The following is a 57,671-nucleotide window of genomic DNA, read 5'->3' as shown; positions in this document are numbered from 1 at the left end:
GCTCAGGTCGACCCCGCTCGTGTCCAGCTCGAAGCTCGCCCGATACCCACCCGTGGCGCGGTTGGGGTAGCCGACGACGTTGGCGACCTCGCCGGCACTCGCCCAGACGTTTGGCTTGACCTCGTCTGGAAAATAGTCCGCGCCCTTGCGGCCTCCTGGCGTCTCCACATCCAACGGCGCCACGAAGTCCACGACGAAAAGCTGCCGGCTGCGGTCGAGCGTCAACCCGCCATTGGTTTCCTTCACGCGTGCAAGGGCGCTCTCGGTCATGGGCCGGCCCCAACGCAAGGCATAGGCGTAGTGCAACGGAGCGCCCGGCTTGAGCACACGGGACGGCCGCCAAAAGGCAACGATGTTGTCGTTGAACTCCCTGTCGGACGGAATCTCGACGAGTTCCACCACGCCCTCGCCCCAGCCCTTGCGCGGCGCAACCCAAATGCTCGGCCGCAGCTCGTACTTCGCTTCGAGATCCTTGAAATCGGTGTAGCGCACCGACCGCTGCTGCAAGCCGAAGCCCTTTACATCGTTGGCCGCGAACGCGCTCATCTGGAGCGTCTTGGGATTTGCGAGCGGCCGCACCACCCAATTGCCGCCCGCCTCGGCGACGGTCAGCGTGTCGGAATCGTGGACAGCATCGCGATAATCCGGAAAGCGCGGCCTTTCCATGGAACCAAACAGATACATGCTGGTGAGCGGCGCAAGACCCAGATGGCCGATCTCCGCGCGGGCGAACAGCGTCGCGTCCACATCCATCAAGGTGGAGTGCCCCGGCATGATATGGAAGGTGTAGGCACCGGCGACGCGTGGGCTATCGAGCAAGGCATGCACCGTCGCGGTTCGCGCGCCAATAATCGGACGTTCGATCCAGAATGACCGAAAGATCGGAAACTCTTCGCCTTGCGGCTCTCCCGTATCGATCGCCAGCCCCCGGGCCGACACGCCATAGACCTGTCCTTCGCCGACGGACCGGAAATAGCTGCCGCCCTGAAAGACGGCGACTTCATCGAGATAGCCGGGCGTGTTGATCGGATAGCGCAGGCGAATGCCGCTGAAGAGACGCGCCCCGGGGTGAGGGGGCAGTTCATTCTTCCCGAAGGCAAACAGGGACGGATCGTAGCGCACCGGCACTTCGACACCGTTCTCGACGAGATGAACGTCGACCGGCGTGTCGTAAATGAACCCGCTGTGGAGCAGCTCAAGGGCAAAGCCGCGCTTGTCGTCCGACCAAATCGCGCGTTCCGGCCGGAATTGAATGTCACGGTACTGATCATATCCGAGCGCGCGGAAGGGATCGCCGACCCGTTCGGGACGCTGGTAGGGACGCGCAGCAAGAGCTTCGGCGCGCGCAACGATCTCGTCACGATTGAAGGACCGGCCGCCTTCCTGGGCCCAAGCCGGACCGGCAATGCCCGGCGCGATGGCGCTCAGCGCACTGCCTCCGCCAGCAACAAGAAACTCGCGACGGTTCATCCTGACCTCTCGGATGAGAATCCCAACCCTGAGACCAACGTAATTTTGCGTGCCGTGTTCCGACTTCAGAACCGGTTTGTGAATTGACGCGCAGGCAAAACGTCGCAGCGACGGCGAATGCCGTCTGCTTAAGCAGAGTCAGGAAAGGATTGCGCAAGGCGCGTGCGGATGGCGCGTAATTGCACAGAGATGCGTAGGTAGCATTTTGGGGCAGCACACGCCGCCATCGCTACGCGCTATAGCGAGCGGTGCTGACCGACGGGAACGCCGATGATGAGGTCGACGCTTGCGGACTCGACGCTTGGGACTTCAGGCACGGGGACGGTCGACAAGCGGTTGTCGAGTTGCGTGCCAATCCAGATCAGGGCAATCGCACCCGTCAGGCCGAACAGTTCTGCGAGCTGGTAGCGCCGGGCCACCGTCCGGAAGCAGATCGGACGCCGCCGCCTCAGGAAGCGCTTGCGCCCGTAGAAGGGTGTCATCAGGTTGTGCATCATCGTATGCTGATCATTGGTGCCGTTGGGGCCTTGCGAGCGATGATGCAGGTCTAACCGGGGCACCCCAAAAGAACGGTTCACGACGGCGCCGATTCTCCGATTTGCACGGGGAACCTGCGAACAAGGTGAGCAAACTATTGACGGTGGAAACGCGATGCGCCTGCTCCTGGTCTCCGACCTGCACTATTCGCTGCCGCTGTTCGACTGGGTCGTCGGCGTCGCGGGCGATTTCGACGTCGTGGTCATGGCCGGCGACCATCTCGATCTGGCCTCGCTTGTGGACGGTCGTGCGCAGGCCACCGTCGTTCGCAAATACTTCGACCGCATTCGCGCCAAAACCAAGCTTCTCGTCTGTTCGGGCAATCACGACCTCGATTCAAAGAACGAGGCGGGCGAATGGACGGCGCGCTGGCTGACGGGGCGCCGCAAGGACGGTGTTCTGTCGGATGGCGAGTCGACGCGTATCGGCGACATCCTGTTCACCGCCTGCCCCTGGTGGGACGGTCCCGTGTCACAGGCCGAGATCGGCCGACAGTTGGAGAAGGCGGCCAAGGAGCGCCAGGGCCGTTGGATTTGGATCTATCATGCGCCCCCGTCGAAATCGCCGATCGCCTGGAGCGGTCAACGGTATTTCGGAGACGATGCGCTGCTGCGCTGGATCGACGAGTACCAGCCGGACATCGTCATGTGCGGCCACGTGCACGAAGCGCCTTATGTGGCGGAGGGCTCATGGGTGGATCGGGTGGGCGCGACCTGGGTCTTCAACACGGGCCATTATTTGGGAGCGCCGCCCGCTCACGTCATCATGGACACCGACGAGCAGGAAGCGATCTGGTTCTCTGCGGCGGGAACCCAGCATGTCCGTCTGACGGAAGACTTGGCGCGTCCGGTCCCAAACCTCAGCGCCCTCCCCGATTGGCTCAAAGACGGGGATCCGATCCCCGCTCCGGACCAGGGCTGAATTCTCTTTCGTGCGTGTGCATCAGCGTGTCGAGCACCTCGCCGACCATGCTGAGATGGTCCGCGCGGTCTTCGAACTGTTGCTTGATGTCGGCCAAATAGCAGGTCGCTGAGTTCAGCCTGCTCGCGAGGAGCCGCGCCACGTGAAACGCGATCTCCGGCCGCGACCGGAGGAAGCTCGCGGCATCGTCGAAGACGAAAAGGGTGCAAGGCGTCATGGTGCGAACGGTCGCCGTGTGGGGTCGCTGCAGGAGAACGGACATCTCGCCGAATAGGGCGCCCGGTTCGTCCACGACCGCCACTTGCGTCTCGCCGCGCAAGACTTCGACCTCACCGTGCTTCAGAACGAAGAGCTGTCCCGACGTCGTGCCCTCGGTCAGCAACACCTCACCCGCCGGAACCTCAGCCAGCGGTGTACCCTGACAGACTTCGAGAAGCGATTGCATGACCTTGAGCCTATCGCGCGTCCAACGATTGTCAAACGGCGGCCCGGAGGCAATGCGTCACACGCCTATTGCCCGGACAGCCAATTGTTCAGGAGCTGTTTCCCGACATCCTCGGCCTTCAGCTTCTGATTTTGGTTCTGTTTCTTCTTCTTGTTGTTCTGCGCCTTCTTTTTGGTCTGGGGCTGGGACTGCGTGGTGGCATCGGGGGCCGCCGTGGCGCCCGACGCAGTACCGGCATTGTTTTGCTGCGCGGCGCTGCCACCGCCGATCAGCCCGCCAATGCCTTCGATGAGCTTGTCCTTGTCGATCTTGCCGTCCTTGACGACACCGTCCAGCGAACCGGCTGCGCCGCCCAATCCGCCCGGGAGATTCTTGAGATCCTTGCCGAATTGCTTGTAGCGCGCGATGGCCTCGGCCGGGTTCTCGAGAATGCCCTTGATGTCGGGGTAGATCTTGGGGTTCGCCCAAGGCCCGACAATCATGACCGGCACGCCGAGACCCGTCATCTCCTGGCTGCGCCCCTGACCCTGCAACGAGGCCACCAGTTGCGGATCGACACGAAGGTTCAGCTGCTGGAGCGGGAGGTTGACCCTGCCACCGCCGTTCACCGTCACGAGCGGCCCGACGAGGTGAATGTCCTTCGTCACGGCGACGCCCTTGTTGATCTGGAAGCTCGCCCCGAGCGATGCGAAATCCGTCTTCTCGGCCGCACCGCCCTGCCAACCGTTGATGGCGCCCTGCCCAAGATTGCGGATCATCTTTGCGACGTTGATGCCGCGAATGGCGCCGTTCTTGAACTCGACGCTCGCCTTGCCGCCGAGCGAGCCGACCATCGCCCGCTGACTGGACCCCGCGGCGGCGACATTGAGCGACACGGTACCCTTACCTTCGATAGAGTCGAGGCTCGCGGCGTCGTTGAGGAACGTGCGCCCGTCGAAATTCTTCAAAGACGCATTCACCCGCTGTGTCGGCTGTTTCCCGCTGGCATCGACGGCCACGGTTGCGTTGCCCGCCCCACCGTAGAGGCCAAACTGCGCGAGGTTCGCATTGAGCTTGCCGCCGTTGAGCGTGACCTGGAGAGAGACGGGAGAAATCTTGACGTTGTCGTAGACAAGTTGCTCCGCACGCAGATTAACTTTGCCGTTGACCGATCTCAGGATCGAGAAGTCGATCTTGTCATTGCTCCAACCACTGCCGCCTGCGCGCTTGCCTCCGCCGCCTTGCTTCTTCGCGCCGGCGTTCGCGCTCTTGGATTTTTTCGGCGAGGACTTCTTGCTCCCCGTCATCGCGTTGATGTCGATCGTCTTGGCGCCGAAGGCAGCCACGACATAGGGCACCTTGTTCGCGAGACTCGCCTGAACCTGGCCGGCGAGAACCGTGCCGCGCACATTCGCCCGCAACGGGTTGATGGTCACGACGTTGTCCTTGTATTGCACGGTGCCCGCGAAGGTATCGCGGCCCATCGTGCCGGTGAGCTGGCTGAGCGTCGCCGCGCCATCCTTGTAGAGAGCCGAGCCCGACAACGTCTTGTTCCCGGACTTGGCGCTGAACTGGGGCAGTGTCAGCGTCTCGTTCTTGTAGGACGCGGTTCCGCTCAAGCTCACAGGATCATCAAGCGTGCCGGGCAGGCTCGCCTTGATGCGCACGGGCACAGTGGCACCACCCAGGAACGGCCCGAAGTTTCCGATCACCGCACCGAGCGTCATGGCCTTGCCGTCCACCACGGCGGACGTATCGAGCTTCATCGGCTCGTCGTATCCCGGCAGCGATGCCGTGAGGTTGAGCTTCTCGATCTTCGTCCCGGGCTTCCCGCCGGACGGGGGCAGCGTCACGGTGCCGTTCGTGATGACGAGCTTGTCGAGAGAGATCGACTTTAGCTGCTCGGCGAACGCGGCCATGCCCGACTGTCCGCCTTGAGCCGCAGGAGCAGCAGGAGCAGCAGGGGCAGCAGGGGCAGTTGGTGCAGCCGGTGCTGCACCCGGTTGCGCGGCGGGTGGCGCCGGCTGCGCAGTCTGTGCCGGCGCAGGCGCAGACGCTGTGGCCTGCGGCACGGCCACGACCGGATTGACTAGGGTCACCTCGCGCACGCGGGCGTTGCCCTGCAGGAGCCCCGTCCATGACAGGTCGAACCGGACCTCCTGTGCTGTTGCGAACTCCTTTTCGCCGCCTGCCATAGGCTGCGCGATCCCGACATCCTCGGCCACGAGGGCGAGCGTGGGAAACACGGTGATGTCCAGTGAGCCGCTCACCCGAAGCCGGTAGCCGGTCATCTGCTCGACGCGCGCGAACAGTTCGTTCCGCACGTCGTCGGCGGAGATGAACATGGGGGCGACGAAAATCAGGCCCGCGATCAGGAGAACGATAGCCGTCAGGATTGAGAAGATGAGCCGCAAAATGCTCCTCCGCAGGTGTGGTGGGGTGGACGCCAGTTTACAGCGATTCCTGCCACGTCAGGAATGGCCGCGAAAACCTGACAAAATACCGCCGTCAAAGAGGAAATTGGCTTTGAAATACGCGCAAATAACGGCCAGACACAACAATGGCTGCAAGAATGTCCAGCTTGCCCTTTGGCTTGCGGCCTCATAAACCGTCACGGCGGATAATTTCGCAGGAGGAGCCCAATGCCGCGCCTGATCTTGCTGAGACACGGCCAAAGCGTCTGGAACCGCGATGCGATCTTCACGGGCTGGACCGATGTCGACCTTTGCGACAACGGCATCGAGGAGGCCAAGCACGCCGCGGAGCTCCTGAGAGAGAATAATATTCAATTCGATCAATGCTTTACCTCCTATCTGCACCGCGCCATTCATACGCTCTGGATCGTTCTTGAAGCGTTGGAGAAGACCTGGCTGCCCGTGGAGCGCAACTGGCGGCTCAACGAGCGCCATTACGGTGCGCTTCAGGGCCGCGAGCGCGACGTGGTCAAGGAAGAGGTCGGCGCCGAGCAGCTGCATATCTGGCGCCGGAGCTATGCCGTCCAGCCGCCGGCTTTGACGGAAGACGATCCACGCTATCCAGGCAATCAAGCCAAATACAAGGGCGTGCCGGAGCGGCATCTACCCCTGACCGAAAGCCTGAAGGATACGGTTTCACGGGTTCTGCCGTTTTGGCAGGAACGGGTGGAACCGCTGCTGATGCAGGGACGCACGCCGCTGATCTCCGCCCATGGCAACAGCCTGCGCGGTCTCATCAAATATCTCGACGGGATCTCCGACGAGGACATCCCCAGCCTCGAAGTGCCGACCGGAAAGCCGCTGGTCTACGACCTCGACGATGGCCTGCGGACGGTCCGCAGCTTCTATCTGGAGGACGGCCAAGAGGCCCATAGCCTGCCGAAGGCCAAGGCGGCGCGCTCGACAGCCTAGCCGGCCGGCCCCGACAGCTTACCAAAGGTTCTGCCGCCCATAGGCCCCGCAAGCGCCCTGCAGCCGGGTGTCGCCGCCCATCGCCTGGCAGATCTCCACCTTCTTGAGCGGGTTGTTGCGCACCTCCGCATCGGAAACACGCCAGCCGTAGCTGCGCGCGACCCGTGCGATCTGGCGGTCCCGGCAGATCTGGGTCGAGACCAATCCGGTCTTGTTGACCTGGAAGATTCCCTTGCAGCGGATTTTCGCGGACGCAGGGCCCGCGCAGGCCACGACCAGCACGACGAATAGAGCGCTCGCCGTGAGCAGCGCGGCTGCACCGCGCCGTGAGAGGAATGGCGTCTTGGCTGCTTGTTGCATCGTCACCTCCGTGGACCCAATCCGGGTCGAGACGAGCCCCGGCCGCCTACCACTCGACGGACTGCAAGGCCGGGAAGAAGCCATCCTCGCGGAAGGCATAAGCCTCCCCGTTCGGCCAGACGGCCGCAGGACGTCCGTCGGAAACCAGGGCGCCGTCCTCGAGGCGGAGGCGCGGCAGCGGCAAGCAGACGAAGCGCTGCCCGACAATCCAAAACGAACCGAGCCCGGCCATCAGCGCGTCCGCAAACGGAAGATAGGCCTCGTTGAGGTCCTCCAGCCGCTCGCTCTCCACACTGGAGTTCGCCACCACGTCGCGCATCACCGACGTGACCAACGAGGCTACGTTGTATCCTCGCGTGCCCGCGTCGCCCGAAATCAGGTTCCGCAGAGCCAACGCGAATATCTCCAAATGCAACGCATCGGCGATCCGGTCGGCCGCGTTGGCTTGCGCCTGGCGATAGGCCTCCGAGATCACGGGGTCTGCGCTGAGTTCGGCCAAGGCCTGATCGCGCATGGACTTCGTGGTGTCCGCCCACAGGCAGGATTCGGAACTTGAGAAGTCGATACCGGACAGTTCGTCGTTGGCCTGTTGCGGCCCCATGGCCCAGGTGAAGGATACGTCCCGAAAGCCGATCAACCGTGCGTGTCGGCTCACGGCTTCCTCAACCACAATCGGGTCGAAATACGGCCGCTCCGGATCGATTCCGTTCAGGCGTGAGATAATTTTCTCGACTTCATCCACCACGGCCACGTCCTCCCTGCGGGGCATGCCTCCACGTGCTGCCGGAGGCGCCGTCCAATCCCGAAACTGCGTATTTTTCTGTATTTCTTGTTTTGTATCACGGCCAGGCACGAGAAACGGCATAGCGCCGCGTGCCGACCTTGCAGCGCGAACTATACGCCCAAGCGGACCTGTGGGGAACGCCCTGTGGCGGCACGACCGCCGGCGCTGCGGGAGACTGTGCTAGGCAGCCTTGTCGGCAATGCGCATGGCGATGAAAGACTTGGCCATGCCGAGGAATTTCTCCTCGGAAAACTCCGCATCCGGGAAGAGCGTTTTCACCTCGTCTCGATCGAGCAGCCGTATTTCTTCGAAGAGCGCATCAACGTCTTCGCTGCTCGGTCGTTCCATCCAGTACTTGGCGCTGAACAACGGGATGAGCCGCCGGTACATGGACCGCGGCAGCATATGGATCACGGGCGCAACGAAGTGCGGTTCAACAAAGAACCAGCGGTTCGGCGTCTGCACGTAGTAGCTCTTGGCGATGCGCCGAATCTCAGCGGCGAACCTGCGTTGAGCGTCCCAGTCGCCGACATGCTCGATCACCGAATTCGAATAGGCGATGTCGAAGCTGTTGTCCTCGAAGGGGAGGCATGTTCCGTCCGCTTCCCGGAAAATAAAGCGGCCGCGCTCTTCATTCTCGATGCCGAGATTACAGATGGTCACCTGGGGTTCCTGCGAAATGTAACCCCAGTTCTGCGTGGTACCGCCCACATCGATGATGCGGGTGTCGTTCGTAATGTTGAAGTGCTCCACGAACAGCTTCATGCGGGCCGCACGAAAGCGGTCCTGAAAGGGTCTGTAGAGTTGTTCAACACTCATACGACGAACACTCCCAAGTGGCGGCAAAGCGTGTGCGGAGAGGAGGCGCACCCCCGGTTTCCTGGTGGAAACGCAGGGCACGAGCACGGACATACATCTGGGAGCCTAGGCCAAGTTAATTGACGAATCGTTCCCATTCGAGCATTTGAATCGACTGAGCCTACCCCCGATCCGCCTGGCGCGTAAGTGTGGCGCGGGGCTCGCGGAAACCTACGAACCGGCGCTCACAGAAGATCAAACGATTGGACGAGCATGAGTTCCGAGCAATCGCCCAGCAGCAAACATGCCGACGTCGATGGGCAGCGTATCAACGTGGCATCGCAAGCCGAGGCGCTGGACGCGATCGTCTCGGCAGCGGCGCAGGGACAGGCGTTCAACGTTTTCACGCTCAACCTCGACCATCTCGTCAAGCTTCGCCAAGACCCGGCGTTCCGCGCCGCCTACAGCAAGGCCACGCTCGTTACGGCAGACGGGGCGCCCGTTGCGATGCTGGCCCGGCGTCAGTGGCCGGAGGTCGAGCGCACCACCGGCGCTGATCTATTCATCCCGCTGTGCGAGGCCGCCGCGAAATCGAACCTACCCGTCTTCCTGTTCGGAACCGAGGACGCGGTCCTCGACACCGTTGCCCAGCGCCTGGCGCACGATACTGCAGGACAGATCTCCATCGCCGGGACGGAAGCCCCGCCGCGGGATTTCCGGCCGGACAGCGCCGAGGCCGATGCTGCCTTGGACCGCATACGCGACTCCGGTGCCCGCATCTGCTTCGTCATGCTCGGCGCACCGAAGCAGGAGCTGTTTGCCGCACGGGCATTGGAACGGGGCATCCCGTGCGGGTTTGTCTGCGTCGGCGCGGCGGCGGATTTCCTGACCGGCCACCAGATCAGGGCGCCGCAGCTCTTCCAGAAACTCGGCATCGAGTGGCTTTGGCGTCTGGGAAGTCACCCAAGGCGCCTTGGCATGCGGTACGCGCGCTGCGCCGTGCTGTTCGCGCAGCTCCTCGCGGCCGACGCCAAAAACACCTTTCAAGGCCAACCGGGTTCCGGGCGCTAGCACGCCGCGCAATCTGCCCTATTTCGATCTGCCGGCCGGGCCGGGGGCGCTCGCGAAAAGGCCCAAGTTCTGTCCCCCAATTGCGTGTTTGTTCACGTTTTTTTGGGATACCGATCAAATGCGCGGGACGTGCCCCGGTCGGCTCTGTTTGCAGCCGTTTCCAAGCCCATTCGAATTGGCCCGTTGTCCAGGATGACTGAGAAGCACATAGCCTACTATCTGGGTTCGAAGGTTATGGCCGCTCTGATCAACCTCGGAGCGCTTGCGCTCTTCGTGCGCATCGGCGGCACGGAGACGTATGCGGCCTATCTCATCATGTTCGCCTGGGCCTACATCCTATACGGCGTGACAGTGCAGTGGCTGAAGTTCTCATTCTTCGCCTGCTACAAGGACGACAGCAGCAGCGACCTCGTGTCCACCTATCTCGGCGTGCTTAGTCTCGGCCTGATCGCCATCTTCGTGCTTTTGTTCGTGGGCTACGTGCTCGGGTTCGAGACCGCCCAGTTCGGCATCGGCCTCGTGGCACTTATTCTCGGATTGTCGCTTTACGAAGCGCTTCTGGAACTCGCACGGATTCGGCTTCACTCACGGGTCGTGGCGACCGGCATCCTGAGCCGCGCCATCCTCATGCTGACCTTGGGGGTGTTCTCGCTTCTCGTTTACGGAACCGCGCTGGGGCTCGCCCTCGCCGTCGGCGCCGCCCATCTCGGCGCTTCGATCCCGCTGCTGATCGATGGGCGCGACAAGGTCGAGCGCAAGTTTTCCGCGGACGCCGCCCGCGCGCTATGGCAATACGGGCGCCCGATGGTTCCGGCTTTCGTGCTCAGCACCACAGGATGGCAACTCGATCGTCTGTTGCTGGCACGCTTCGCCCCGCTCAGCACGGTCGGCGTCTATGGCGTCGCCACGGACTTCGTACGGCAGACGATGGTCGTCATCTCCGAGGCGATCGCGGGAGCGTATATGTCGGTGGCGCGGGCGCAACTCGCAGAGAACCACGTGGAAAAGGCCACGAACGCGATGGCCGAAGCGTTTCTCGCCTACACGGCCCTCACGACGTTCGTGATCGCCTTCATCTTGCGTTTCGACCAGCTCGTCTTCGGCGTCCTGTTCGGTGCCGAGGTGGCCACGGCCATCGAGCCGGTGCTGTTTGCGATCTTGGTGGCCAACGCTGTCGCCATCTATCGGTCGTATTATTTCGAGCAAGCCTCGCACCTGACGGAGAGCTCGCACGTTCTCCTGGTTGTGAGCGTGATCGGCTTTGCGGTTTTGGTGGTCTCGTCTTTGCTTCTGATACCGAGCTACGGGATGCTGGGCGCGGCGTTGGGCGTGCTGCTGGGCCATGTCTCGGGCTGCCTCGTCTACGCAATCGCGTGGCGGAACCGGTTCATCATGAAGCTGCCCTACTTGCGCTCGGCGATCATCGCTGGGGTCGCAGGGGGAACCTACATCCTCACAGGCTGGATCATGCATATCGGGAGCGGCGGGGTGCTGGCGACGATTGCCAGCGTCGCCCTGTTCGCGGTCACGTCGATCGGCGTTGCGCGTGCTTTCAACATTCTATCCTTGAACGACCTCGCTGCCGGCGCATTCGTCATGATGCGCCGCAAGTTGGCGCAACGGCGCAGCCCCGAAGCGAACTAGCCGCCGCGCGCTTTGTGCAGAAAGGAGATTGGACTTTGACCGCCCAAACGCAAAACGATGCTCCGCCGGCCGAAGACCCGCAAGCGCGCCAGGCACCCGTTGCCACGGGGGACAACATCCTGGATGGCAAGCGCGTCCTCTTCGTCGTGAACGCCGATGCCGGCGGCGGCGTCGAGCAGCTCGTGTCGACGCTCGCACCGTATCTGTCGGAGCGAGGGGCGCATGTCGAGACGTGCTGGCTCTATCCGAAGACATCGATCGGCAGCCTTTCGAAACTGCGCGGCATCCTCAAGGCGGCGAAGACCGTGGCCTGCTACAGGGCCGACATGCTCGTGACCTTCCAGCCGACATCGTCAGTCATTGCCACGGTTGCGGCGCGGCTCACGGGCTGTCCTACCCGAGTCGTGCACCAATCGAACATGCCGCAGGATACGCATCCGATACCGCGGGCCCTGGATTGGCTGGCTGGGAGCCTTGGATTCTACTCGACGATCATCATCAATTCGCGCGCCACGAACCAAGCCTTCGGTGGCTATCCCCGATGTTACGTCCGCAAATTCCGGGTTATCCCTCATGGCGTCACTTACGGTGCACCCAAGGTTGATCGCGAGGCGATGCGCGCGGCCCTTGGTGTCCCCGACGGCGCGCGGATCATGCTCGTCGCGTCCAGGCTAACACCCGTGAAATCGGTCGGCACGATCATTTCCGCCCTGCCCCAGGTTCCGGACGCGCACCTCCTGATCGCGGGTGGCGGTGAATCCAGGGATGCGCTTCAAAAACTCAGCGCCAACCTTGGTGTCGCGGACCGCGTGACCTTCCTCGGGATCATCCCCGCACCGAAACTCGCGGACTACTACGCGATCGCGGACCTATTCGCCTCTGCCTCCAAGAGTGAGACATTCGGCCTCGCCACGGTCGAAGCCGCCACGCATGGCATCCCTGTGGTCGCCAGCACCATACCGGCAACGCGCGAGGTCCTGACTCTCGATGGGGACTCTCCAGCGGTCTTTGTTGACGGATGGGATACGGCGGCTTGGGCGAAGGGGCTAACGCGGGCTTTGGACGACCAAGAGGTCATTGCGCGCGCCAAAAAGTTCGCGCCAAAGTTCCGGGAGTGGTACAGCAATAACCGTATGCTGAAGACCTACGGAGAGCTTTTCCGGGAAGTCCTATCGTGACCACGGTTTTCGTCTTTGCGCACCAGGATGACGATTTCGGCGTCTTTCACGAGATCGCCGACGCGGTCGCGCGCAAGGAACGCGTGGTCTGTATCTACCTGACCAATGGCGCCTGGGCGGGCGTCACGCCCCAGCAGCGGAACATGGAGAGTTTGACTGTTCTCACTTCGCTCGGGGTCAACACCGAGGCCATCAAGTTTCTTGGCACAGAGCTGGACATCCCGGACGGCTCGCTCGTGGAGAATCTCGACCGATGCTGGGACAAACTGCTGTCCGAGGTCGAGACCCTGGAGGACGTCACGCGCGTCATCGTCCCGGCCTGGGAAGGAGGGCATCACGATCACGATGCGGCGCACTTGGTGGGATTGGCCTTGGCGCGTCACCTGAACGTCCTGGAGGAAAGCCGGCAGTACCCCTTCTATCGGGCGCCCACCTTGGGTTTCTGGCTGTCGTTTGCGGCACCGCTCGAGGCCAACGGGCCCGCGACCTTGCGGCCGATGGGATGGCGCGAACGCCTCGATTATCTCTTGCTGCTGCGACACTATCGATCTCAAGGGTCCGTCATGCTGAAGCTTGCACCGCAGCTGGCTTGGTCCTACCTGACGAAAGGTGACCAGGCTCTACAACCGCTGAACCCGCGGCGCGCTTTGGAGGCTCCCATGGAGCGACCACTGCTGTATGAAACTTGGGGCCTCTGCACATATGAGCGTTTCAGAACCCACGCGGATCCGTTCATTGCTCGCCACATCGTGAGCGGGCCGGGTCTGGATGCCGGTGAGACGGCCCAGCGGCGCTCACTCGCGGAACCATCGAAGACGAACTGACATGCGCGGACGACTGCCTCCACAGGAACGGACAGAGTCCGTGATCCCCATCGTCCTGGTCCTGGCGGCGATATGCTTCAACGCGGTCCTCGCCTTCATCAATAGCAACGTCACGAAGCTTAGCGCGCAGCACGTCATGCTCGTCGAGGCCGTGCTTGTGCTGGGGGCGCAGGCCTATGCGATTGTCCATTTCAACCGCCACATGACGCCTTGGTATGCGTTTATCGTGCTGGTCGGGCTGTTCAGCATCATCCGCATGGCCGCCATTGGAGAAGTGGAGCTGAAATATTTCAGAGACTTTCTCCTGATCCAGACATTCGTCGTGCTTGGCATGGCCTCGAGTTCGCGACTCGCCGTGCGGATGATGATGCTCGCATGCGCTATCGTCATTGCAGGCATCGCCCTCGAAGCGATTAGCGTATCCACATTCAGCAAGCTGTTCGACGTCAAGGACTACTACATCGCGACGCGCGGCATGGACTTCGGAGAGTTCACGTACGAGGACTCGGACCTCTATGTCAGCGCCACGCGATACCAGGGACGCTTCATCCCGTTCTTTGGGCTGCATCGCATGTCCTCGATTTTCTTGGAGCCCGTTTCGCTCGGAAACTTCGTGCTTGTCGTGGTTTGCTTCGCGCTCGCGTTTTGGCGCGATCTGACCACACGGCAACGGGTGTTCATTTGCCTTTCAGTGATCCTGATGATCGTGGCCAGCGATGGCCGCCAGGCAATCGCAACGTCCGCGCTGATCCTCGGGTTGGCTGTGTTCACGCGCGTTGTCGTGCCCAATGTCGCGATCTTCATCCTGCCGCTCGTAATTCTGGGAGCGATTCTGGCTGTCGGAGTCCTGGACCTGCACAGCGGCGCCGACGACATGCCGGGTCGCCTCGCCTACACGGTCGAGCTCATGGGCAGAATGCAGCCGATCGACTATTTCGGCCTCTCGGATCGCCTTGTGCCGGAAGCGGCGGACAGCGGGATCGTGTTCATGATCATCACCCATTCCATCGTCATCTTTGCCGTGCTGTGGATTCTGACCGTGGTCAGTCTCGACGGCAGCACGCGGGCGCGCGCCGACTACCTCAACAGCATCTGGCTCTACCTGGCCCTCGCCATGCTGGTGAGCTACAGCTTCGTCAGCATCAAGACGGCGGCCCCGCTGTGGTTCCTCTATGGCGTGCTGGCCGGACCTGTCACAAGCGAAGTTCGCGTGCGTCCCCGGGTGCCGCTTCGCCCTGTACCCCGTCATGAAGCAGCCTAACCCAAGCCGGCGGGACCTGCTGGCCGCAGCAGCAGGCTGTGCGCTGTCGTCCGGGGGCCTCGTCAGGACATGCGCCGCAGCGGCGGGCGGACACGTCAACCGGTGGGCGGACACGCCGTTCCTGGCGGGCGTCAACATGGCGGGCGCGGACTTCGGCTACGTCGTCCCCGGCGTCTTCGGCACCAACTACACCTACCCGACATGTGAGGAGATTTCCTACTACCGCGGTCTCGGGTTCAACGTGATCCGCCTGCCTTTCCTGTGGGAACGGCTGCAGCCGGATCTCTATTCGGACTTCGATGCCGAGGAATGGGAGCGCCTCAGAACGGTCCTCGTCTGCGCGCTCAATGAGGGGCTGCACGTCATTCTCGATCCGCACAACAACGCCAAGCGGCGGATCAGTGCCGATGGATTCAGCACGCAGCATTTCATCGGCACGCCGGAAGTCCCAACGGACGCCTTTATCCAGTTCTGGCTCGAACTGATCCGGCGGGCACCGTCCAAGCAGGTCATCTACGGACTGATGAACGAGCCGGTCGATATCTCGGCGCAAGCTTGGTTCGACATTGCGCAAGCCTGCATCAACGCCATCCGCCGGACCGACGCGACAAACATGATCCTGGCGCCGGGAACGATGTGGACCAGCGCTCATCTATGGCGGCAGGGCGGAAACGAGATCTTCTCCGACCTCGTCGATCCCATCGGCTACACGGCGATCGAGGTTCACCAGTATTTCGACGGGGACTCGTCGGGACGAACCGGAGACGCCGTCTCACCGACAATCGGGCTCGAGAGAATAGCCGAATTCGATGCCTGGGCTCGCCGGAACAATCGCAAAGCCTTCTTAGGCGAATTCGGCCCCAGCCCGGATCCCGTCAATCTCCAGGCTCTCGAGAAACTCCTGGTGCACATCTCCGAAAACCGCGACGTCTGGATCGGGTGGACGGCGTGGGCGGCAGGACCGTGGTGGCCCGACGATTTTCCATTCAAGCTCGATTACCTGCCGTCGACCGTGATCCCGCCCCAGACGCGCGTGCTGATGGACTTCGCGCGGAAACGCTAGCGCGCAAATCCTGGCGCTTGCATGCCGCAAGCCTCAGTACTGGGCGTAGTCGACCACGTCGGAGTCGCGGCCACGGCCGCGAAACAGCAGCAGGCGCCAATTGGTGATGACGAAGCCGATGAACAGGCCGAAGACGAGGCCCATCGCTGCCAGGAGCGGAGTCGGCGGCGGGAAGACTTTCTTGCGCAACGTGCTGGGATCGGAAATGACGCGGACATTGGCCGTGTTCAGCTCGGCCTGCTCTCGGGCTTGAGAGGCACGCGTGTCGGCGTCGCGATAAAGCTGACGCGCCGTCTCCAGCCGCCGCTCCATGCCGCGCAAAGTGATCTGCGCCTGGTTCGCCGTTTTGAGACGCTCACGTTCCGCATCGACGAGTTTGGCGACGGCGTCCTCATTCTCTTTGGCGCGCTGGTAGTCGACGCGAAGAGACTCACTGATCCGCGTGAGTTCGGCTTTGATTTCCGAATTCAACTGCGCCTCGCTGTCCCGCAAGGAACGCATGGTCGGATGGGACGGCTGCAACTGCGCCTCAAGGACCGCCCTTTGTTGGACGAGGCGCGCCAGAAGTCCGCGCAGTTCACGAAGCGTATCCGAGGCGACGGCTTCGGGCAGCCGGCCGAGGTCTCCCTTCGCCGCAAGCACCGCGTCGAACCGGGCCTTGACCTGTGCGGTCTCGGCCTGCGCATCGATCAACTTCGTGCTGAGTTCGGACAACTGCCGCTCGGAGACAATCTGGCCACCGACGCCGGTCAGCTGGTTCTCGGCCTTGTAGTCCTCGATCTCCTGTTCGATCTTTTCGACGTTCAGGCGCAGTCTCTCGATGCCGCCCTGTAGGTCGAGGCTTGTCCGGCTCGCCACATCGGAACGCGATTCCTCCTGATACTTGAGAAACGCGTCCACGAGCGCACTCAGGATCTCGCTGGCCTTCGACCGCTCGTCGGCAGTGGCGGATGCCTCGATGATGTAAGAACGGTCGATTAGATCGACACCGATCGCGCGCCGCAAATTCTCCAGCGTCACGGCCTCCACAGCGGCCGGGCTGTTGTCCTCGCCTCCTGGCGCGATGATGGACTTCAGAGCCTGAGCGACTTCACCAAAAATCGTCTGCGGCGTGCCGTTGAATTCGGGATCGTCCACGAGATGGAGCTCCGCGACGACCTTTCTCAGAAGGTTGTCGGACCGCAGGACCAACGCCTGCGATCTGACAAGCGTCGTGCCGATATTCTGCGCCTCGGTCTCAGGGGTTACCTGGTTCTCGAGGACCTGCAGATCGCGGGGATCGAAATAGAGCTGTGCTGTCGCCTTGTAGCTCGGTGGCAGCAGCAGTCCCAAAACCACGGCCACGACCGCTCCGACCAGCCCCCAAGCGAGAATGGTCCAAAGGCGCGGGCCAACGAACGTTGAGTAGAACGAAATCGGCTCGGACTCCAAAGATTCTTCCGGCTCCAAGTAGTCTTCCGTCTCGTAAACGGCGTGCTCGGGCGCAGCCTGCCAATCGCGGGCGACTCTGAGATGTTGATTCACGCGAGACACACGCTCCTCGTCGGTCATAGGCTTTGTGCCTACCCGGAAGTCCCACAAAGATTGGCCTTGGTGAGGCCCCGCCATTCTACTAGTCGGCCAGGAACCTGTCATCGATAAGAATGGCGGCAACAAGTTAAGTATTGCCTGCCGAACCCTGTGCCAAAAACGGGCACGTCTTAAGGTCCTGCTTGCGCGCACCGCCTGGGGATGACGCCATGGGCGGTTAACGGCAAATAAACCCGGAACCGGCAGCGAATTGCTCGAGAAGCCGCGAGTACGGCCAACTATTGAGAGGCGCCATGATCCAGCATCCGCATGAGACCGAAGCCAATGCGCACAAGGAGCGTGCATCGGGACAAACCCCGGCGCGCTGTTTGGGGCTGGTCCCTTGCCGCCGCAAATGGGTGCTCGGGCTGATCGGCCTCGGCCTTGCCCTGTGCGTCATCGCCGTAGGGGTCGTCGCTATCGAGCGGCTGACGCGCACCGAGCGCAGCGAACGTGCAGCCGCGGCGCATACGGAAGAGCTCTATCGCGACCCAGCCAGCCTCGTTGTCGGCAATCCTGACGGCAACGTGAGCATCGTCGCCTTCCACGACTACAACTGCCCCGACTGCCGGGCGGGCGCCCCCGAACTCGTACGGCTGACGGACGAGGACGGACAGGTCAAGCTGATCCTGAAGGACCTCCCAGTGCTTGGCCGGGACTCGCAGGACGTCGCGCGTATTGTTCTTGCCGCAGAGCGCCAAGGCGGGGCGCAGGAACTGCATCGCCGCCTTGAAACCATCCAAGGGCGCGCGTCCAAGTTTCGGGCCTTGAAAATCGCGGAGGAACTTGGTCTCGACCGGTCCCGCCTGGAGCGAGACATGAACGACCCCGAGATTTCGGCCGTACTCGCTGCAAACAAGCAGCTTGCCGGCGAGCTTGGAATCAGGGGTGTCCCCTTCTATCTCGTGGGAGACCAGGTCTGGTCCGCGCCGCCGTCCGAGTTCTATTCGTCGCTGCAAGAGCAAGTGGCGCGCGTGCGGTCGGAGGGCTGCGGCACGGGATGTTGAGTGTGGGCGGCCGCGACTATAGCGCGTTGCGATAGGCTCGCGGCGAGACGATCGTCAGCAGAAGGATGTAGAAGTCGAAGAGCATCGACCAGTTGTCGATGTAGTAGATATCGTGATCGACACGCCCCTCGATTTTCTCGATCGAGTCCGTCGGCCCCCGGTAACCGTTCACTTGAGCCCAACCAGTAATACCGGGCTTGATGTTGTGGCGCCGCGCGTAGGACGCCACCAGGTTTTCGAAGTCCCGGTCGTGCGTGGTCGCATGGGGTCTCGGCCCCACCAGCGACATGTTTCCCCGAAGGACGTTGACCAGCTGAGGCAGCTCGTCGAGGTTCCAGCGCCGAAGGTATTGCCCGATCTTGGTGAAACGCCGGTCGCCACTCACGGCCTGGCTGACTTCCGCGCCGTCCTCGGTGGTGGTCATCGTACGGAATTTGTAGATCTGGAACTCTTTCTGATTGGAGCCCAGGCGTCCCTGCCGGAAGAGCACCGGACCGGGGGAGTCCAGCTTGATGAGCACAGCGACGACGATGAACACCGGCAGCGCCAGGATCAGTCCGACGGTGGCGCCCACTAGATCGACCGTGCGTTTCGCAAGAACTTCCAGGACCGTCAGCGGCGGCCGCGCCAAGTTCAGCGTCGCCAGTGAGCCCAGCCGCGACATCGGCAGCTGGAAGAAGCGATCCATAATCGTCTCGGGAACCAAGCGAACTCTCACCGGCGCCATCTTGAACATTTCCGCAATCGTGTTGATCGCGTTCACGTAGGACCACGGGACGAGGATCACGACCTCCTCGACGTCCGACTGCCGGACCCGCTTGATGGTGTGCCCAATCGCATCTTCCAGAGCGGCCCGGCCGAGAGCCGTGTCCGCCAGAACATGTTCGGGCCAGTTCACCACGCCGCTGACAATAAGCCCGAGATCCGCAGGCCGGTGGTGGTTGCGAAACTCTGCGATCCTGTCGGGCGTGCCCACCAGAAGCGCGCGATGAACCGCCAGCGCTCCCGAGCTGTAGCCTTCGCGAATGGAGCGACGCCAGAACGACTGCCACGTGACCAGGACCGGCAGGCCAACCACGTAAAAAAGGACGACAGCGCCACGCGAGTAATCCGCCGAGACTTTCATGAAGAAGGCGATGACGATGATGCCGAGGAAGGTCGCGTTCCAGAGATAGAACTCGTAGCGCAGCGTGCCCTTGGGTTTGGACGGGTCATAGGACTTGGCTTGACGAAGAACCAGGCGCAGGCCCGCGACCCCGAGGCCAAGGTGAAAATACGACAACACGGGACCGCTTTGCCCGTAGATGGCCCAGTGATAGGCAAGCCCCGACAACACTGCGAGACCCACGATAACGAGGGCATCGGCCAGCGGCCAAAGCGCGCGCAGCGTGCGCCCGAGCAGCAGGGGCACTCGGTACGACGGGCGAGTCGACCGCGAGGTGTCGGGCACCGGGTCGGTTTTGACGGTTAGCGTGTCGGACATGGCTTGGTACGGCGTTAGTTGATCCCTCTCGAACCGTCGAGAGTTGGGCCTCAGGAGGGACCAGTGCAAGATGTACGCCCGGCGGCCACGCCCCTGGAAGGTGACAAATCGTCCGCCGACGGAGCTCATAACAATCTGATTATTAATGCATTTTTTGAGAAAATCCGGCCCAGCGCGGCCGATTTTAATAATCGGTAACCTGTCCCAAAATGATAAGTCCGGCCGCCCGCCGGTTCCGGTCTGGGGCAGTGGTGCCGATAAGGACCGACGATGGCGGCGGTCGAGCGTCGACCTGGACCGCAGAACATCCCCCAGATCCGGCGCTCACGGCGGGATCAAGCGCGTTTTTTCAAAGACCTTGTCCGTTTGATGCGCTTCAGCTCTGCCAATGCCCCGGAGGCTGCGCTTGCGAGAGCTGCAAGCGGACCGGGGCCTATCCAGGCCGTGTACATGGGCAAGGCCCGGGTCCCAAACTCCGTCTTGTAGGCCTCGTCGCCGATCGTGAAGTCATAGACCGTTTCTCCGCGGTCGATGGCAGCCTCGATCGAATGCTCCATGATCAGCTTGCCGGCGGAAACATTGCGGAACGCCGGGAAGTTGAACCCTGTGAGCAAGAGGTGGAACCGCCCGCCATGGGACAGGCCAAAGACGATGGCCGCGTCTTCACCGCCGCATGTCAGCAGTTGAGTCCGGGCAAATCCGGACCGACACCCCTCAACGGCGACATCCTTGTAGAAGTTGAAGTAGCGCTCGTTCTTGAGGGGATCGTCGGGCAAGCGGTCCTCGCGGAACGACTTGAGGGCCGAGAAGGCGTCGCCGATCGATTCGGCGTCCGTCAGTTCCTTGAACTCGACGGCGCCCATCTTTGCCAAGGCACGGCCCTTTCGATCCAGGAAGCGGACAAAGCTTTTGCTGAGTGCGTCTTTGCGCCATGCGGAATACGGACCGTGCAGTTGAACCTCATGGGAATGGAACCCCATGAAGTCCGAAGGCAGAATTTGACGGAGCCCGAGGCTCTCGAGTGTGTCGCCGCGCATCTTCTGCAGGCGTCCAAGTAGGGCGGGCCGGATCGCATGCCTCAACAGCCCAACAATGTTCGGCTGGTCCCCGAGCTTTGGCTGCAGAGACAGATCGACAATCGGCGCGTTGTAGTCGCTCACGCCCATATCGGCGTAGCCGACCGTCGCGACGGGGCCCAGCCCCCGCCGGATCAGGGGAAAGACGACCTTCAGTTTCTGATCGGCACGCGCTCGGCCGGCTACGATCAGGGGTTTCGCGCCGCTGGGCGCGACCAGCTGCGTATAGACCCGGTCCAACCATATAGGGTGCTGGAAAGCGGTGGCCGATGATTGAGCGAAGAGTTGTTCGTACTCATCGGAGCGAAAGTCGAACGCGCCTCGCTGTTCGAATTCAATCATACGGACCCTCCTCGGCCCCAACACTCGCCTGCCCTGTGACGGGATCCGGAACGACAGGCGCTCCGACCGAGTGACTGAAATTTGTGTACGACAGATTGCGCCGGGTTCGGACGACCGGCTTGGAGCACGGTTCTAGCCACAAGGCCGTTAATTCCGCGTGGACTCCGGAATTCCATTGGCCTTTCGCGTGGCCATCCGACGGTTCTGCCGACCCCGGCGGCGGCACCGCTATAGGCCGGTCCGATCATACTGGGACATCCGCTCAGCATTTATTAACCATGCCGAGGGTAGGTTCGGGACACATCGACGTTGTCTGTCGGCGTCGTTCGCCGACGTCCTGGAGCCGCTTGTATGACCACGTGCCGTATCACGGTCAGTGCCAAGAAGATCCTCACCCTGTTGCTCGTCCTCATGGCGGGCGGCCTGTCGGGGTGCAAGGGCGGCGCCATCCCGGGGCTGAGAACGCCGGATCTTGCTCTTTCCACGCCGGCGCCCCTACCGTGGCCCGGCCAGCTGTTTCCACCCGGCGCAGGCCGCGCACCGCCCGGCGTCCCCGTGGTGCCCCACGCCAACTACACGCTCGATGCAGGCGACCGCGTCCGCATCATCGTGTTCGGGCAGCAGAATCTCTCGAACGTCTATACGGTCAGCGCCTCCGGCACCGTCGCCGTCCCCCTGATCGGACAGGTCCGCGCGCGGGGGCTCACCGCCGACGGGCTCGCGCGCCAGGTCGCGAGCCGGTTGCGCAGCCAATACATCAAGGACCCGAAGGTCACCGCCGAGGTGATCACCTACCGGCCCTTCTACATCCTCGGACAGGTCACGCGGCCGGGCCAGTATCCCTTCGCCCAGGGTCTGACCGTGGAGAACGCGGTCGCCATCGCCGAAGGCTATACGCCGCGCGCCAAGCAGCGCTTCGTCCGCCTCACGCGCAAATTCGACGGCGTCATGTCGACCGTCATGGTGCCGACCGATTATCCCGTCCAGCCAGGCGACACTATTTACGTCCTCCAACGCGTGTTCTGACGTCGACGCTCATCCGCCAGGTTGACGTCGGACTTTAGGAAAATTGGAACGGCGACGGGCTCGGCGCGGGGCTAATTGTGCGGCGTCCGCTTGCGGCGATGCTGAGCCCGGTTCTCGAACGTCCACTGTACGCCGACGAACACCAGCGCCGTCGACCAGCCGAACATCAGTAGACCGTTCGCGGCTTCGAACGACGACAACAGCCGCCATTTATCCTCGAGCACGATGTCTCCGAAGCCGAGCGTGGTGAACGTCACGGTCGAAAAGTAGAGCGCGGTCTCGAAGGAGTCGAAGGCGTCGAGGGAGATATAGAGCACCGCCCAGACCCACACCTCGATTATCGTGGCGAGAAACAGCCACAGAACGAAGACCGCCAGCCGGAGCGTCGACCAGATGAGCGCGGGCTCGTTGTGCCGGTCGGCATAGTCGCGCATGTACTCCACGCCCACCATGGTGAACACGCCTTGGATGACCGTCGTAATGACGATCATGGCGCCGCCGATGATGATCTCGAAGTGCATGACTTAGGTCTGCTGCGGGGCCGGGTCTTGCGTGGTTCCGGGTCCGCCCGGCGTATCGGAGCCTTCAGAGGTTGTCGGGGTGTCGCCGCTCTTCTTCTTGACGGACTCCCGCAAACGCTGGAACTCGACATAGAGGAACGGGATGAAGCTGACGCCGATCACGGTTGCGAACAGCATGCCGCCGAACACCGTCACGCCGACCGACACACGGGAAGCTGCGCCCGCGCCGGTCGCCAGAACAAGCGGCAGCACGCCCAGGATAAAGGACAGGGCCGTCATCAGAACGGCGCGGAACCGCAAGGACGCGGCTTCCTCGGCGGCTTGTACGATGGGTTCGCCCGCCTCCCGTTTCTCCTTGGCAAACTCAACGATCAGAATCGCGTTCTTCGCCGCGAGACCGACGAGTAGGATCAGACCGACCTGACCGTAGGTATTGAGCGCGATACCGGTGAAGCGTAAGGCGAGCAGCGCGCCCAAGACGGCAAAGACGACTGTGAGCATGACCGCCATGGGGATGGTCCAGCTCTCGTACTGCGCGACCAGGAAGAGATAGGCGAAGATGATCGAGAGCAGGAACACCGCATTGCCGGCCGCTCCCGCCTTGACCTCCTCGTAGGACATGCCCGTCCACTCATAGGTATAGCCGTCCGGCAGATTCTCTGCGGCCAGCGTATCCATCGCGTCGAGCGCCTGGCCCGAACTGTAGCCGGACGCCGCGTTGCCGTTGATGGTGGCGGAGTTGAACATGTTGTAGCGCTGGATGGTGTCGGGGCCGAGCGACGGCTCCAGCGTCACGAGCGTGCGGACGGGGACCATCGCGTTGTTGGTCGACTTAACGTAGAGGTCTCCGACGTCGGTCGGTTTCTCCCGCTTGTCCTGCTCCGCCTGGAGGTAGACTTGATAGACCCGGCCAAATTTGTTGAAGTCGTTGACGTAGTACGTACCGATATTGGCATTGAGCACGGTGAAGAGGTCTTCCGCGCTGACGCCCTTGGTTTCGGCCAGCTTGCGATTGAGATCGACGAAGTATTGCGGCGAGTTCGCCGTGAACGTGCTGAAGACGCCGGTGAGTACGGGATCGCCATTGGCGGTGTAGATGAACCCGTTGAGCGCCGAAGCGAGATCCCCCACCGGCCGGTTCTGGGTGTCCTGAAGCACAAACTCGAAGCCGCCTGTGTTGCCGAGCCCGGGAATGGCGGGAGGCACGAAAGGAATGATCGTGGCTTGAGGTATGGCGGCGAATTGCGGGCCGATCGATTCCATGATTCCACGCAGGCTGAGTTCCTTTGTCGTCCGCTCGTCCCACGGCTTCAGAACCGCGATCAGGAACGCGGCATTCGGCATCACGGTGCTTTGCAGAATTGAATAGCCGCCGACCGAGATGATGTTCTCTACGCCGGGGTTGTCCTCGAGAATCTTCTCGACCTGCTTCATGACTTGGGCCGTCCGCGGCAGGGCGGCCCCGTCCGGCAGGCTTACATTGACATAGACCGTGCCCTGATCTTCTTGCGGAATGAACCCGGTTGGGGTGGTCATGCCGAGGAAAGCAGTCGCACCGATCATGCCGGCGATGATCACCAGACCGAGGATCGTTCTGCGGATCAGATGGCGGACGATTGAGTTGTAGCCATTGCGCGATTTTTCCAGTCCCTTCTCGAACCAGGCCAGCGGTCCCCAGGTCGCTTTCTTGGGCTCCCTCAGAACGGCGGCACAGAGCGCAGGGCTGAGCGTGAGGGCATTGATCGACGACAACAGCACCGAGATCGAGATCGTCGCGGCGAACTGGACGAACAGCCGGCCCGTAATGCCCGGCGTGAAGGCGGACGGAACGAACACGGCGAGCAGGACGAGTGTGGTCGCGATGACCGGAGCCGTGACTTCCCGCATGGCGACCTTCGTCGCCTCTCGCGGCTCGAGTCCGTCGGCGATATGCCGCTGCACGTTCTCCACCACGACAATCGCGTCGTCCACCACGAGGCCGATGGCGAGCACGAGGCCGAACAGGCTGATCGTGTTGATGGTGAACCCCATTGCCAGCAGGAATGCCAGCGTACCAATCAGCGAGACGGGGATGGCGATGGCCGGAATGAGCGTCGAGCGCCAATCCTGGAGGAAGATAAAGACCACGCAGATCACCAGGGCCAAGGCCTGGAACAGCGTGACGACGACCTCCTTGATCGACGCCGTCACGAAGAGCGTGGTGTCGTAGGTAACCTGGTAGGCGACATCGTCGGGAAAGCGCTGCGCCAAGACTTCCATCTCCGCCCGAATCTGATCGGCCACGTTGAGCGCATTGGCGTCGGAGAGCTGATACACGGCGAGGAGCGCGGCTGGCTTTCCGTTCAGTTCGCCGAACCAACCGTAGTTCTGCGCCCCGAGCTCCACCCGCGCCACATCCTTGAGGGTGACCACCGTGCCATCGGGCTTGGCCACGAGGATGATTTCCTCGAATTCGGAGACCGTATCGAGACGCCCCTGAGCGGTGAGCGTGTACTGGAACTGCTGTGTCGGCGAGGTCGGCGCGGCACCGAGCGCTCCGGGCGCCGCCTGAATGTTCTGTGCGCGAATTGCCGAAATGACGTCGGTCGCCGTCAATCCAAGGCTCGTCATCCGGTCGGGCTGGAGCCAAACACGCATGCTGTAGTCGCGCGCGCCGAGATTGCTGACCTGCGCGACCCCGGGTGTCCGCGCCAAGGTGTCGAGCACATTGATGCTCGCATAGTTCGACAGGAAGATGCTGTCGTAGGTGCCCTTCGGAGAATAGATCGACACCACCATGAGCATCGTGGTGGACGTCTTCTGCGTCGTGACGCCTTGGCGCTGCACCTCCTCGGGAAGCTGCGGCAAGGCCTGGGCAACACGGTTTTGCACGTTGACCTGGTTGATGTCGCCGTCCGTGTCGATGCCGAACGTCACCGTGAGCGTATAGCTGCCGTCGTTCGTACTCTGGGACGACATATAGCTCATCCCCTCGACGCCGTTGACCTGCTCCTCGATAACCGCGGCCACGGATTCGGCGACCACGCTCGCATTCGCGCCCGGATAGCTTGCGGTCACCTGTACCTGGGGCGGAGAAATCTCGGGAAACTGTGCGACCGGCAGCACCATCAGAGCCAGCACGCCGACAAGCGTGGTCACAATGGCGATGACGAACGCGAATTTGGGACGGTCTATGAAGAAGGCGCTGAGCACGGTCTACTGCTTCGCCTCCGTGTTCGTGTCCGTCTTTTCATCCTTGCCGGCATCGGACGAGGAAGCGGGCGCGGCATCCTTATCCTTGCCTTCCGCATCCTTAGCCGTGTCGTCTTGCTTGGCTTGTGGCTCATCGGACGGCTTCGAGGTCGTCTCCGGTTTGGCGTCCTTGGGCTTCGAGTCCCCCGGCTTGGCGACCTCGGGTTTGGAGTCCTTGGCTTCTGCGCCGCTGGACTTATCGGCGCCGGTCGCACCGGAATCCGTATCCCCGGACGTGCCTTGCTCCTCCGACGACTGACCGACGCCATCGCCGGTGCTATCAGCTGTAGGCTTGCTGTCGACATTCTGAGCCGTTCCGGAGGGGTTCTGATAGGTCACTTTGACCTTCGCGCCCGGCCTCACCTTCTGGATGCCCTCGACGACGATCGTCTGACCTGGAACCAAACCCTCCGTCACGACAATCCCCGTGCCCACGCGCTGACCGGTCTTGATGGCGCGCGACTGCACTTGATCGCTGCTGTCGACGACAAGAACAAATGGCCCGGACTGATTCTGCTGAACGGCGGCCTGCGGAACAACGACCTGCTTGTCGGGTTTCGCGTCCGTCAGAAGGACGGTGACATACTGCCCCGGCAACAGAAGGCGGTCCGGGTTCGGGAACTTCAAACGGATGGCGATGGTGCCTGTCGTCGGGTCGACCTCGTTGTTGACGACATAGACCTTGCCCTTGTGCGGATAGAGCTTGCCGTCCGCCAGCCGAATCCGCGGCGTGAAGTCTTTCGCCGTACCGGCTTCCCTCGCCTCCACGTAGTTCAGGTAGATGCGTTCCCCGATCGAGAAGTCCACCTCGATCGGGTCCAGCGCGACCACCGTGACGAGCACGCCGCTTTCAGGCCCGATGATGTTGCCCACATCGACCGCCGAGATGCCGGCCCGGCCATCAAGGGGCGAGGTGATGGTCGCATAGCCGAGGTTGAGCTTGGCGTTGGCGACGTCGGCCTTGCCGGCACTAACTTCTGCGTCCGCCTGCTTGGCCTGGGACAAGGCAATGTCGTATTGCGCCTCGCTGACGCCAGGGCTGTTCTTGTCGACCAAGGCTTGGTAGCGCGCGAGGGTGAGGTTCTTCTCGTCGGAGCTGGCTTGCGCCTTGGCCAGGGTCGCTTGGGCCGAAAGGAGATCCGCTTCGAATTGCGACGGATCGATCTTGTAGAGAACGGCGCCTTCCTTGACCTGGCGCCCTTCCTCGAAGGGCCGCTCCAGGAGCGTGCCCTTGACGCGCGCTTGAATGTCCACGCTTTGAGAGGACCGCGTCTGGCCGACGAACGTGGTCTCGTCGCTGACCTCTTTCTCCGTGACCACCTCCGCCACGATGCCCGGAAGAGGTTCGTTCGCCTTTCCGGTCTCTTTGCCGTCGGAGCAGGCACTCAAGAAAAGAGGCAGCGCAAGTAGCAGTAGCGCCTTGCTCATCCCCGCAACACGACCCCACTGACCCATTCGACCCCTCTTGCACAGCTTGACCCAATCCGTGTGGCGCGATGCTACCCCACTAGGAACGGGAGACAAAACATGACCTACCGCAATCCACGTGCCATCGCGACCCCATGATTTTGTGGAAACTTGCACCGAACAGTCATAAGGCCGACATTCGGGTCACCGATCCGCATGGTGACACCAATCAAACCAGAGCCGTTCCAAACTAGGCTCGTTCTAGGGAGAACAACCTCATGGCGACCGTTCGCCCGATGCGTTCCAATGTCCGCCTCTTGGCCGCAGCGGCCGCCTGCGTCATGCTCGGCGCGATGCCGGCCCAGGCCGAGCGTCGCGACGGCGTCAACGGCTGCTTCATCGAGGAAGTGGAGACCGACGCAGGCAAGGTCTGGCGGCACAAACTCGACGTGCAGGTGCCGAAGGACGGCTACTGCCGCCTCTACATCGTCGATGACAAGGACAGGAAGAGCTGGCGCTATTGCTCGTTGAAGCGGGCGGCGGAGAACCCCGTGTCCGAGGTTTGCGATGATCCTGTCGACGACCCGGATTTCGACTATTGGAAAGCGAAGGCCGTGTGTGGTGGCATGAACCTTATGGCGACCTGCCGCCGGGAGAAGCCGTTGCAGCCGGGTCAGCTTTCAGGCGACTGACCCGAAAGCCGTCGCGAACAGAAGCCTTTCGCGACGCGGCTAGGACCTGCGCGACCTGTCTTTTGACTTCTTGCCTTTCGACTTCCTGTTTTGCGGCTGTTGCGCCCGTGGCCGTGGGGCCTGGGCGTTCCGTGCGGCAGGCCGTTTCGCCTGAGGCCTCGCCTGCTGCGGTCTTTTGGCCTGAGGCCTTGTCTGCTGCGGCCTCTTGGCCTGAGGCCTCTTGGGCGCCGCTTTCATCGCTTGGGGTCTCGGGCCCTGCGGCCGCTGGGCTTGCACTTTCTTCGGAGGGGATTTCCGCGCCTGCGGCATCGGTCCCCGCGGCTTGCTGTGGGCGGCTTCCCTCCCTGCAGGAGGCCGTTTCGCCTGCGGCTTTGGTGCCGGACGCCGTTTGGCTTGAGGTCTCGGCGCCGGAGGCCTGTTGGCGTGGGCCTGCTTCGGCGCAGGTCTCCGGGCCTCGGGTCTCTTCGTCGGTGGCCGCTGCGCCTGAGGCCTCGGTCCTTGCAGCCTACTGGCAGCATCGCGCCCCGCCGGCGGCCGCTTCATCTGCGGACGCGGTGCAGGCGGCCTGTTGGCATGCGCCTGCTTTGCCGGAGCCTTCCGCGCCTCAGGCCCCTTTGCCGGAGGCCGTTTCGCCTGCGGCCTCGGTGCAGGCGGTCTATTGGCGTGGGCCTGGTTTTCCGAGGGCTTGTTCGCCTGGGGTTTCGGACCGGGGCGCTGCTTGCTCTGCGGTCCACCCCCCTGACGGCCTGTGCCATCGGGCTTATTAGCCGTCGTACCGCGGCCCTGCGGCGGTCCGCTCGGACGGGTACGTGCATCGGGGCGCCGGTCGGGGCCGCGCCGGGCCTGCGAGCCGCCCGCGCCGTCCGGCTTGCGGCTGGCATGGCGGCGGTCGGCCGGCCCGTTCTGCGGACTGCGCGCGCCTCGGGCGCCATCGCCGTCTCGGGGACCCCGCCCGGGACCGCGATTGGCTTGTTGCGGGCGCCCATTCGCCTGCCGCCGCGCATTGTTGGGCTTGGCCTTGGGCTTTGGCCTGGCGTTAGCTGCCTTTGAAGCGCCCTGCTTGGGCTTGCTGCCTTGGTGGGGCCGCGCGGCCGGCGGGCGGCGGCGTTGCTCCTCGAGCTGCTTCCGCTGGACGTAGGAGGGCTTGACCGCTGCGGCCCGTTCGAAGGGCGTCAACCGCGATTGGCTCGGGGCGACATGGCGCGGCCCGTTCCTGCGGGCAGAAGCCCCTCCACGCCCCTGATGGGCGGCAACCTTCCGGCGCGTGGACTTCTGGGCCACCTTTTTCGGCGGACGGCGCGGCCCTGCGTTCTTTTTGACCCGAGGCGCGTAGACATAAAGGTCCCGGTTGCCACGGCCATAGGCACGGCCTCTGTTGGGGCCAGGCCTGTGGGCGGCCCGGTGGACGCGATACGGCTCGAGGTGCCGCCGCGTGACCCTGGACCAATTCGCGCGAGGGAAGCCCTCGTTGTAGATGGCCCCGTTCCGGTAATGCGGCCGGTACACGGTCTTCGTCGAATTGAACACCAGCGAGATGCTCGTGCGCGGAACCGCGTAGCTCCGCACCGCCGGTGAGGCGAGGTAGCGAGGCCGGACGAACGTCCAGGCGTCGGCTACGGGGGCGTAGGCGCGCGGCGCGTAACGCCGAGGTGCTCCATAGCCGTAGCCATAGCCGTAATCGTCGTAGCCGTCGTAGCTCTCGACGGAGAACCCGAGGCCGCCGGACGACAGGCCGAGGCCGAAATAGGACAGTCCGTCGTTGTAGCCGTAGTTCTGGTAGCCGCCGTACGGTGCGCCGTAGCCGCCATAACCCACGGTCCTGACCGGGGTCTCGGGGGCCCAACCGACATAGTCGTCGCTATAGCGCCACTGCACCCAGGCCGGTGACCACGTATCGCCGGGAACCCAGTACCAGCCGTACTCAGCATCGTAGCCCCAGCGCCCGTAGTGATAGACGGCCCAGGCGAACGGTTCGGGCGAATCCCAATACCAGCCGTGTTCGTCGGTATAGACCCAATTGCCGACCGTGTAGGGGCGCCAGCCCTGCTGGACCGCGTTCGGGTACCAAACATACCCGAAACGCTCGTCGGCGACCCAATCGCCATACGGCGCAAGGGCATCGTAAAACTCGTCAATCTGAAAATCGGCTGCGGCGTAGGGGGCGGCTGGTCCGCCCGCGTTCGCCTTGCCGGAAACCAGCGTGCCGCCGGCGATCGAGGCGATCGCCATCACGCAAACCATGAGCAAGCGGTTCATCAAGACCTCCACGGCCCCACCGCTCGGCTCGGGAGACCATATTGGCGCCCAAGGTGGAGGTCCCGACCTGAACCCAGTCTGAACGTGGCGCGTTTGCCCATCCAAGGGGCCGTTGCAGGTCAACTATGGCGTGCTGCGTCGTGTTGATGCGTCCCCTTGCCGACGCCTCCCGACTTGGATAGGGAAAGCGCTGCCCAGACGCTCGACTTCGAGAGCCGGGAACCGCAGCACAGAGATGAGAAGGAAGATTGATGTCGGGCGTCCCCTTTGTCGACTTGAAGACACAATATGCGCGGCTGAAGCCGCAAATCGCCGACGCGATCCAGGATGTTCTCGACGACGGCCGCTACATTCTCGGCCCGGCAGTCACGAAGCTTGAAAGCGAGCTCGCCGAATATTGCGGCGTCCGTCATGCGATCTCGTGCTCCAGCGGCACCGACGCGATCATCATGCCGCTGATCGCCTACGGCATCGGGCCGGGCGACGCGGTGTTCGTGCCGTCCTTCACCTTCACGGCCAGCGCCGAGGCAATCATCCTCGTCGGCGCCTCGCCCGTGTTCGTCGATGTCGAGGAAGACAGCTTCAATCTCGATCTCGCCGATCTCGACGCAAAGATCGCCGCGACCCGAGCGGACGGTAAGCTGACGCCGAAGGCGATCCTCGCCGTGGATCTCTTCGGGTTGCCCGCGGATTGGGACGAACTCAACACGTTGGCTGATCGCGAGAACCTGCATCTGATCGACGACGCGGCGCAGTCCTTCGGCGGGGTCTATGATGGCAAGCGCGTCGGTTCGCTCGCGCATGTGAGCTGCACCAGCTTCTTCCCGGCGAAGCCGCTCGGTTGCTACGGGGACGGCGGCGCCATCATGACCGACGACGACGAACTCGCCGAGCTCCTAAAGTCGATCCGCGTGCACGGCCAGGGCGCCGACCGCTACGAGATCGCCCGTATCGGCATCAACGGCCGTCTCGACAGCATCCAGGCGGCGATCCTCTCGGTGAAACTGCCGATCCTCGACGATGAGCTGGCGGCACGCGATCACCTCGCATCCATTTACGACGAAGAACTCAAGGACGCGGTGACGGTTCCGAAGCGCATCCCGGGGCGGCAGTCGGCCTGGGCGCAATACACCATCAAGACCGACCGGCGCGCCGACATCCAGGCGGCGCTCAACGAAGCCGGGATCCCGTCGGCCATCTACTATCCCAAGCCGATGCACCTTCAGGCGCCCTACGCACCCTATGGCGGCGGCGAGGGCTCTCTGCCGATCAGCGAGACCATCTGCCATCAGGTCATGAGCCTGCCGATGCATCCCTACCTGCCCGACGACGACGCACGTCGGGTCGCTGAAGTGATTCGCAAAGCGGTGGCCTAGCCGAAAAGGGCCGCAACGCGCCATTTGTGCCGTTTCGAGGGGGAACCACCACCGAAGGAGCGGTGTTCATGTCATATTCAGGGTCGAGCGTGTTAAATGCTCGTCAGTGCATAAGAGGGATCACCACAGACAGCCTTGACCAGTCTTGTTCGGATAAGCGCCCTTCTGATTTTCTCCCTGGCCATCCTGCCGTTCGGCCAGGCTGACGCTGCGCCCTACAAGGGCTGCAACGCGCGCCCCACGTCCAAGCTGACAGTGAACGTCAAGACGACCGGCGCGAGGGGCGATGGCCGTACCGACGATACGAAGGCCATCCAGCGCGCCATCGACAAGGTCGCCGGCACGGGCGGCACCGTCTATCTCCCTGCCGGGACCTACATGGTCCGCGCCGAACGGAACCGCAATCTGGCGCTCAAGAGCAAGATGACGCTGCGGATGGCCAAGGGCGCCACGATCAAGATGTTTCCGACCGCCGTGGCGCGCTACGCGGTTCTGAAGATCGCCAACGCCGAAGACGTCAACGTCATCGGGGGCACGCTCCAGGGCGATCGCCAGAACCACAAGGGCCGCGGCGGTGAATGGGGCATGGGCGTCTTTATCGGCAACAACCTGGCCCAGCGCATAACGATCTCGGATGTCCGCGCCCGCAACATGTGGGGCGACGGCTTCTATGTCGGAAACGGCGACGACATTTCCTTCTGCTCGGTCATCGCCGAGAACAACCGGCGGCAAGGCCTGTCCATCGTCGCAGGGAACCGCATCTTGGTGTCGCGATCGGTGTTCCGGGACACGCGCGGCACGCGCCCCGGCGCGGGCATCGACCTCGAGCCCGACAAGCCGCATCAGAAGATCACGGATGTCCGCATCGAGAGCTCGGTCTTCGTCAACAACGAAGGCGGCGGCATCATCATCGCCGGCAAGAAGGCGCGCATCTCGCGCGTCCAGATCCAGAACAATGAATTCGACGGCGCGCGTCCGCTGCTTATCGAGTACGCCCCCCGTGTTGCCGAGAGCCACATCTGCAGCAACCGCTACAAGCCGTTCAGGCGCGTCGACATGAAGATGTTCGAGAAGGTGGCGCGCCCCAAGCACACGATCGGTATGCAGAAACCCTGCAAGGGCGCGGCGCAGAGACGGCTCTGGTAGCTTCCGCGCGCGGCACCGATGGACGCCCCTCTGGACAAAGTTGAGACAACGGTCGTCGGCGCAGGGGTCGTCGGGCTCGCCATCGCGCGTGCCCTCGCACTGACCGGCCGTGAGGTTCTGGTTCTGGAGCGCGGCTCCGGCATCGGCCAGGAGACATCCTCGCGCAACAGCGAAGTCATCCATGCCGGCCTCTACTACCCCTCGGGCAGTCTGCGCGCGAAATTCTGTGTCGAAGGGCGCCGCGCGCTGTACCGATATTGCGAGGAGCGCGGCGTTCCCCACAGCCGTTGCGGCAAACTCGTCGTGGCGGCAAACGACGAAGAAGTCCCTGCGCTCGGGGCACTCCATCAGCGCGCCCTCGCCAACGGGGTCGAGGCAGTCGAGCTGATCGACAGATCGCGCCTCGAAGAGCTGGAACCCGCCCTAGCGGGCACGCGGGCGCTTCATTCCGGGTCAACCGGCATCGTCGACGGGCACGCCCTCATGCTGGCCTACCAGGGAGACGCCGAGAACGCCGGTGCGCTGGTGCAATGCGCGGCGCCGGTCCTCGGTGGCTCACTTGTTGGCGGATCACTCGAAGGCGGAGCAACTCGGCTGAGCATCGGCGGCGACGACCCCACCGAGATCGAAACCCGGCTGGTCATCAATGCCGCGGGGCTCAGCGCCTGGGAGCTCTCACGGAACCTTACCGGTCTCGACCCCTCGACCATCCCGCCCCGCTACCTCGCCAAGGGCTGCTACTTCACCCTGACAGGCCGGGCGCCCTTCCGTCACCTGATCTACCCCGTGCCACCTGAAGGTGGCCTCGGCACCCACCTCACCTTCGATCTCGGCGGACAGGTGCGCTTCGGCCCCGATGTCGAGTGGGTCGAGGATGTCGACTACCGCGTCGACCCCAGCCGCGGCGCGGCGTTCTACGGCGCCATCCGCCGCTACTGGCCGGGTCTCCCGGACGGCTCGCTGGAGCCCGACTACGCCGGCATCCGTCCCCGCACCTACGGCCCGGGGGAGCCCGCGGCGGACTTCGTCATCCAGGGGCCCCGCGAGACGGGGCACCGCGGCTACGTCGCCCTCTACGGCATCGACTCCCCCGGGCTCACGTCGTCGCTCGCGATCGGGGACCACGTCGCCCGCCTCGCCTCGGGGCGCTGATTTCACTCAACAAATTTGGGTTCGTTTTGCGAGACGGCCGCCCCGAGACGCAAGTCAGCGACAAGTACAACTAGTAGTTATTAGGGTGCCTCGATGTGGGGGCACCAACATCGGAAGTATCTCTCGGCGCTCTGATCGACCGAAGAACAAAATAGATACAAAATGCACTCTCGGGACAAACTTCGGGGGAGCAACTCCGTTGCCAACAGATCGACAGATGGAAGCTAACCAACTCAACGCCCGCCGCAGCACCGGCCCCAAGACGGCGGCCGGGAAGGCACGCTCACGGATGAATGCGCTGCGGCACGGGCTGACGGCCAGCAGCGTCGTCATCCCCGGTGAGGACGCCCACGAATTTGAGCTGCTCCGCGCCGAGCTCGTCGGACACTTCGCGCCGCGTTGCGCCCTCGAGATGGAGCTCGTGGAACGCCTCGCGGTAACCTTGTGGCGGCTTCGGCGGGTGCCGATCTACGAGGCAGCCGTCCTTAGAGCACGCGAGGTTCAGTGCGAAGAGTTGGGGCGACTTCGGAGGCATCTGCGGGACGGCGGCTGCGCCCCCCAACTAGGCTCGCTGGGGGAGTCCCTCATCCACGACGCGAATTATGGTGACGCCGTAAGCAAGCTGGGGCGCCACGAGACCAACCTCGTGAATACGTTCGAGAAGACGCTCAGTCAGCTGACGGAACTCCAGGCGACACCTCAACGCCACGCAACCCTTGAGCTCCTGGCTGCCTAATGAGCTGCCATGTCTAAGTTGCACCCCAAGCGGGCACCGAAGGATGCCCACCCGGAGTACCGTCCGGAATTTGCGCACCAAGCCCTAAAGCTTAGCCAGCTCGGGCTGAGCGAGGAGGACCTCGCCTACTTCTTCGAAGTCGAGCCGCGTACCGTTGCGGGATGGATGCGGGAGCAGCCGGAATTCCGCTCCGCCGTCGAGATAGGCAGTCTCGACTGCGTGTCAACGGTGGAGCGCGAAACGGTGCGCAACATCTGCGGCTACTTCGCGACTAAGGAGCGGCTTACCAAGGGCAAAGTTGTCACGCTGAGGTACTGGGTCCCTGGTGACCCGGACGCCGGGATGAAGTGGCTTGCGCGGCGGGCACCGGACCGGCTCCAGCCCTCCTGAGGACGTCGGTCGACGACTTGCGGCGCCGTTGGCGGTAACGCGAAACCAACCACGTGTGGAACCCCTCTCGAGAGACACACGCGCGCGGAGACCCACAGTCCAGATGGTCAAACACTGCACCTCCGGCGGCAGCTTGAGGGAGGCTATATGTTGCTCCGCAATCGAACCCCAGGACCTTTCTCGCCATCGGCACTGATGAATTCGACGCCAGCTGTTTCGAGCGCGCTTTGTATCTTCCAAAAGGTACGTGCGGAACCGGTGAGGTCCCGTGCAGATTCGATACGCTTCAGGGTCGATATGCCGACGTCCGCCAACCTCGACAGTTCCTCCTGTCCCATGCCGAGCAAAGCCCGAGCCGCTTTGATTTGAGCGGTGCGTATCATTTTCTATTGACCAAAAGGTTTAGTATTGGTACTAAAAGTACCATTACTGGAACTTGGAGTACTATAATGCACAATGTGCTCTTTGCGGAATGCTCGCAGTATCAGCGGCTAAAGACTGACTTGCTTGCGGCCTTTCCTGGGCTGGACGACGAGACATTGCAGGACACCCTCGAAGGAATCACCGAACTGCCTGACATGATAGCCGCACTGGTCCGCTCGGCACTAGTAGACGAGGCGCTTCAAGGTGGCCTCAAGGTGCGCATCGAGGAGATGCGGCAGAGGCTCACCCGCCTAGAGGTGCGCTCACAGAAGAAGCGTCAGCTCGCCCTCGATGCGATGACTGAGGTCGGCCTCCCCAAATTAGAGCAGCCCGACTTCACGGCGTCGGCGAGAGCGGGCTCACCGTCCCTCGTGGTCGTCTCAGAGGGCGACATCCCGGAACCCTACTGGGTTCCGCAGCCGCCGAAGCTCGACCGGCAATCTCTCCTGAGTGAATTGAAGCGCGGAGCCTCTATCGAGGGAGCGCAACTCAGCAACCCGAAGCCGGTGCTCACCGTGAGGACGAAGTGATGACGTTCACCGACACCCAAATCCGTCAGCTTCGGGCGAAGCTCGACCCGAAACACATCCGGACGCGGAACGCCGACGGCGCAGAACTAAGCTACCTTGAGGGGTGGCACCTCATCTCGGAGGCCAACCGCATCTTTGGCTTCGATGCGTGGGATCGGAGGACGCTCCGCAACAGCTGCATCTGGAGCGGCAGCAGCGGGGAGTTCTTCGTTGCGACGTATGCCGCGAAGGTGCAGATCTCCGTTCGCGCCGCCGAGGTTACCATCGTGCGGGACGGCTCCGGCTGCGGCACCGGGCGGTCGCGCTCCCGGGGTGACGCCCACGATCTCGCGCTGAAGGCTGCCGAGACCGACGCCACGAAGCGGGCGCTGTCGACATTCGGGAACCCCTTCGGTCTCCCCCTCTACGACCCCAACCAAGGCGGCGTCCGGAAACCCAAGAAGATGGAGGCCGACGAGACGCCACCATCTTGGACGCTGCAGCCACTCGATGGGCAGCCGGCGGTGACGCTGGGGAAGCCGAGCGACTTCGTGGAGGCCCTCCGCGAGGCGATGAGCGCCGCCCCCGACATCGAGAGCCTCTTCGCGCTGTGGGAGCGTAACGTCGACGAGGTGCGCTCAGTGAACCGCATCCTGCGGCAAGGACACCTCACGAAGTCGGGCGCCGCACCTCAACTCGTGGAGCACCTCAAGCGGTGCGCCGTCGCCCTCGCGCAGCCACCTCGCGACTCCGGGGCGTCGGAGCCGGCTCCAACGACGGCGCACAAAGCCAACGGGGCGCGCCGCCCCAAGGTGGACAAAAGTGTCCTCACGATCGCAGAGCCGCGGCGGATACGGAACAAGGAGCACCTGAGGTACGTCGCGAGCCAACCCTGCGTCGTCTGCGGCCGGCGGCCGGCGCACGCCCACCACCTCCGCCACGCGCAATCGAGGGGAACCAGCCTCAAGGTGAGCGACGAGTTCACGGTGCCCCTTTGTGCCCTCCACCACGGCGACGTCCACCGCGTCGGGAGAGAGGAGAACTGGTGGCGGGGGTGCAAGATCGATCCGCTTCCCATAGCGCGGACCCTCTGGGAGGGGACCCTCCGGCGCGGCGAGCGCAACATGATCGGCAGCTCAGCCAACTTGCCCGAGAGCGGCGACAACGGCGTCGAGGGCACGGAGGTACGCCCGTGAACCCGACTTCAGCCTTCTTCCACGCGATGGCGCCCATCCTCACAGCGAACCTCCTCACGGTGCTCCTCCTCTACTGCTTCGCGGGCGTCAGCAGACCGGGAGCCCGAGGGCACGAGGGCTACCTCACGCAGCTGTGGCTGATCACGATGGTTCTGATGTTCGCGCTCTACGGCTTCTACACCTGGCGGCACGCAGCCGGCGAATGCTGCTGGGTGGAGCCAGGTGTAAAGGCGACGTCGAGCCCCGACGTCCGGCGGCTCACCCCGCGTCCCGATAACGCGACTGAGAGACCCAAATCGCAATTCTAGAGCCGCCGCCTGACGCCACCCAACGAGGAGACTTAGGGGGTCTAGCAGGCCCCCTGGTCGACGCCGCCGAAAGGGAATAACCTGCCGCCGGTGATGAGACGCCGTCGCACAATGGCTGCTGTCGCGGCGCTGGCGCTTCTTGCGGCGGCGGCGCTGTGGTGGCGCGGCGGCACGCAACCTCACCAGCTGAACATTATCTTCCTGACCGTGGAGAGTTGGCGCGCCGAGACGGCGGAGCCGGGGCGCATGCCCAACCTCTTCCGCGCCGCGGCGGAAGGATCCCGCTACGTCAGCCACCGCGCAATCTCAGCTTGGACAGCCCCGAATATCATCGGCATCCTGACGGGGCTCTCGCCAATCGAGCAAGGCGTCCACGCCCGGGGGCAGTCGATCGACGCCGAGCGCGACGTCTTCCTTGAAGATCTATCGGCAAACGGATGGCAAGTCGCGGGCCTCCAATCCTTCATGGCAATCGACGTCTTCCGAAGTCTCGGTCTAACGGTTGAGCCGAAGACGGACCCCTTCGCCTGGCTCGCGGCGCGATCTCACGCGAGCAAGCCGTTCGTGCTGTGGCACCACTACCTGAATACCCATCTCCCCTATGCGCCGTCCAAAGAATACCGCGGCCCGTATAGCGAGCTTGCTGAAGAGCTCGACTCCCCAGCACGCGCCCGACTTGACGTCGTTCAGACGTCGTCGACCATCCCGACCGGCACCGTCGCCTTCGAAGACGGCGATATCCCCGCGGTGCGGGCACTCTATCTGGGCGGCGTCGCGGAGTTCGATGCGTGGTTCGGGAAGTTCTGGGAGTTCTTCAATCGGTCGGGGCTCCGCGACACAACGATACTGGTTGTCACCGCGGACCACGGCGAGGAGCTCTTCGAGCGCGGCAACGTCGGTCACGCCTCGACCACCCGCGCCGGTCACCTCCACGAAGAGATCTTGCGGGTGCCGCTGTTCATCTGGCGCCCCGGGCAGCGCGGCGGAGCCGTGGTCGAAGAAGCGACGGACCACACGGATATCGTTCCAATGCTGCGGAGCCAACTCGGGCTGCCCCCGCGGCAAAAGGCTCCCGATGATGGCTACTATTTTGCCGCGACAAGTCTGTCCGGCTACACGGAGGCCAACCCCAGTGAGCCCTCGGGCTTCGAGGCGGCGCTCATTCAAGGCAGCTGGAAATTGCGGCTCCGCCAGCTAAGGGATGGCCCGGCCGTGCCGCACCTGTATGACCTGGACGCCGATCCGGATGAGCGCAGCGACCTCGCCGAGGCGGAGCCGGACCGCGTCGCCGCGATGAGCCAGACGCTTCTGCCGAAGCTCTTGTCGCTATGGCGCAGAGCAAGGACCGATCAATCCCCCTCGACGAGTGTCGACGTCGCGCGCCCCGAATGGACCACCCCGAGCGCGAGCCGCACCGTGCGCTACGCCGACATCGCAGATGGGGCACGTCTGCAATGGACGGGCGACCCATCCGGCCAATACGTCGTTGAATATCGCGCCGGTGACGGGCCGTTCGCCCTCGATGGGGTGCTCGATGTTTCGGGAACGACAAAGGACTTCGGCACCGTCGGTGAATTCTATTGGCGCACCTGGGTGGCGCCCTATCGCCAGATCAAGCTCCGCGTAATGCCAGAGGGACGCGAGCACCTCGCAAGCAAGTGGATTGAGCTGACATTTGAGCCGTGAGGGTGGCGGCGCCGCGGTTGCTTTGATCAATCTCATGTGGCTCTCGCTGCGCTCCTGGTAGGGTGTCTATCTAACCCCTCCGTATCGGACCGATCCGCGCCGCACGCCGAATGGACGTAGAAAGTCAGATGTCAGAGAACCGAATTCTGAAGCTGCTCGAGCAGCGCCTCGGGCGCCGCCACGCGCGGCAGCGTCTCGGCGTCGAGAGCGACCACGAGGCGCAAGTCTTCGGGCAGGGCATCAACTTCTTCCACATCGAGAACATGCCGATCGGCGCCGCGATCATCCGCGCGGCGCTCATGGTCAGCGGGCTCTATTGGCGCGGCCGCCGCAACGCCACAAAGGTCGTCGTGAGGCACAATGTGATTTCGTCGCCGCACGTCCCGAAGGCGTTCGACGGCTTCACCATGCTTCAGATCAGCGATCTCCATGTGGAGTACAGCGCGAAGGCGATGGCTGAGGTGGTGAGGCTCGCCGGCGACCTCACCTACGACATCACTCTTCTGACAGGTGACTACAGAGCCAAGACCTGGGGGCCGTACGACGCAGCGTTGGACGGCACGAGACGGGTGTGCGGCGCGCTACGGGGACCCGTCTACGGCGTCCTCGGCAATCACGACACCGTCCGCATGCTCCCCGGACTGGAGGAGATGGGCATCCGGATGCTCATGAACGAGGCTGAGACGCTCACGCGCGGCGAAGACCGCATCCATCTCGTTGGGGTTGACGACGCCCACTTCTACCGCGCCGACAACATCGAGAAGGCCGCCGGCGGCATCCCCCACGAAGACTTCTCGGTCCTCGTGACGCACACACCGGAGATCTACCGGCAGGCGGCCCACGCGGATTTCGATGTGCTGCTCAGCGGCCATACCCACGGGGGACAGGTCTGCCTACCCGGCGGCGTTCCCTTAACCCTCAGCGCCGTCTTGCCGAGGGCGTTGGGCTCCGGTGCGTGGCGGCACCACGGCATGATCGGATATACGGCGGCGGGTGCCGGGTCGTCCGTCGTTCCGGTCCGCTTCAATTGCCCCCCGGAGATTACCCTTCACCGCCTCCGGCGCGCCGATCAGTAAGGCGTATCCCGCACGTTTAGCTTGAACAGAAGGCGCGAGACGACAACGCTCCCCACAAAGAACAGAGCGGTACCCACCAACACATCGGCAGCTGTGACGGGGAGCAGCCATCGCGCCGCAAGAAGCGGCAAGAGGGCCTCCGGGATTTGATCGAGGCCGATCGCCTGGCTGCTGGGGGGAAGCCCGATGCGCCGCTTCAGGAAGCTCGACACGAGATCCCCGGCCATCGCGGTTCCCGCGACCACCAAGCCGACAGGCCAACTCAATCCAATCAACAGCGCCACGACAGGCGTCAGGAGGACCGAAAGCAATACGCCGCGGGCGGTTTTGGATGCACCGAGCAGAGGCCCGCCATCGGGCAGCGTGACGCCGCCATCCAGCGGCCACGCCGTCGCCGGCCCGAGCAGCTTCTTCGCGAAGACCGGGATCGCATTCGCGACTGCGATCAGCGTGAGCAGCTGAAGTAGCAGGAGTGGCTGCATGTCACGGACGACGCGCTCTGTTGATGATCGGAACCAACTCGTGAGGCTACCAGATATTCTTGAAGCAGCGGGTCGCAGCAGCCCATCGTATGCGAAAACTGCGGTACCTCGTCAGGCAAACATCGTCCGGAGCGCGAGCCGGTAGAGCGGCGTTCTGCCGACGCCGCTCTCGTTGCCCATCATGTACTCGATGCAATCGCAGCAGAGGTTGGGGTCTCTCGCCCCCGCTCGAAGCATGCGGTCGAATAACACCGGCCGCTCGAGGAGCTTCCGGAGGTAGTAGTTGCCGCGGAAGTGTCCGGTGAATGTGCGCCGAAAGACGCGCTCGTACTGCAGCAATGCTCGGGCCCTAACTTGCTCGGTCTTCGCTGCGCGCGCGAGCCCGCGTCCCAGCAAGAGCCCTGCCTCCATGCCGTAGAAGATGCCCTCGCCCGTCAGCGGGTTGATCATCGAGGCGGCGTCGCCGATGAGCGCCGCCTGAACCTTGGGGTAGGCGAGCGGAGGCATCTGCGAGGCGAGCGGCAGGATTTGCGAGTGCCGCGTGGCCTCGTCGTAGGCGAGGGTGTCCGGCAGCAGGCCCTTGTAGGTTTCGAGGATCTCCCGCAGGTGCCGCCCATCGGCCTTGTAGGTCGGCGTGTCGCAAACAAAGCCGACATTCACCGTGCCAGAGCCCGTCGCGAAGTTCCAGGCGTAGCCTGGGATGGGCAACTCCTTCTCCACGTTGAGTTCCTGCCTCGCGGAATACGGCTCCTCTGCTTGCGCGAGGATACGCATCGAGACCGAGACATGCTTGTCGTGATTGAAGGGCTGGCCCAAGAGACGCCGCACCCGCGACGTCGCCCCGTCGGCGCCGATCAGAACGTCCGCCGTCAGCGAGCATAGCTCCCCCGTCTCGCTCTCAGCGAGGTCGAGCCGCCAGCGGCCGTCCGCGTACTCGGCGCCCTCGAGGCTCCATCCGGTCCTGTCGGCACAGCCGTGCTCGACCGCGGCGGTCATGAGCGCATGATCAAACTCCGTACGCCGGATTACATAGCCGAGCGGCGACTGCCCCGTGATCTCGCTGTCGTTGAGCGCCATGCGCCCGCCGAGCGGGCTCGTCATCACCATCTGGGTGACGCGGCGGTATCCGTCGAGGATGTGTTCGAGGTCCAGCGCCTCGAGAACGGTAATGACCCCGGGGCCGATCCCGTCGCCGCAAATCTTGTCCCGCGGAAATCGCGCCCGATCGATCAGGATGACGCTGGACGCCCCCTCTAGCAGCAGCGCATTGGCGCACGTCGATCCTGCCGGACCTGCCCCCACAATCGCAAAGTCGTAGTGCGATCTCAACACCTCAGTGAACCTCGTACTAAAACAAGATATCTTGGAGCATATCAGAAGACGGTCACGTCCTAGCGCCGGAGATGGCGTCGTATTGGATTGGCGCCAGCATTGCTATGAAGTCTGAGGAGTCCGCCCGGCGCTGAGCCCCATGCCGATAGCATCGAAAGTCGGGGTCTCCAGATCCGTACCTCCACCCCCATGATACAATTCGGCAGGCGGTACGTCCTATGATGCCCAGGCGACGCAGCCGCCAAGGTTAGGCATTCGCCACAATGAATGCGTGATAGTCCCGCAGAGAGTTCAGAGTCTCGGCCTCCTCATCGGAGATCTTGAGATCGAACTTATCTTCGATGCCGAGCAGGAGGCCGGAAACATCGAGGCTGTCCAGCCCGAGATCGGCGAGTGGCGCATCGAGCTTTTCGTTGGAAACCTCCACGGTGGGAGCGATCTCGCCGAGGATCTCCGTAAGGCCCTGATAAATGTGATCGTCAGTCATTGTGATCCTTCGTCAATACCATCGATGCGCATGAAAGCCCGACGCCAAATCCGCAGAGCAAGATCCTTCGGGCCGATTGATTCGCACCAGCCTCGAGCATTAGGGGAATCGACGACGACACCGTATTGCCGTTCTCGGTGATCCCGAGCGGGACTTTCCCAGCGGGAACCCCGAGTCTGCGCGCAATCGTCTCGACGATGTATCGGCTGCCCTGGTGCAGGAGGAAGAGATCTATGTCTTCAAGTTCAAGCCCTGTTTCATCGAGCAGGTCTCGGATTTGAGCCGTTCCCGTCTGAGCGGCGAAGTTGAACACCGCGCGTCCCTGCATTTCAAGCTTCCCGCTGGGCTTGACCGCGAGAGCGCCCCCATCTTTTCCCATTGTCGATAGTCGCGCGCCACCGATCTGGAGATCAAGACCGCCTCCCGCTTCGGCGGGAACGATCCAGCTTGCCGTCGCGGCATCGCCAAAGAGCAACGCCGTGTCCCTGTCGTCTGGATCGACGATCTTGGAGTATGGATCCGCCGTGACGAGCACGGCATTACGCGCGTGTCCGGCCCGCAGCATCGCGTCGACGACGGTGAGGCCGTAGACATAGCCCGAGCACCCAAGGGAGATATCGAAAGCCGCGCATGTCTCGGGCAGACCGAGTTTCCCGTGCACGATGGCGGAGGTGTGCGGCAGACCATGTCCGTCCGGATTCTGGGTGCAGAGGATCAGCAAGTCGATCGCGCTCGGATCGAGCCCCTTTTCGAAAAGCTTTCGCACCGCTGCGACGGCGAGATCGGACGTCTCCTCGCCTTCGGCTCTGATAGGCAGGCTCACCGCACCGATCTTGTTTCGGACGAATTCTTCGCCAGTTTTCATCCGAGCGGCCCGTTCCAAGTTGTCGATCCGGGTCTGAGGAACGTAACTAGCAACGGCACGCAAGAAGGAACCGGACATTTCAGGCCTCGATGGCATTGAAGGCGATTTCCCCAACCACTTGGCCGTCTACGGCGACCGTAGACCGTGACGCGCGCTTACCGACGAGCGGCCCTAGCTGCACCTCATATGTCGCTTTGCCGACGTCGCCGATCGCCGCGGGGAGCGCAAGCCGAGTTGCCAGCCAGCGAACATCCTTATCGACGCTTGTGAGGTGAAGCTTCTTGGTCATGGCGACAATCAGCTCGATGGGCGTCGCGGCGAGTGGGCCGTCGAACCGGGCGACGTCCCCATCGATTTGCACTGCTGAATTTAGGCTGCTCTCCTTGTCCTCGTATCGCCCTACCGCCGGCTGGCCGCTCTCGACAAGGACATAGGACAACCTCCTGTCGTCGCGGCTTGCGATGACCTCGGCAAAACGCCCGGGGCGATCACGTGCCTCGTCCAACGGGACAAGAAGCGGCGCCTGGTCGGTCAAGGCACGAAAATTCATGCGCATCGACCAGTCCGCTTTGTCGGCGTCGCCAAAGAGCGCTTCCACACAGGCGTTCCACAGATCTGCGCTCTGTAGATAGTTGCGGGTTCCCTTAAAGCCTGTCGGCAGCGGGACCGCAGGCGGTGCAAGGGGCAAGTCGGTCATCGCTCAGGTCCTGCCGTGAGACGGCCGCGGATTGGTTTGGCTGGAGACCCAAAAAGATTGGAGGCGGGAGGCGCACTGCGCAGTACGACGCTTCCCATACCCACCTGCGTGCCCGACCCCAGTGTGACGTTGTCGCGGACCTGCACGCCCATACCAAGGGTAACGCCGTCATCCAAGACTGCATGTCCCCCAATCAGGCAACCAACCGACATCCATACTTTTTCGGCAATCGCAGCGCCGTGACCGATGTTGCAGAGGTTACCGACTATAGTGCCGGATCCGATCCGCGTCTCATCCAGCATCGCACGCATTACGACAGCGTTGGCACCAATCTGGCAGTCTTCGCCAATCACCGTCAGGCCAAGATGCGGCTGGGACAATACATCCCCCGATAGCTGAAGGTGCACCGCGATTCCAGCCTCGCCGATGACCGCGCCGGAGCGTACCTCGGTGCGCGGGCCGATCACGGTACCACGACGTATGATAGCGCCGGCGCCGACCTTTACACCGTCGCCCAGGCGCACGTTTTCTTCTACGAGCGCAGTTTCGTGCACCTCCGCCGTCCCGCCCACGGCTGGGGCCACCTGCATCATCATACTTTCGTAGTCCACCGCGTCGCTCGCCGCGAACTCCTCCGAAAGGCGGATGAATGCGGCGCGCGGGTCCGCCGTGATCAGACGTGTCGATGACGGGATCGCTCCAGCATTATCCGGCGTGCAGAGGACGGTACACGGCCTCGCAATCGCGGCGGCGTGGACGCGCGGCGACGCTAGCGAACAATAGGCTAGGCCGTTGTCGACTGGAGCTCCAAATGTCGTCAGAGCCGCCACACATGCCTCGGTTGTGCCGTCAACTCTGATGTCGAACGCTGGTTTAAGCAGCGAAGCGATCTCTGAAATCGGAACCGGGTTTTTCAGAAGCGCAGGCAGAAGATCGCTCCACTCGCTCGCGTTGGCTAGACTTTCGACCTGGAGAGCACCGACCCCAGAACGGCCTCGATCTCCATGCGATCGACATTACGCATGTCAGGGTGACTTGGAATATTGATTAGCCGATCGAAGATGGAGCCCACCTGAGGAAGTTGGGTTAGGGGCTTGTAATATTTGCCGAGCACGAATCGGTCGTTCGCAAGCGCTTCGATCGGGACAGGATGTGGTGCGAGGAACGGCCGGCTCATCACCGGGAGGTGACTCGATAGAAGCGGCTCGAGACCAACGTCCTCGGCGATGAAGCCGATCCGTGTGCTTTGCATGTGATACAGCGGCGCCCATTCGGGGTGTGATTCCAGACGGACGAGGTGCGCCGCGCAAGCGTTCTCCGACAGCTTGCCATTGTTCACCCAGAACGGTTCGGCTCCCTGTTGCATTGGCGAATATTCAAGCAGCTGAAGCAAATCTTCCGCCTCGTCTTCTGGGACGACAGCTAATCCCCCTTCACCGAATCCATAGGGCTTTGTGTGATGCAAACTAAAGGATTGGTAGGCGATATCGGGAATGTTGGGATTGATCCCCGCGGCATTGTCGACAAGTAGGGCCTTGCCTGTCTCCTTTTGCCAGCTCGTGAAGGGGCTGAAGTCCTCCAGCATGCCAAAGGGATTCGTGAGGATCACACCGTCGAAGGTTCCCGGATCAAGCGATTGCAATGCTTGGAGCGAAAGAACTCCCCGCCCGTCGCAGTCAATCTTGATGGCGTCCAAAAGTGCACCACGGCCCGTATTTGCGAACCCAAAGGCGCTTACACACCATCGCAGCGGGTTGCCCGCTTTCCGTGCGTGAAGGTTGGCAAGCGCTGTAAGAGCCATGCCTCCGTTGGCGCAAGGGACGACACGTTTCCCCGATAGGTTTCTAAAATGCGTTTCGTAAGCACGCCCGAGCGTGTGCCAGAGCGGTCCCCGGTTCGCCCAGCGATTGTAGCGGCGAGAGCTTTCGAGGAACTCCGCCTGACGCGAGAAGTCCAGCGACTTTCGTTCAACGAACGAAACCTTGCCGTCCTTCTCCACGGGCTCGAGCTTTGCGTAGTCGGCGGAGACTTCGGCAAAGATACGTTCGACGTAGTCGAGGCGCGCCGTCTCGGGTACCTCAGCGCCCGGTATTAGTCGATTGTGGCACCGTGCGATTTGACGCCGGTACACTTGGCCCCACGGCCGCGAAAATAGATCTCTTGGCGTAGCGATTGAAAACGCCAATCCGCCATCCACCCACCGTGTCTCGGGATAACGGGACCGCAGACGCAAGATGAAGTACGGCGCCAAGGCGCCTGCTTGCATAAGGACGACCGCACCGAAGGCCGTGTCGCTGTCGAGCCAAGCTGCGATCTCGTCTTCGGTCTCGTCCCTCTTGGAGCGCGCCTGCTCAGCATGTATGGGGATGAAATCGGCGCTTCTAAGTGCCGGGATTTGCCGGAGTGCCTCGATGTTGTCGGGGCCGACGATGAGGACCCGCCTCTTCTCCAGCTGCGCAAAAAACTCGCCGATCCGTCCGTCCATCACGGCCTTCTCAAGAAGCAGCCCATCAGACAATCGAGATAACATCTTCGAATAGGGGCCAAGGATAGACTGTGAACGCTGAGGGGAAAACGGAGCGCTGAGGATTTGCTCGTCATAGGGCCAAGCTGAAAGCTCCAAACCGATGTGAAAAGCAGGGTCGTCCTCGATGGCTGCCGCTTCCAAGAGTTGGATTAGCTGTGGAACGAAGCCGGGCTCGAGAAGTGCTGTCCGCCCCGCAATCCGATCCGCTTCAGACCAATTGTCTCGCGCAACACGTTCGGGTCGCCTGGCATCAGCGTCGCCGAGAAGTTCCCAAGAACCATCTTTGATTGTCGTGTAGCTGAAGCTTGGCTGTGACACGAATGCAGAAAGGAAGTCATCGAAGCTGGCGAGGTCGCGCATGGTGGTGGCTACACTATGAGACGGTTGTGACCTCCTACTCTTCCTCTTCGCCTTCGTCGAGTCTCCAAACTTCATCGAACTTCTCCCGCCGCGTTGAACGCCGGGTAGACCCGGACAAATGTCGCCACGAGATTTGAAAACCGGGCTCGCGCACAAATCTCCTTATACTCACGCCCTCATCCCTATAGCTTCGCACGAACTGACGGCTTTTTCGGCTCGACGCATCCAAATGCATCACATCCACTCAAACCATCGGTCAAGGTCGCGACGGGCAAAAAGGTTAGTCGCGAACGAAAGTCCGGTGGACGCAGCGCGCTTGCAAGCGTGCTAGGTCGGATGCATGTTGCTGTTGGAGTATCCATCCACGAGGTATTGAGTTGATGTTGCGCAGGTTTAGGGAGCGGCGAGAACAACGTCTCATAGACAAAGACTTATCTAGTCTTATTGGTCGCGATGAGACAGCCTTACTTAATTATCTTCGCGAGAAGAATGCCAATCGCCAGAGCTTCGGAAAGATTTTTTGTATTGGCTATAATAAGACAGGCACAACAAGCCTGGAAGCAGTTTTGAAGGGCCTCGGGTTCCGAATGCCCGACCAAGCTTTTCAAGAGAGGCTTGCAAGCCATGTTCTGGTCTCGGGCAAATACGATGTTCTGAGAGGTTTGGTCGAACACTACGACGCCTTTCAAGACCTGCCGTTTTCACAAGAGAACGCGTACGTAGCGCTGGATGCAATGTTCCCCGACAGCAAGTTCATTCTGACTATTCGCGATCCCGACTCGTGGTTTGAGAGCCTCTTAGAATTTCACAAAAACGTATTTGGATTTGACAATGTTGACGATCTGTCACCTGACTACTGGCATGGGGCAAAGTATTTACATAATAATTACGTATTTGAACAACATCGACGCCATGTTACAAAAGTCAACAATGGTCATGTATTCGAAAATTGGGCTGACCTATATGATAGAGACTTTATGATATCGAGTTTTATTTCCAGAAATAACGAAATAATTAGGTATTTTCGCGATAGACCCTCAGATTTTCTTTGTCTTGATGTAAGTCAGGAGACAGACACGTCCAAGGTATGCTCTTTCTTACATGTTGATAAAGACAACATTACGGAATTTCCTCGATTGAACGCACGATACTAGATACCAGCCCCCATCAAACAGCCATTCCAGCGGGCTCCAATTTAAACCGCGAGCCTGCTCGGCGGGGTCAAGACTTTGGCTCCTGAAACCGATCTTCAGACGTTCGCCGTGGACTCGTCCGGTTGGCGCCAGAACCAACAAACAGCGGACATCAAATGGCAGATGAGCGATGTCAGCCCCAACACTTAGCGCGAGCATGCTTCAGCACTTATTGCGAGCCTGACGAGTTATTTCTTCTTGTGCGGAATATACAAGCTCAAAAATATACTTCTTTTCGCTAGGTCCCAAAAATCTATCAAGACTCGAAGCTTCTATTTTGCTACGCCAGTGCGTATATTGTTTATCGAACACATATTTATTATTTCCGAAAAAAAGTTCTATATTTTTTTCCTCATACGATCGGTACCTTGCATAAATTTCATCCAACTCTGCGACAGTAATGGTTGAAGCGTCTTCATGAGCGTCAGAGTGATCGCGCAATATCCGGTCTTTTACTATTCGCCTCACGGCAATATCGCGAGTTAAACTCAATGCATAATATAGCTTTTCAGCGATTTTCAAGCTGATAGAGGCATTTTGTATGCTTACTCCCTGGAATCGGTAATTATTGCAACCAATTATACCAAAAAAATCACTTTCTATGCTGCCATTATGAAAGAGTCTTCTTTCAAATGGCCTCACAACAACATTATTTCTTCCTATAATGTCTATAAGTTCTAGCAGAAGATGGTGCGTTGAGGCGTATGCCTTCTGGCGATCTAAATATTCAATAAAACTACTGTACTTTGGTTCCAGAGATGAATCCGATAGATACATAGAAGCGAAGGTGTAGAATGAAGTATAATATGAAACGATTTCTCGTACGTAACAAATAACCTTTATCCTAGCCTTGCGGCGATAACGTCTAACAAATTCCACACATATATTATTTCTATTATGGCATAAGTCTTCGTCAGAAATAATGATATTTTCAATAGTGCTGTTATTTATGAAGCTATCCAAATAAAGGTGAACAGCTTTCGGAATTGATTCTCCTGGTGCATGCGAGTTGGATGTGCAGCGTCCCAAATAATCGATATTGATTTCCTTAAGTACTTGCTTGTTCTTTAGCATTAGAGCTTGCAAGTAGGTGGTCGCTGTCTTGTGGGCGCCGATGTGCACGAAAACAGTCTTTGTGCTCATAGAGAAATGTCTCAAGGTTGTATTAGCGTGGGCATTAGTAGCCTGCTGGAGGATCTGTAATTGTGAGCCCAAAATTGACTTCGAAGCAACTGGAGGTTCGGAGAACTCCTTGGGACCTTCCTCTGTCCCCTCAATGCAAAAGCTCGATATTGCCTAGGATCGAGTTCGCGGCTCTCGAGTGGAGTTCCATGATGCGCGGAGAAGGTAACGGGGGTTGGTTTGGTATGCACGTAGTATACAGATGCGATAGGTAGGCTATCCTGATAATCGTCACCGGCTCCGCGGGCATTATCGGCTGCCATACGGCCAAGGCATAGAGCAGAACAAAGGCGTGAGTTCGAGGCTCGGCGCGCTAGGCAAGGTTGATTAGGTTCACACTCGGGAGTTCGTCACAGACCTCGCCCAGATCGTCCAGAAGCTTGGGAACTGTTGCCCGGAGATTGTTCGGCCGAGGCCGGTGTTGTACGGTCAGATTTTGGCTTATGTGCTGAGCAAAATAGTTGCCCTAAAAAATGCCGAAGCTCCTACTTCATATTGGTCATGGGAAGACGGGATCCAGCTACATTCAGTCGAGCTTGGCTCGCAGCATCGAAGTACTTAAGGCCAATCAAATAGATTATCCCGAACCAAGGGACCTAGATGCCGCCATCGCGGGTCGGATTACATCAGGAAACGGGTTTATTCTTCCTAAGTTGATCAACGACCCCTCATTCCAGCCATCGGGAGATTGTCTATTTAGCAGCGAATTTATTTTCGAGTATTTATTCGATGACAAATTCGTCGCAAATTTGCGCAAGTTTCTTCAGAGCCGTTCTGCAGAACTTAAGGTCCTCATGTTTATCCGCGACCCAATTTCATTTGTCTGTTCAGGTTACCAACAATCTGTGAAACGCTCCGGATTGACCAAGTCATTGCCCGAGTTTTTGAACGACAGTGAATACCCCAAACGAGTAAATAAAGTCATTGATATATTGCAGACGTTCGTGTCGATTGATTTGACTATCTCAAATTATTCGTCGGGCTCGTCACCTATATCCGTTGTCGAGGATTGGCTTGGTGTGCCTTTAGGCAGTCTCTTAGCTCCTCCCATAGCCAACGTGAACCGCTCGCTGACGTATGGGGAGTTAGAAATCCAAAGACAATTGAATTTGCATGGAGGCGCGATGGCGGGCCTCTTAGCTGATGCTTTTTGCGAGCTGGTTCCCGACGTACAGCCGGATTCTATCAGGCCTCCATTGTCGGAGCAGGAGCAATTTTGGGACAGGATGGCGCCCGAAATCAGCAAGCTGAACGCTCGCGTTGAACCGTCTGAGCAGTACGTCAGAGACCGGGACGTATTGCGTGCTACCCAGCCCCCGACGCAGGTATACTCATTCTCAAAGGAGCAACTTGCTGTGATTGTGAGGATTCTAGCACTAAAGGTTGACGCTCTTGCGGCACAACAGTCGCAGTATGATGCGCTCCGAACTAAACACGATGCGCTTCAAGCTAAATATGATGAACTTCGCGCCAAAGTCCAGTCATTGCATAAATCACTAAGCTGGAAATTGACGGCTCCATTGCGCGCAGTTCGGTCTAGACTGTCACCTATGAAAGACGTTTGAGTCATTTTCGCGCCTTAGGCGCTGGCAGAACTCAGGGCGCTAGGGTTGGCGTGTCTCCGCCCGCAACGATGGACTTATCGGCGCCTTCATCCTCCTTTTGAGCCGCTCGCATTCCCTGAGTTGGTCTGGTCTCTTGGCGTCGTACTACCTGCGCCACCGGATAGTTCAGCCTGATCGAGCAGTCGAGATTCTTGGATCGATCCTACGATTCGCATTTCTTCGCTCCTAACCAGGAGCCTCAGCGTTGTTGGGCGGCGATCAATCCGCAAACCTGCGGCATAGACTGCGGAGGCTGGAGGCCAAATAGCGCAGCGGCAAGGTGATGCGCCAGCTGGTACTGTTGAGCACTTCCGAGTGCATCCTGGACAACCGGACGAACAATTTGTCGCGCGCTTCCAGTGTCTGTTCTAGCTCCCCAAACGCCCGTTCCCGCTCTTCTAGCAACGCACCCAGCTGTCGACGTTTTCTGGCTGCTTCCAGCGAGAAAACATCGTGTTTGCCTGTAAGTACTACGAAATTCCTATAATCGAAATCGAATCTTTTTGACAGCAAATCTGCGCGTTCAGGATCCGCTATATTATCAAATAGAATATCTAGTGCGAAAATAGATGCAGTTCCTGTTGGATCATGCTCCAAACACACCATTGCCAATGCATAATCTGCGTAAAAGTTATCCTTCGTACAATACTTAGCTGCATTCGGAAATACGATGCAGAAGTGATCAAAATCTCCAATTGAGCGATAGTTATCAAGGATCTTGTACGTTTCAAATAAGGAGCGAATTCGGGTATCCTCGCGGTCGGCGCTTGCGTTTGCCAGGCCGTCACGTACGCGGAATTTCACCAATTGTTCCGGCAGAACATGGATTTCATACTTAAGACATACGCGAACCCACATATCAAAATCACAAAGCTGCGCCAGACCGTAACGGTAGGAGCCACAGTCGTCGTAACAGGTCTTGCGCATTAGGACGCTTGGGTGACACAAACAATTGCCCGTCAAGTAAAACGCCCGCAACCACTCAAATCGATTTCGATTTTCCTGCTCAAATACATTGGAGTAGAAGTGACTTCCGTCAGATAAAGGCTCTCCGCGTTCGTCTATTGCAAGAGCATTGCTGAAAACAGCGCCAATTTTTTCATGCGTGTCCAGAAAGGAGACCTGCTTCTCTAGCTTATCGTGCTCCCAGACATCATCAGAATGATGTATCGCGATGTATTTGCCTTGAGCAATTTCTGATATTGTCTTATTAAAGCCAAATATACCCCGTCGCGTCTCCGGATTGCGAAACGCTTGAATTCGGGGGTCCTTATAACTACAAATAATATCCCAGGAATCGTCCTTGGAGGCGTCGTCCCAGATAACAAGCTCGAAATCACGAAAACTTTGATTTAGAACGCTCTCAATAGAGTTCCTAATATAAGCGCCGTGATTAAACGACGATAGGATAACCGAAACCTTGGTCACAAATATTACCCATCATAACGAAAGCAAAAATTGTACTCATCTAAGATTGACTAGGGTAGAGCTATTTTTGACAAGATGGTCACATATGACACTCTTACTTTCCTAAGATTTCCTTTGAACCAAGCATCTCTTCGAATGAATGCGGGACCCCGGTCCTTTCCCCCCTGGGTGTGATAGGTGTGATTGTGCTGTTCGACATCGAAGCAGCGATGCAAGTTTGAGCGGGCTAGCTCTTTGCGTGAGGCGGATAGCCTCCAGTGACGCTGCAACACGACCCATGCCGGCGAAGGACCGGAATGGTCAGATCTCAAGAGCTCTTGAGATAGGGAGCCTTATGCGAGGCCATGATTGGCTGATCAAGCATTTCCTCTCTCGCCGGTTGTCAATTTATCGTATTGAGCGTGTAGCACGCTGCGGCGACTTCTCTAAAAGATTTCCAGGCACGGGATTGCGCATGCTGACGGCATAGTGCGGATGGATGTTGACGTGAACTCCGGAATCTCTTCCAAGATTGGGCCGAATCCGCCATCTCTCAAGGGAGGATATGAATCCGTGCCGGTTCACGGATGAGCAAATCATTAGGATACTGAGAGAGCTGGAAGCGGGTGGAGAGACGGCTAATGTTCGCCGCAAGATGCCATCCAGCGCTGGTGACTGGTGTTCCTGTCGGCTGCATTTAAAGGCAGGCGACGGATCCGTGTACTAGCGGCCGTTGACGAGCTCGCTAGAGGGTGCCTGCAGGCCGTCCCGCCGACTACAGTCTCAACCGGCCACCAAAGGTTCACACCACACGAGTTTGCAACGCGATATACGATGGCGCAGACTTAAGGGGAGCGGAGGTAACTCATAACTTTGAAGAGAGGACCTGGAGCCAGCCACACCTACCTCACAAGCGTTCCCAGTGATGGCCGACGTGCCGAGGTTGTTGCCTGAAATCTCAATCAGGGTTTGACGACAGCAGCCAGACTTGCCTGGACGGTAGAGTAGAATCGGGTTGGGCTGCAGTCCCTTGCGATGGCGGCAAGTCCGTTCTCGCGGATGGTTGCCCATAGTGCGTCGTCTGTCCAAAGCCGCGCGCAGGCTTCTGCAAAGTCGTTCGCGCTGTCTCCCACAAGCAACTCCGCGCCATCCCTCCAGCCCAATTGCTCGGCCAGTATCGGCGTCGCGACAACTGGCAGGCCGACTGAAGCAGCCTCTTGGACCTTCAAGGGAATGCCGGCCGCAAAGCGCGTCGGTGCGACAAACAGCCGACTGCTCGAGTAGAGTTCAGTCAGATCATCGACGCGTCCCAAGAACTCGACACGACTTGTGTCCAGTCTGTCGAGCGACTGGGCCCCTGTGCTCCCGGCCACTTTAAAGATCCACTCGGTGCCAATCAGCACGTCGAGCTTGGGCATTACATTGCGGACAAACCATTCCAGGGAATGGACGTTCGGCGAACCGTCATCAGTCAGCCGACCGACGAAGAGGATATTGCAGCGAAGCCCGCGATTGCCCCCAAGTGGCGTGGGTGCCAAAGAGTGACCCAAGACCTCTACATTGGCAGCGCCGTGCTCTCGAAAAGCCTGGGCCTCTTGGCTTGAGACGGCAAACACTGTCTCGACACCTTTCGTGAGCGCGATCTCCTTTCTCAGTTCGACCTCAATTTGACGCATGGCCTCACGTTGGGCGAACACCGCCTCGGCGTCGTAGATCACAGGCACCCGTTGCAACTCTTCGGGAAGGATTTCCAACGCTCTTCTATACGCTGCCATGTTGTGGGGACGGCTGACCAATACCGCATCGAAGAAGCCCAAGCGCGTTCCCAAGAATCTCGCCAAATTCTCTGGGCCAAAGGTCGCCGCAATTTCCACGGTCCGAGGCACAACTGCATAGGCACTGTCGAAGTCAGTTACCGGCGTTACCATTGGGTAAAAGGTAATTGTCCATCCGCCAACGGCGATAGCCTCAACCATTTCGCGGGCCCGCGGAAATCCGCTGCCTAAGCAAGGATCGGGAATACTATCGTCGATAACAAGAATTCGTCTCTCCCCCCCCGACCGAGCTGTCGTGACATGGGAGTCGTCTGTGTGGTTCGAGTGGTCCGCTTCGAGCGTCGACTTGTGCTTCTCGAAGAAGATGTGGCGATTACGAACTTGAAGCGCTATCGCCTCGTCGGAGGACGCGCTGCTCCCAAACTCAACATGCGTGATGACAGCTTTCGGTTCGTATGCAACGCGGAATCCATTCTTTCGAATTCGCATGCATAGGTCGGCTTCCTCGTAGTAGGCGGGCGCAAAGGCGTCATCAAACCCCCCCAACTCCTCCCAAATAGTCCTTCGGACCATCAAGAACGCCCCGGAGCAGAAGTCGACGTCACGCGAAAATTGGAACTGGGCTTCGGCCAGGCTGCGTCCCCTTCCATAACCACAACAGCTTCCGTCATGGAAAATGATGCTGCCAGCTTCTTGCAAGGTGCCGTCGAGCAATAGGATGGGTCCACCCACGGCCCCCAGGTCTGGCTCCGAATCCAAACGATTGGTCGCCGCCCTAATCGCATTGCGGTGAACGACGGTGTCGTTGTTAAGGAGCAGAAGGTATTCACCCGTTGCTTTTGATGCGGCGCAATTCACGCCGCGCAGATAGTGAATATTGCTATCATTGAACAGGACATTTACGCCATCGAGCTGCTTGAGTAGCCGGCAAGTATCATCACTCGATCCATTGTCCCAAATGATGATTTCCAGGTCCTCGCGATCCAACGCTTGAAGTGACTTTAGGCACTGGAGTGTAAGCTCAGCCTGATTGTAGAGAATCAGGACCACGCTCACTTTGGGAGCCTGGGGAACTACAAATTCGAGCTGCCGCTTCGAGGATAGAAATTCCTCCAAGGCAGCCTTGCACGCTTGGCGATGCGCAGTTTTCTTTTCGTCCAATGACGTGACGGCAATGGCATCCAAGTCCGCGACAACTGCTGCAAGATTGATTTCGCTGCGACGCGGGTCGCGCTTCGCCGCAGAAAGCTGAAATCGACGGCGGTAACCATCTGGAAAGAGCGACGTCCGCCTTGCCAAGAAATAGAGCAGGCGGGCGACAAAAGTGCGTGCCATCCAGGTCAGCGGAGAAAGGCGCGCTTCATGCAGTTTGGACTCTAAGGTAGCGAGTTCGTCCTTGAGGTACGTCTGCTGTTTGGCAGCTTTGCTGCTAAGTGTATCAAGTTGCGCACGCAGTTCAGTAAGTTCTAGCTCGCGCTGGAAAAGCGCCGCACGCAGTCTTGTCACGACGTGGCCTAGTTCTAGACGACTCAAAGTGATTTTCCCACATTAGGCGTACGCGGAATCCCGCTGGTCACTCATAAGCCGCCCGACCCTAGCCCAACAATCCTTGATTGCAAAGAACCTACCCCCCGATCGCACAATTTGGTTGGGGACTCTCAAAGTCAACACCTGACCGTCTTGGCCTGATGAGCCCTACGCCAAATAGGACGCCAGCACCCCAGTGTGCGAGGCCGTTGAGCGCACCAAGAAACGAGGCATGATCTACACATGTTATAAGCTCTGTTGAAGGCTGCCCGTCACGTGTGCATATTCGCCTGAAACACACGGGACCCTGGATGCACGGTGACCTGAGCTGGGACATGCCTTCATCGCAAGGGAGAGTTCCGGAGAGAACGTGCGGCCTAGGTTCAGGATTCGCCCTTGTCGAGCGTCAGCGATATAAGGGCGAATCCGATCTGACGTGCGTCCTCGCCTCCGTCATTGTCTCTACGTCTGGGCCGCGAATTTTCGAATTCCAAGAGTGCCCTAGTGCCTTTCATTAGGGGCAACGGCAATTTGACAAGGTGCTCTTGTCGACCGGCGCCGACTGGTAACGTGGTCACCGATTGGCCATTGGTCCTGATCGTCAATATGGGTTGCTCTCCGGTCGGTGGCAGGAGCCCGACCAAGTCAATGCGGAGCTGGTCAACTGTGTCGCCCACCTGGAACTCAAGCGCGGAATCATACCCGAGCGACCATGTGAAATTTGGGTCTGGCTGGGCCCATCCCCATCGCATCGTTTGCACGCCCTCGCGCCGGTCACCGAACGAAAGCGGTTCACCCGCGGCAACCCGCAATAGCGGCGGCAGCATTGGCTGCCCGGAATATGGAGACGAAAAGAGCCTGTCCAGGATCGAAACGGGAAGCTCTACATTGCGATCGTCGAGCCGTAGGCACTTCTCCGGCGTGCGTCCATTAAAGCAAATGGGCGCCGGTGGACATGACGACGATTGGAGGTGCCGCATCACCGCGTACCCTTGTGTCGGTGTGATGAACCCATCGTCGATCAGGTGATCCTCCAGTGCTTGGACTGCACCGAGGAACTGACAATCCTCATCATCGCTCGTGGAGAAGTTTGGACCGAAGCGCCGGTCGTAGAAGATGTCGATGATGCCACCGTTGGCGTAAAACTTCTCGAACCTGAAACGTTTGACGAGTTCAGGCAGGATGTCTTGCGCACGAATGCCCTCGAACCCTTCCACCGAGCAGTCCCAGTTCTCAAACCACCGGTCCAATCTATTTAGCGCGTGATCCCATTTCACACGTTCGGGCAGGCCCGTCCATATCTGACGTAGCACGCCCAAGGTCTCGGGCCAGCGCCTATGACCGTTCCGCCCGATCATGTCGATGGTGATGAAACTTCCCTCGGTATGCATCAGGTCATCGATTTGCCCAAATATGTTTTCCAGTTCGACGAAATGATGCAGGGCCTGATGCACCATGACGGCTGCGACTGGACCATCGATAGGCCACTGCTTGTTTAGGTCCGCTTCCTGGACAACTACAAAATCCTCCACGCCCTCCGAGCGTGCAGCCTCCCGGGCACGCTGTACCAAGAGCGGCGACAGTTCAAGGCAGACAATCTGAAAGTCGGACAGGTTGTTCGCCTTGGCCCACTTCACGATCTCGATTTCTTGCGCGCAATAGCCTGCGCCCAGACTAATGGCACGCCACTGGCCCGAGCGGTCCACCGCTTCTGCGATGTGCTTCGCATAGATGCCTGGCACGCTTTCTACGCCGAAGACGTCTCTGACCCGCGACCGATGATAACGCGAAAGCAGATACTGTGCTGCGTCGGGAAGATTGTGCATCACTTCCACAGCTTCGTACTGCTTGATCTGCGATTCCAATTGGCGCTGGTATTCAATCTCGGTCGTCATTGTGATTCA

The 57,671-nt window shown here is 60.8% G+C and carries 49 protein-coding genes (1 of these 49 running past the window's edge); 23 read left to right on the top strand and 26 right to left on the bottom strand.

Annotation, left to right across the window (positions count from 1 at the left end):
* A protein-coding gene (locus DCY11_RS08440) for a glucan biosynthesis protein (protein ID WP_108682519.1) crosses the window boundary here: on the bottom strand, positions 1-1,470 show its 5' portion. 72 nt of this gene lie to the left of the window's left edge; 1,470 of the gene's 1,542 nt are visible here — the first part of the coding sequence; its start codon is at positions 1,468-1,470; its stop codon lies off the left edge, out of view.
* 236 nt (positions 1,471-1,706) lie between these two features.
* A complete protein-coding gene (locus tag DCY11_RS08435) occupies positions 1,707-2,048 on the bottom strand; it encodes a hypothetical protein (protein ID WP_159079901.1) in 342 nt (113 codons plus the stop codon).
* 73 nt (positions 2,049-2,121) lie between these two features.
* Here DCY11_RS08435 and DCY11_RS08430 point away from each other — a divergent pair, with 73 nt between their 5' ends.
* The gene (locus tag DCY11_RS08430) at positions 2,122-2,928 is read left to right on the top strand and encodes a metallophosphoesterase (RefSeq protein WP_108682517.1); all 807 of its coding nucleotides are present in this window, start codon (positions 2,122-2,124) and stop codon (positions 2,926-2,928) included.
* Here the strand turns inward: DCY11_RS08430 and DCY11_RS08425 are convergent.
* Both DCY11_RS08425 and DCY11_RS08420 read right to left on the bottom strand, forming a co-directional pair.
* A complete protein-coding gene (locus DCY11_RS08425; RefSeq protein WP_069445726.1) occupies positions 2,888-3,373 on the bottom strand; it encodes a Crp/Fnr family transcriptional regulator in 486 nt (161 codons plus the stop codon). The two genes, DCY11_RS08430 and DCY11_RS08425, sit on opposite strands and share 41 nt — an antisense overlap.
* A 65-nt stretch (positions 3,374-3,438) precedes the next feature.
* Entirely contained in the window at positions 3,439-5,766 is a 2,328-nt protein-coding gene (locus DCY11_RS08420; protein ID WP_108682516.1) for an AsmA family protein, read from the bottom strand.
* Positions 5,767-5,994: 228 nt separating this feature from the next.
* On the opposite strand from DCY11_RS08420, the gene gpmA reads away from it, so the two are divergent.
* The gene (gene gpmA, locus DCY11_RS08415; RefSeq protein ID WP_108682515.1) at positions 5,995-6,738 is read left to right on the top strand and encodes a 2,3-diphosphoglycerate-dependent phosphoglycerate mutase; all 744 of its coding nucleotides are present in this window, start codon (positions 5,995-5,997) and stop codon (positions 6,736-6,738) included.
* Positions 6,739-6,756: 18 nt separating this feature from the next.
* Here the strand turns inward: gpmA and DCY11_RS08410 are convergent, their stop codons facing one another.
* From DCY11_RS08410 to DCY11_RS08400, 3 genes are all read right to left on the bottom strand, one after another.
* A complete protein-coding gene (locus DCY11_RS08410) occupies positions 6,757-7,098 on the bottom strand; it encodes a hypothetical protein (RefSeq protein WP_108682514.1) in 342 nt (113 codons plus the stop codon).
* A gap of 46 nt (positions 7,099-7,144) precedes the next feature.
* A complete protein-coding gene (locus DCY11_RS08405) occupies positions 7,145-7,867 on the bottom strand; it encodes a hypothetical protein (protein WP_108682513.1) in 723 nt (240 codons plus the stop codon).
* Between the two features lie 195 nt (positions 7,868-8,062).
* Entirely contained in the window at positions 8,063-8,701 is a 639-nt protein-coding gene (locus DCY11_RS08400; RefSeq protein ID WP_159079900.1) for a methyltransferase domain-containing protein, read from the bottom strand.
* 252 nt (positions 8,702-8,953) lie between these two features.
* Here DCY11_RS08400 and DCY11_RS08395 point away from each other — a divergent pair, with 252 nt between their 5' ends.
* The 6 genes from DCY11_RS08395 to DCY11_RS08375 all read left to right on the top strand — a co-directional run bounded on the left by DCY11_RS08395 (position 8,954) and on the right by DCY11_RS08375 (position 15,721).
* On the top strand, positions 8,954-9,751 hold the full coding sequence (locus DCY11_RS08395; protein WP_108682511.1) for a WecB/TagA/CpsF family glycosyltransferase: 798 nt from the start codon (positions 8,954-8,956) through the stop codon (positions 9,749-9,751).
* A 192-nt stretch (positions 9,752-9,943) separates the two neighbouring features.
* Positions 9,944-11,395, top strand: a complete 1,452-nt coding sequence (locus DCY11_RS15520) for a hypothetical protein (RefSeq protein ID WP_159079899.1) — start codon at positions 9,944-9,946, stop codon at positions 11,393-11,395.
* A 35-nt stretch (positions 11,396-11,430) separates the two neighbouring features.
* Positions 11,431-12,573 carry a glycosyltransferase family 4 protein gene (locus tag DCY11_RS15515; RefSeq protein WP_159079898.1) on the top strand — a complete coding sequence of 381 codons (1,143 nt, stop codon included), beginning with the start codon at positions 11,431-11,433 and terminating at the stop codon, positions 12,571-12,573.
* The gene (locus tag DCY11_RS08385) at positions 12,570-13,397 is read left to right on the top strand and encodes a PIG-L deacetylase family protein (RefSeq protein ID WP_159079897.1); all 828 of its coding nucleotides are present in this window, start codon (positions 12,570-12,572) and stop codon (positions 13,395-13,397) included. The genes DCY11_RS15515 and DCY11_RS08385 overlap by 4 nt, the downstream gene beginning before the upstream one ends.
* Before the next feature lies 1 nt (position 13,398).
* A complete protein-coding gene (locus tag DCY11_RS08380; protein WP_108682509.1) occupies positions 13,399-14,658 on the top strand; it encodes a hypothetical protein in 1,260 nt (419 codons plus the stop codon).
* Entirely contained in the window at positions 14,645-15,721 is a 1,077-nt protein-coding gene (locus tag DCY11_RS08375; protein ID WP_159079896.1) for a glycoside hydrolase family 5 protein, read from the top strand. Before DCY11_RS08380 ends, DCY11_RS08375 begins: the two co-directional genes overlap by 14 nt.
* Before the next feature lie 33 nt (positions 15,722-15,754).
* On the opposite strand, the gene DCY11_RS08370 is transcribed toward DCY11_RS08375, so the two are convergent.
* Positions 15,755-17,245, bottom strand: a complete 1,491-nt coding sequence (locus DCY11_RS08370; protein WP_159079895.1) for a GumC family protein — start codon at positions 17,243-17,245, stop codon at positions 15,755-15,757.
* A gap of 299 nt (positions 17,246-17,544) precedes the next feature.
* Here DCY11_RS08370 and DCY11_RS08365 point away from each other — a divergent pair, with 299 nt between their 5' ends.
* The gene (locus DCY11_RS08365) at positions 17,545-18,297 is read left to right on the top strand and encodes a DsbA family protein (RefSeq protein ID WP_108683746.1); all 753 of its coding nucleotides are present in this window, start codon (positions 17,545-17,547) and stop codon (positions 18,295-18,297) included.
* 16 nt (positions 18,298-18,313) lie between these two features.
* Here DCY11_RS08365 and DCY11_RS08360 read toward each other — a convergent pair whose 3' ends face one another.
* Positions 18,314-19,780: an exopolysaccharide biosynthesis polyprenyl glycosylphosphotransferase gene (locus DCY11_RS08360; RefSeq protein ID WP_159079894.1), complete on the bottom strand. Its 1,467-nt coding sequence runs from the start codon at positions 19,778-19,780 to the stop codon at positions 18,314-18,316.
* 335 nt (positions 19,781-20,115) lie between these two features.
* Complete coding sequence (locus tag DCY11_RS08355; protein WP_108682505.1) at positions 20,116-21,198, bottom strand: GNAT family N-acetyltransferase; 1,083 nt, start codon at positions 21,196-21,198, stop codon at positions 20,116-20,118.
* Positions 21,199-21,549: 351 nt separating this feature from the next.
* Here DCY11_RS08355 and DCY11_RS08350 point away from each other — a divergent pair, with 351 nt between their 5' ends.
* Complete coding sequence (locus DCY11_RS08350) at positions 21,550-22,224, top strand: polysaccharide biosynthesis/export family protein (RefSeq protein ID WP_108682504.1); 675 nt, start codon at positions 21,550-21,552, stop codon at positions 22,222-22,224.
* A gap of 71 nt (positions 22,225-22,295) precedes the next feature.
* Here the strand turns inward: DCY11_RS08350 and DCY11_RS08345 are convergent, their stop codons facing one another.
* The 3 genes from DCY11_RS08345 to DCY11_RS08335 are packed head-to-tail and all read right to left on the bottom strand — an operon-like array spanning position 22,296 to position 27,431.
* Positions 22,296-22,745 carry a potassium channel family protein gene (locus tag DCY11_RS08345; RefSeq protein WP_108682503.1) on the bottom strand — a complete coding sequence of 150 codons (450 nt, stop codon included), beginning with the start codon at positions 22,743-22,745 and terminating at the stop codon, positions 22,296-22,298.
* A gap of 3 nt (positions 22,746-22,748) precedes the next feature.
* Positions 22,749-25,937 carry an efflux RND transporter permease subunit gene (locus tag DCY11_RS08340; RefSeq protein ID WP_108682502.1) on the bottom strand — a complete coding sequence of 1,063 codons (3,189 nt, stop codon included), beginning with the start codon at positions 25,935-25,937 and terminating at the stop codon, positions 22,749-22,751.
* 3 nt (positions 25,938-25,940) lie between these two features.
* Positions 25,941-27,431, bottom strand: a complete 1,491-nt coding sequence (locus DCY11_RS08335) for an efflux RND transporter periplasmic adaptor subunit (RefSeq protein WP_108682501.1) — start codon at positions 27,429-27,431, stop codon at positions 25,941-25,943.
* Positions 27,432-27,661: 230 nt separating this feature from the next.
* On the opposite strand from DCY11_RS08335, the gene DCY11_RS08330 reads away from it, so the two are divergent.
* Positions 27,662-28,075, top strand: a complete 414-nt coding sequence (locus DCY11_RS08330) for a hypothetical protein (RefSeq protein ID WP_108682500.1) — start codon at positions 27,662-27,664, stop codon at positions 28,073-28,075.
* Positions 28,076-28,114: 39 nt separating this feature from the next.
* Here the strand turns inward: DCY11_RS08330 and DCY11_RS08325 are convergent, their stop codons facing one another.
* Positions 28,115-30,331 (bottom strand): DUF6600 domain-containing protein, encoded by a 2,217-nt coding sequence (locus DCY11_RS08325; RefSeq protein ID WP_159079893.1) that lies wholly within the window; start codon positions 30,329-30,331, stop codon positions 28,115-28,117.
* A 251-nt stretch (positions 30,332-30,582) separates the two neighbouring features.
* Between DCY11_RS08325 and DCY11_RS08320 the strand changes: the two genes are divergently transcribed.
* From DCY11_RS08320 to DCY11_RS08300, 5 genes are all read left to right on the top strand, one after another.
* Positions 30,583-31,707 (top strand): DegT/DnrJ/EryC1/StrS aminotransferase family protein, encoded by a 1,125-nt coding sequence (locus DCY11_RS08320; RefSeq protein ID WP_108682498.1) that lies wholly within the window; start codon positions 30,583-30,585, stop codon positions 31,705-31,707.
* A gap of 135 nt (positions 31,708-31,842) precedes the next feature.
* On the top strand, positions 31,843-32,853 hold the full coding sequence (locus DCY11_RS08315) for a glycosyl hydrolase family 28-related protein (protein WP_108682497.1): 1,011 nt from the start codon (positions 31,843-31,845) through the stop codon (positions 32,851-32,853).
* A gap of 18 nt (positions 32,854-32,871) precedes the next feature.
* Positions 32,872-34,005 (top strand): NAD(P)/FAD-dependent oxidoreductase, encoded by a 1,134-nt coding sequence (locus DCY11_RS08310; RefSeq protein WP_245409316.1) that lies wholly within the window; start codon positions 32,872-32,874, stop codon positions 34,003-34,005.
* A gap of 217 nt (positions 34,006-34,222) precedes the next feature.
* Positions 34,223-34,741 carry a hypothetical protein gene (locus DCY11_RS08305; RefSeq protein WP_108682496.1) on the top strand — a complete coding sequence of 173 codons (519 nt, stop codon included), beginning with the start codon at positions 34,223-34,225 and terminating at the stop codon, positions 34,739-34,741.
* A gap of 9 nt (positions 34,742-34,750) precedes the next feature.
* Positions 34,751-35,131, top strand: coding sequence for a hypothetical protein (locus DCY11_RS08300; protein ID WP_108682495.1), 381 nt, complete (start codon positions 34,751-34,753; stop codon positions 35,129-35,131).
* A 143-nt stretch (positions 35,132-35,274) separates the two neighbouring features.
* Here the strand turns inward: DCY11_RS08300 and DCY11_RS08295 are convergent, their stop codons facing one another.
* Positions 35,275-35,469, bottom strand: coding sequence for a transcriptional regulator (locus DCY11_RS08295; RefSeq protein ID WP_245409315.1), 195 nt, complete (start codon positions 35,467-35,469; stop codon positions 35,275-35,277).
* A gap of 111 nt (positions 35,470-35,580) precedes the next feature.
* On the opposite strand from DCY11_RS08295, the gene DCY11_RS08290 reads away from it, so the two are divergent.
* The 5 genes from DCY11_RS08290 (at position 35,581) to DCY11_RS08265 (ending at position 40,329) form a co-directional block, all read left to right on the top strand.
* Positions 35,581-36,084, top strand: coding sequence for a siphovirus Gp157 family protein (locus DCY11_RS08290; protein ID WP_108682493.1), 504 nt, complete (start codon positions 35,581-35,583; stop codon positions 36,082-36,084).
* Complete coding sequence (locus tag DCY11_RS15745) at positions 36,084-37,259, top strand: Rad52/Rad22 family DNA repair protein (RefSeq protein WP_208430434.1); 1,176 nt, start codon at positions 36,084-36,086, stop codon at positions 37,257-37,259. The genes DCY11_RS08290 and DCY11_RS15745 overlap by 1 nt, the downstream gene beginning before the upstream one ends.
* Entirely contained in the window at positions 37,256-37,567 is a 312-nt protein-coding gene (locus DCY11_RS08275; protein WP_159079892.1) for a hypothetical protein, read from the top strand. Before DCY11_RS15745 ends, DCY11_RS08275 begins: the two co-directional genes overlap by 4 nt.
* 111 nt (positions 37,568-37,678) lie before the next feature.
* Positions 37,679-39,253 (top strand): sulfatase-like hydrolase/transferase, encoded by a 1,575-nt coding sequence (locus DCY11_RS08270; protein WP_159079891.1) that lies wholly within the window; start codon positions 37,679-37,681, stop codon positions 39,251-39,253.
* 128 nt (positions 39,254-39,381) lie between these two features.
* Complete coding sequence (locus tag DCY11_RS08265) at positions 39,382-40,329, top strand: metallophosphoesterase (RefSeq protein ID WP_108683743.1); 948 nt, start codon at positions 39,382-39,384, stop codon at positions 40,327-40,329.
* Here DCY11_RS08265 and DCY11_RS08260 read toward each other — a convergent pair.
* The 7 genes from DCY11_RS08260 to DCY11_RS08230 all read right to left on the bottom strand — a co-directional run bounded on the left by DCY11_RS08260 (position 40,323) and on the right by DCY11_RS08230 (position 47,079).
* Complete coding sequence (locus DCY11_RS08260) at positions 40,323-40,811, bottom strand: CDP-archaeol synthase (protein ID WP_108682490.1); 489 nt, start codon at positions 40,809-40,811, stop codon at positions 40,323-40,325. The genes DCY11_RS08265 and DCY11_RS08260 overlap by 7 nt on opposite strands.
* 111 nt (positions 40,812-40,922) lie before the next feature.
* Positions 40,923-42,143, bottom strand: a complete 1,221-nt coding sequence (locus DCY11_RS08255) for an NAD(P)/FAD-dependent oxidoreductase (RefSeq protein WP_159079890.1) — start codon at positions 42,141-42,143, stop codon at positions 40,923-40,925.
* 247 nt (positions 42,144-42,390) lie between these two features.
* Entirely contained in the window at positions 42,391-42,630 is a 240-nt protein-coding gene (locus tag DCY11_RS08250; RefSeq protein ID WP_108682488.1) for a phosphopantetheine-binding protein, read from the bottom strand.
* Positions 42,623-43,495: a ketoacyl-ACP synthase III gene (locus DCY11_RS08245; RefSeq protein ID WP_208430433.1), complete on the bottom strand. Its 873-nt coding sequence runs from the start codon at positions 43,493-43,495 to the stop codon at positions 42,623-42,625. The genes DCY11_RS08250 and DCY11_RS08245 overlap by 8 nt, the downstream gene beginning before the upstream one ends.
* Positions 43,496-43,574: 79 nt before the next feature.
* Entirely contained in the window at positions 43,575-44,192 is a 618-nt protein-coding gene (locus DCY11_RS08240; RefSeq protein WP_108682486.1) for a hypothetical protein, read from the bottom strand.
* A complete protein-coding gene (locus tag DCY11_RS08235; protein ID WP_159079889.1) occupies positions 44,189-44,803 on the bottom strand; it encodes a DapH/DapD/GlmU-related protein in 615 nt (204 codons plus the stop codon). The genes DCY11_RS08240 and DCY11_RS08235 overlap by 4 nt, the downstream gene beginning before the upstream one ends.
* A 344-nt stretch (positions 44,804-45,147) precedes the next feature.
* Positions 45,148-47,079: a DegT/DnrJ/EryC1/StrS family aminotransferase gene (locus DCY11_RS08230; RefSeq protein ID WP_159079888.1), complete on the bottom strand. Its 1,932-nt coding sequence runs from the start codon at positions 47,077-47,079 to the stop codon at positions 45,148-45,150.
* A gap of 380 nt (positions 47,080-47,459) precedes the next feature.
* On the opposite strand from DCY11_RS08230, the gene DCY11_RS15510 reads away from it, so the two are divergent.
* A complete protein-coding gene (locus DCY11_RS15510) occupies positions 47,460-48,233 on the top strand; it encodes a sulfotransferase (RefSeq protein WP_159079887.1) in 774 nt (257 codons plus the stop codon).
* 201 nt (positions 48,234-48,434) lie between these two features.
* On the opposite strand, the gene DCY11_RS15505 is transcribed toward DCY11_RS15510, so the two are convergent.
* The gene (locus tag DCY11_RS15505; protein ID WP_159079886.1) at positions 48,435-49,415 is read right to left on the bottom strand and encodes a hypothetical protein; all 981 of its coding nucleotides are present in this window, start codon (positions 49,413-49,415) and stop codon (positions 48,435-48,437) included.
* Positions 49,416-49,927: 512 nt separating this feature from the next.
* Between DCY11_RS15505 and DCY11_RS08220 the strand changes: the two genes are divergently transcribed.
* A complete protein-coding gene (locus DCY11_RS08220) occupies positions 49,928-51,019 on the top strand; it encodes a hypothetical protein (RefSeq protein WP_108682482.1) in 1,092 nt (363 codons plus the stop codon).
* Positions 51,020-51,277: 258 nt separating this feature from the next.
* Here the strand turns inward: DCY11_RS08220 and DCY11_RS08215 are convergent, their stop codons facing one another.
* From DCY11_RS08215 to DCY11_RS08205, 3 genes are all read right to left on the bottom strand, one after another.
* A complete protein-coding gene (locus DCY11_RS08215) occupies positions 51,278-52,486 on the bottom strand; it encodes a glycosyltransferase (RefSeq protein ID WP_159079885.1) in 1,209 nt (402 codons plus the stop codon).
* Positions 52,487-53,427: 941 nt separating this feature from the next.
* Positions 53,428-55,746 carry a glycosyltransferase gene (locus tag DCY11_RS08210; RefSeq protein WP_108682480.1) on the bottom strand — a complete coding sequence of 773 codons (2,319 nt, stop codon included), beginning with the start codon at positions 55,744-55,746 and terminating at the stop codon, positions 53,428-53,430.
* A 404-nt stretch (positions 55,747-56,150) separates the two neighbouring features.
* Positions 56,151-57,662, bottom strand: a complete 1,512-nt coding sequence (locus tag DCY11_RS08205; protein WP_108682479.1) for a class I SAM-dependent methyltransferase — start codon at positions 57,660-57,662, stop codon at positions 56,151-56,153.
* Positions 57,663-57,671 lie beyond the last annotated feature (9 nt).

It is taken from the genome of Methyloceanibacter sp. wino2, assembly GCF_003071365.1.
In the GTDB taxonomy this organism is placed as follows: Bacteria; Pseudomonadota; Alphaproteobacteria; order Rhizobiales; family Methyloligellaceae; genus Methyloceanibacter.
Note: the sequence above shows the minus strand (reverse complement) of the source record. Positions and strands in the feature narration are given on the sequence as shown.

What these genes read in the sequence shown, in the direction of transcription:
- DCY11_RS08245 (WP_208430433.1), bottom strand. Translation starts at nt 43,495, where the DNA reads ATGAAAACTGGCGAAGAATTCGTCCGAAACAAGATCGGTGCGGTGAGC.
- DCY11_RS08405 (WP_108682513.1), bottom strand. Translation starts at nt 7,867, where the DNA reads ATGCCCCGCAGGGAGGACGTGGCCGTGGTGGATGAAGTCGAGAAAATT.
- DCY11_RS08395 (WP_108682511.1), top strand. Translation starts at nt 8,954, where the DNA reads ATGAGTTCCGAGCAATCGCCCAGCAGCAAACATGCCGACGTCGATGGG.
- DCY11_RS08400 (WP_159079900.1), bottom strand. Translation starts at nt 8,701, where the DNA reads ATGAGTGTTGAACAACTCTACAGACCCTTTCAGGACCGCTTTCGTGCG.
- gpmA (WP_108682515.1), top strand. Translation starts at nt 5,995, where the DNA reads ATGCCGCGCCTGATCTTGCTGAGACACGGCCAAAGCGTCTGGAACCGC.
- DCY11_RS08205 (WP_108682479.1), bottom strand. Translation starts at nt 57,662, where the DNA reads ATGACGACCGAGATTGAATACCAGCGCCAATTGGAATCGCAGATCAAG.
- DCY11_RS08350 (WP_108682504.1), top strand. Translation starts at nt 21,550, where the DNA reads ATGACCACGTGCCGTATCACGGTCAGTGCCAAGAAGATCCTCACCCTG.
- DCY11_RS08290 (WP_108682493.1), top strand. Translation starts at nt 35,581, where the DNA reads ATGCACAATGTGCTCTTTGCGGAATGCTCGCAGTATCAGCGGCTAAAG.
- DCY11_RS08355 (WP_108682505.1), bottom strand. Translation starts at nt 21,198, where the DNA reads ATGATTGAATTCGAACAGCGAGGCGCGTTCGACTTTCGCTCCGATGAG.
- DCY11_RS15510 (WP_159079887.1), top strand. Translation starts at nt 47,460, where the DNA reads ATGTTGCGCAGGTTTAGGGAGCGGCGAGAACAACGTCTCATAGACAAA.
- DCY11_RS08425 (WP_069445726.1), bottom strand. Translation starts at nt 3,373, where the DNA reads ATGCAATCGCTTCTCGAAGTCTGTCAGGGTACACCGCTGGCTGAGGTT.
- DCY11_RS08375 (WP_159079896.1), top strand. Translation starts at nt 14,645, where the DNA reads ATGAAGCAGCCTAACCCAAGCCGGCGGGACCTGCTGGCCGCAGCAGCA.
- DCY11_RS15745 (WP_208430434.1), top strand. Translation starts at nt 36,084, where the DNA reads ATGACGTTCACCGACACCCAAATCCGTCAGCTTCGGGCGAAGCTCGAC.
- DCY11_RS08270 (WP_159079891.1), top strand. Translation starts at nt 37,679, where the DNA reads ATGGCTGCTGTCGCGGCGCTGGCGCTTCTTGCGGCGGCGGCGCTGTGG.
- DCY11_RS08325 (WP_159079893.1), bottom strand. Translation starts at nt 30,331, where the DNA reads ATGAACCGCTTGCTCATGGTTTGCGTGATGGCGATCGCCTCGATCGCC.
- DCY11_RS08295 (WP_245409315.1), bottom strand. Translation starts at nt 35,469, where the DNA reads ATGGGACAGGAGGAACTGTCGAGGTTGGCGGACGTCGGCATATCGACC.
- DCY11_RS08410 (WP_108682514.1), bottom strand. Translation starts at nt 7,098, where the DNA reads ATGCAACAAGCAGCCAAGACGCCATTCCTCTCACGGCGCGGTGCAGCC.
- DCY11_RS08300 (WP_108682495.1), top strand. Translation starts at nt 34,751, where the DNA reads ATGTCTAAGTTGCACCCCAAGCGGGCACCGAAGGATGCCCACCCGGAG.
- DCY11_RS08230 (WP_159079888.1), bottom strand. Translation starts at nt 47,079, where the DNA reads ATGCGCGACCTCGCCAGCTTCGATGACTTCCTTTCTGCATTCGTGTCA.
- DCY11_RS08365 (WP_108683746.1), top strand. Translation starts at nt 17,545, where the DNA reads ATGATCCAGCATCCGCATGAGACCGAAGCCAATGCGCACAAGGAGCGT.
- DCY11_RS08240 (WP_108682486.1), bottom strand. Translation starts at nt 44,192, where the DNA reads ATGACCGACTTGCCCCTTGCACCGCCTGCGGTCCCGCTGCCGACAGGC.
- DCY11_RS08330 (WP_108682500.1), top strand. Translation starts at nt 27,662, where the DNA reads ATGGCGACCGTTCGCCCGATGCGTTCCAATGTCCGCCTCTTGGCCGCA.
- DCY11_RS08335 (WP_108682501.1), bottom strand. Translation starts at nt 27,431, where the DNA reads ATGGGTCAGTGGGGTCGTGTTGCGGGGATGAGCAAGGCGCTACTGCTA.
- DCY11_RS15505 (WP_159079886.1), bottom strand. Translation starts at nt 49,415, where the DNA reads ATGAGCACAAAGACTGTTTTCGTGCACATCGGCGCCCACAAGACAGCG.
- DCY11_RS08310 (WP_245409316.1), top strand. Translation starts at nt 32,872, where the DNA reads ATGGACGCCCCTCTGGACAAAGTTGAGACAACGGTCGTCGGCGCAGGG.
- DCY11_RS08380 (WP_108682509.1), top strand. Translation starts at nt 13,399, where the DNA reads ATGCGCGGACGACTGCCTCCACAGGAACGGACAGAGTCCGTGATCCCC.
- DCY11_RS08305 (WP_108682496.1), top strand. Translation starts at nt 34,223, where the DNA reads ATGGAAGCTAACCAACTCAACGCCCGCCGCAGCACCGGCCCCAAGACG.
- DCY11_RS08265 (WP_108683743.1), top strand. Translation starts at nt 39,382, where the DNA reads ATGTCAGAGAACCGAATTCTGAAGCTGCTCGAGCAGCGCCTCGGGCGC.
- DCY11_RS08360 (WP_159079894.1), bottom strand. Translation starts at nt 19,780, where the DNA reads ATGTCCGACACGCTAACCGTCAAAACCGACCCGGTGCCCGACACCTCG.
- DCY11_RS08250 (WP_108682488.1), bottom strand. Translation starts at nt 42,630, where the DNA reads ATGACTGACGATCACATTTATCAGGGCCTTACGGAGATCCTCGGCGAG.
- DCY11_RS08260 (WP_108682490.1), bottom strand. Translation starts at nt 40,811, where the DNA reads ATGCAGCCACTCCTGCTACTTCAGCTGCTCACGCTGATCGCAGTCGCG.
- DCY11_RS08345 (WP_108682503.1), bottom strand. Translation starts at nt 22,745, where the DNA reads ATGCACTTCGAGATCATCATCGGCGGCGCCATGATCGTCATTACGACG.
- DCY11_RS15520 (WP_159079899.1), top strand. Translation starts at nt 9,944, where the DNA reads ATGACTGAGAAGCACATAGCCTACTATCTGGGTTCGAAGGTTATGGCC.
- DCY11_RS08220 (WP_108682482.1), top strand. Translation starts at nt 49,928, where the DNA reads ATGCCGAAGCTCCTACTTCATATTGGTCATGGGAAGACGGGATCCAGC.
- DCY11_RS08430 (WP_108682517.1), top strand. Translation starts at nt 2,122, where the DNA reads ATGCGCCTGCTCCTGGTCTCCGACCTGCACTATTCGCTGCCGCTGTTC.
- DCY11_RS08320 (WP_108682498.1), top strand. Translation starts at nt 30,583, where the DNA reads ATGTCGGGCGTCCCCTTTGTCGACTTGAAGACACAATATGCGCGGCTG.